Annotated in this window: 56 protein-coding genes and 1 pseudogene (1 of these 57 running past the window's edge); 28 read left to right on the plus strand and 29 right to left on the minus strand. The window is 70.4% G+C overall.

Annotated features, from left to right (window positions below):
- The 3 genes in view from D451_RS0113660 to D451_RS0113670 are tightly spaced (at most 40 nt apart) and all read right to left on the minus strand, a layout consistent with a single transcriptional unit that may run on beyond the window.
- Window positions 1–783, minus strand: the 5' portion of a protein-coding gene (locus D451_RS0113660; RefSeq protein ID WP_026125055.1) for a metal ABC transporter permease. 96 nt of this gene lie to the left of the window's left edge; 783 of the gene's 879 nt are visible here — the first part of the coding sequence; the start codon lies at window positions 781–783; its stop codon lies beyond the left edge, outside the window.
- A complete protein-coding gene (locus D451_RS0113665) occupies window positions 771–1,514 on the minus strand; it encodes a metal ABC transporter ATP-binding protein (RefSeq protein ID WP_017534835.1) in 744 nt (247 codons plus the stop codon). Before D451_RS0113665 ends, D451_RS0113660 begins: the two co-directional genes overlap by 13 nt.
- A gap of 40 nt (window positions 1,515–1,554) precedes the next feature.
- Window positions 1,555–2,487 carry a metal ABC transporter solute-binding protein, Zn/Mn family gene (locus D451_RS0113670; RefSeq protein ID WP_026125056.1) on the minus strand — a complete coding sequence of 311 codons (933 nt, stop codon included), beginning with the start codon at window positions 2,485–2,487 and terminating at the stop codon, window positions 1,555–1,557.
- A 134-nt stretch (window positions 2,488–2,621) separates the two neighbouring features.
- Between D451_RS0113670 and D451_RS0113675 the strand changes: the two genes are divergently transcribed.
- From D451_RS0113675 to D451_RS0113685, 3 genes are all read left to right on the plus strand, one after another.
- Window positions 2,622–3,098 carry a GbsR/MarR family transcriptional regulator gene (locus tag D451_RS0113675; protein ID WP_017534836.1) on the plus strand — a complete coding sequence of 159 codons (477 nt, stop codon included), beginning with the start codon at window positions 2,622–2,624 and terminating at the stop codon, window positions 3,096–3,098.
- Window positions 3,095–3,982 carry an alpha/beta fold hydrolase gene (locus D451_RS0113680; RefSeq protein ID WP_017534837.1) on the plus strand — a complete coding sequence of 296 codons (888 nt, stop codon included), beginning with the start codon at window positions 3,095–3,097 and terminating at the stop codon, window positions 3,980–3,982. The genes D451_RS0113675 and D451_RS0113680 overlap by 4 nt, the downstream gene beginning before the upstream one ends.
- Before the next feature lie 135 nt (window positions 3,983–4,117).
- On the plus strand, window positions 4,118–5,077 hold the full coding sequence (locus D451_RS0113685) for an exonuclease domain-containing protein (RefSeq protein ID WP_017534838.1): 960 nt from the start codon (window positions 4,118–4,120) through the stop codon (window positions 5,075–5,077).
- An 82-nt stretch (window positions 5,078–5,159) separates the two neighbouring features.
- Here D451_RS0113685 and D451_RS0113690 read toward each other — a convergent pair whose 3' ends face one another.
- From D451_RS0113690 to D451_RS0113710, 5 genes are all read right to left on the minus strand, one after another.
- Window positions 5,160–6,239, minus strand: a complete 1,080-nt coding sequence (locus D451_RS0113690) for a right-handed parallel beta-helix repeat-containing protein (RefSeq protein WP_017534839.1) — start codon at window positions 6,237–6,239, stop codon at window positions 5,160–5,162.
- 129 nt (window positions 6,240–6,368) lie between these two features.
- Window positions 6,369–7,013 carry a response regulator transcription factor gene (locus D451_RS0113695; RefSeq protein WP_017534840.1) on the minus strand — a complete coding sequence of 215 codons (645 nt, stop codon included), beginning with the start codon at window positions 7,011–7,013 and terminating at the stop codon, window positions 6,369–6,371.
- Window positions 7,001–8,263 carry a sensor histidine kinase gene (locus tag D451_RS0113700; protein ID WP_017534841.1) on the minus strand — a complete coding sequence of 421 codons (1,263 nt, stop codon included), beginning with the start codon at window positions 8,261–8,263 and terminating at the stop codon, window positions 7,001–7,003. The genes D451_RS0113695 and D451_RS0113700 overlap by 13 nt, the downstream gene beginning before the upstream one ends.
- Before the next feature lie 15 nt (window positions 8,264–8,278).
- Complete coding sequence (locus D451_RS0113705; RefSeq protein ID WP_017534842.1) at window positions 8,279–9,085, minus strand: ABC transporter permease; 807 nt, start codon at window positions 9,083–9,085, stop codon at window positions 8,279–8,281.
- Window positions 9,082–9,999: an ATP-binding cassette domain-containing protein gene (locus tag D451_RS0113710; RefSeq protein WP_017534843.1), complete on the minus strand. Its 918-nt coding sequence runs from the start codon at window positions 9,997–9,999 to the stop codon at window positions 9,082–9,084. The genes D451_RS0113705 and D451_RS0113710 overlap by 4 nt, the downstream gene beginning before the upstream one ends.
- A 160-nt stretch (window positions 10,000–10,159) precedes the next feature.
- On the opposite strand from D451_RS0113710, the gene D451_RS0113715 reads away from it, so the two are divergent.
- Window positions 10,160–10,519 carry a VOC family protein gene (locus D451_RS0113715; RefSeq protein WP_017534844.1) on the plus strand — a complete coding sequence of 120 codons (360 nt, stop codon included), beginning with the start codon at window positions 10,160–10,162 and terminating at the stop codon, window positions 10,517–10,519.
- 73 nt (window positions 10,520–10,592) lie between these two features.
- Here the strand turns inward: D451_RS0113715 and D451_RS0113720 are convergent, their stop codons facing one another.
- Window positions 10,593–11,723, minus strand: a complete 1,131-nt coding sequence (locus D451_RS0113720) for a baeRF2 domain-containing protein (RefSeq protein WP_017534845.1) — start codon at window positions 11,721–11,723, stop codon at window positions 10,593–10,595.
- Between the two features lie 171 nt (window positions 11,724–11,894).
- Complete coding sequence (locus D451_RS0113725; protein WP_017534846.1) at window positions 11,895–13,202, minus strand: MFS transporter; 1,308 nt, start codon at window positions 13,200–13,202, stop codon at window positions 11,895–11,897.
- A 177-nt stretch (window positions 13,203–13,379) separates the two neighbouring features.
- Here D451_RS0113725 and D451_RS0113730 point away from each other — a divergent pair, with 177 nt between their 5' ends.
- A complete protein-coding gene (locus D451_RS0113730; protein WP_017534847.1) occupies window positions 13,380–14,255 on the plus strand; it encodes an AraC family transcriptional regulator in 876 nt (291 codons plus the stop codon).
- A gap of 99 nt (window positions 14,256–14,354) precedes the next feature.
- Here D451_RS0113730 and D451_RS0113735 read toward each other — a convergent pair whose 3' ends face one another.
- The 3 genes from D451_RS0113735 to D451_RS0113745 form a co-directional block, all read right to left on the minus strand.
- The gene (locus tag D451_RS0113735; RefSeq protein ID WP_017534848.1) at window positions 14,355–15,209 is read right to left on the minus strand and encodes an alpha/beta fold hydrolase; all 855 of its coding nucleotides are present in this window, start codon (window positions 15,207–15,209) and stop codon (window positions 14,355–14,357) included.
- A gap of 189 nt (window positions 15,210–15,398) precedes the next feature.
- Entirely contained in the window at window positions 15,399–16,670 is a 1,272-nt protein-coding gene (locus D451_RS0113740) for an MFS transporter (protein ID WP_017534849.1), read from the minus strand.
- Window positions 16,671–16,838: 168 nt separating this feature from the next.
- Window positions 16,839–17,327, minus strand: a complete 489-nt coding sequence (locus D451_RS0113745; RefSeq protein ID WP_026125057.1) for a hypothetical protein — start codon at window positions 17,325–17,327, stop codon at window positions 16,839–16,841.
- 181 nt (window positions 17,328–17,508) lie between these two features.
- Here D451_RS0113745 and D451_RS0113750 point away from each other — a divergent pair, with 181 nt between their 5' ends.
- Complete coding sequence (locus tag D451_RS0113750) at window positions 17,509–19,104, plus strand: alkaline phosphatase D family protein (protein WP_017534851.1); 1,596 nt, start codon at window positions 17,509–17,511, stop codon at window positions 19,102–19,104.
- 166 nt (window positions 19,105–19,270) lie between these two features.
- The gene (locus D451_RS0113755) at window positions 19,271–19,984 is read left to right on the plus strand and encodes a metal-dependent transcriptional regulator (protein ID WP_081616077.1); all 714 of its coding nucleotides are present in this window, start codon (window positions 19,271–19,273) and stop codon (window positions 19,982–19,984) included.
- Between the two features lie 27 nt (window positions 19,985–20,011).
- On the opposite strand, the gene D451_RS0113760 is transcribed toward D451_RS0113755, so the two are convergent.
- Window positions 20,012–20,503, minus strand: a complete 492-nt coding sequence (locus D451_RS0113760) for a VOC family protein (RefSeq protein WP_159068769.1) — start codon at window positions 20,501–20,503, stop codon at window positions 20,012–20,014.
- Window positions 20,504–20,898: 395 nt separating this feature from the next.
- On the opposite strand from D451_RS0113760, the gene D451_RS0113765 reads away from it, so the two are divergent.
- Together D451_RS0113765 and D451_RS0113770 are read left to right on the plus strand one after the other, a co-directional pair.
- On the plus strand, window positions 20,899–21,861 hold the full coding sequence (locus D451_RS0113765) for a bacteriocin fulvocin C-related protein (RefSeq protein ID WP_017534854.1): 963 nt from the start codon (window positions 20,899–20,901) through the stop codon (window positions 21,859–21,861).
- An 85-nt stretch (window positions 21,862–21,946) separates the two neighbouring features.
- Window positions 21,947–22,546, plus strand: a complete 600-nt coding sequence (locus tag D451_RS0113770) for a TetR/AcrR family transcriptional regulator (protein ID WP_017534855.1) — start codon at window positions 21,947–21,949, stop codon at window positions 22,544–22,546.
- A 19-nt stretch (window positions 22,547–22,565) separates the two neighbouring features.
- Here D451_RS0113770 and pabB read toward each other — a convergent pair whose 3' ends face one another.
- A complete protein-coding gene (gene pabB / locus D451_RS0113775; protein ID WP_017534856.1) occupies window positions 22,566–24,590 on the minus strand; it encodes an aminodeoxychorismate synthase component I in 2,025 nt (674 codons plus the stop codon).
- Between the two features lie 195 nt (window positions 24,591–24,785).
- On the opposite strand from pabB, the gene D451_RS0113780 reads away from it, so the two are divergent.
- The 3 genes from D451_RS0113780 to D451_RS0113790 all read left to right on the plus strand — a co-directional run bounded on the left by D451_RS0113780 (window position 24,786) and on the right by D451_RS0113790 (window position 27,910).
- Window positions 24,786–25,031 carry an SHOCT domain-containing protein gene (locus tag D451_RS0113780; RefSeq protein WP_017534857.1) on the plus strand — a complete coding sequence of 82 codons (246 nt, stop codon included), beginning with the start codon at window positions 24,786–24,788 and terminating at the stop codon, window positions 25,029–25,031.
- Between the two features lie 274 nt (window positions 25,032–25,305).
- Window positions 25,306–26,982 carry an ABC-F family ATP-binding cassette domain-containing protein gene (locus tag D451_RS0113785; RefSeq protein WP_017534858.1) on the plus strand — a complete coding sequence of 559 codons (1,677 nt, stop codon included), beginning with the start codon at window positions 25,306–25,308 and terminating at the stop codon, window positions 26,980–26,982.
- 175 nt (window positions 26,983–27,157) lie between these two features.
- Window positions 27,158–27,910, plus strand: a complete 753-nt coding sequence (locus D451_RS0113790) for an amidohydrolase family protein (RefSeq protein WP_017534859.1) — start codon at window positions 27,158–27,160, stop codon at window positions 27,908–27,910.
- 158 nt (window positions 27,911–28,068) lie between these two features.
- On the opposite strand, the gene D451_RS0113795 is transcribed toward D451_RS0113790, so the two are convergent.
- A complete protein-coding gene (locus D451_RS0113795) occupies window positions 28,069–29,427 on the minus strand; it encodes a sugar porter family MFS transporter (RefSeq protein WP_241463338.1) in 1,359 nt (452 codons plus the stop codon).
- A 205-nt stretch (window positions 29,428–29,632) separates the two neighbouring features.
- Window positions 29,633–30,361, minus strand: coding sequence for a tetratricopeptide repeat protein (locus tag D451_RS0113800; protein ID WP_017534861.1), 729 nt, complete (start codon window positions 30,359–30,361; stop codon window positions 29,633–29,635).
- Between the two features lie 186 nt (window positions 30,362–30,547).
- Between D451_RS0113800 and D451_RS0113805 the strand changes: the two genes are divergently transcribed.
- Both D451_RS0113805 and bioB read left to right on the plus strand, forming a co-directional pair.
- Window positions 30,548–31,018: a hypothetical protein gene (locus tag D451_RS0113805; RefSeq protein WP_017534862.1), complete on the plus strand. Its 471-nt coding sequence runs from the start codon at window positions 30,548–30,550 to the stop codon at window positions 31,016–31,018.
- 99 nt (window positions 31,019–31,117) lie between these two features.
- Entirely contained in the window at window positions 31,118–32,179 is a 1,062-nt protein-coding gene (bioB, locus tag D451_RS0113810) for a biotin synthase BioB (protein ID WP_017534863.1), read from the plus strand.
- Between the two features lie 51 nt (window positions 32,180–32,230).
- Here bioB and D451_RS0113815 read toward each other — a convergent pair whose 3' ends face one another.
- Window positions 32,231–32,512, minus strand: a complete 282-nt coding sequence (locus tag D451_RS0113815; RefSeq protein WP_014912919.1) for a YiaA/YiaB family inner membrane protein — start codon at window positions 32,510–32,512, stop codon at window positions 32,231–32,233.
- Window positions 32,513–32,559: 47 nt separating this feature from the next.
- Window positions 32,560–33,708, minus strand: coding sequence for an NAD(P)/FAD-dependent oxidoreductase (locus D451_RS0113820; protein ID WP_036568097.1), 1,149 nt, complete (start codon window positions 33,706–33,708; stop codon window positions 32,560–32,562).
- Window positions 33,709–33,850: 142 nt separating this feature from the next.
- Here D451_RS0113820 and ddaH point away from each other — a divergent pair, with 142 nt between their 5' ends.
- Window positions 33,851–34,639, plus strand: coding sequence for a dimethylargininase (ddaH, locus tag D451_RS0113825; protein ID WP_017534865.1), 789 nt, complete (start codon window positions 33,851–33,853; stop codon window positions 34,637–34,639).
- Here ddaH and D451_RS0113830 read toward each other — a convergent pair.
- A complete protein-coding gene (locus tag D451_RS0113830) occupies window positions 34,636–35,202 on the minus strand; it encodes a CGNR zinc finger domain-containing protein (RefSeq protein WP_017534866.1) in 567 nt (188 codons plus the stop codon). The two genes, ddaH and D451_RS0113830, sit on opposite strands and share 4 nt — an antisense overlap.
- Before the next feature lie 55 nt (window positions 35,203–35,257).
- On the opposite strand from D451_RS0113830, the gene D451_RS0113835 reads away from it, so the two are divergent.
- From D451_RS0113835 to D451_RS0113850, 4 genes are all read left to right on the plus strand, one after another.
- Window positions 35,258–36,433 (plus strand): MFS transporter, encoded by a 1,176-nt coding sequence (locus D451_RS0113835; RefSeq protein ID WP_017534867.1) that lies wholly within the window; start codon window positions 35,258–35,260, stop codon window positions 36,431–36,433.
- A gap of 61 nt (window positions 36,434–36,494) precedes the next feature.
- Window positions 36,495–37,466: a helix-turn-helix transcriptional regulator gene (locus tag D451_RS0113840; RefSeq protein WP_017534868.1), complete on the plus strand. Its 972-nt coding sequence runs from the start codon at window positions 36,495–36,497 to the stop codon at window positions 37,464–37,466.
- Window positions 37,467–37,538: 72 nt separating this feature from the next.
- The gene (locus tag D451_RS0113845; RefSeq protein WP_017534869.1) at window positions 37,539–37,943 is read left to right on the plus strand and encodes a DUF2784 domain-containing protein; all 405 of its coding nucleotides are present in this window, start codon (window positions 37,539–37,541) and stop codon (window positions 37,941–37,943) included.
- Window positions 37,944–38,027: 84 nt separating this feature from the next.
- Window positions 38,028–38,915, plus strand: a complete 888-nt coding sequence (locus D451_RS0113850; protein WP_017534870.1) for a hypothetical protein — start codon at window positions 38,028–38,030, stop codon at window positions 38,913–38,915.
- Here the strand turns inward: D451_RS0113850 and D451_RS0113855 are convergent.
- On the minus strand, window positions 38,893–39,909 hold the full coding sequence (locus D451_RS0113855; RefSeq protein ID WP_036568099.1) for a Gfo/Idh/MocA family protein: 1,017 nt from the start codon (window positions 39,907–39,909) through the stop codon (window positions 38,893–38,895). The two genes, D451_RS0113850 and D451_RS0113855, sit on opposite strands and share 23 nt — an antisense overlap.
- A gap of 109 nt (window positions 39,910–40,018) precedes the next feature.
- Between D451_RS0113855 and D451_RS0113860 the strand changes: the two genes are divergently transcribed.
- The gene (locus D451_RS0113860) at window positions 40,019–40,423 is read left to right on the plus strand and encodes a hypothetical protein (protein ID WP_014912300.1); all 405 of its coding nucleotides are present in this window, start codon (window positions 40,019–40,021) and stop codon (window positions 40,421–40,423) included.
- A 55-nt stretch (window positions 40,424–40,478) separates the two neighbouring features.
- Here the strand turns inward: D451_RS0113860 and D451_RS0113865 are convergent, their stop codons facing one another.
- The 4 genes from D451_RS0113865 to D451_RS0113880 form a co-directional block, all read right to left on the minus strand.
- The gene (locus D451_RS0113865) at window positions 40,479–40,868 is read right to left on the minus strand and encodes a YciI family protein (protein WP_014912407.1); all 390 of its coding nucleotides are present in this window, start codon (window positions 40,866–40,868) and stop codon (window positions 40,479–40,481) included.
- Window positions 40,869–41,056: 188 nt separating this feature from the next.
- Window positions 41,057–41,953: a DUF4097 family beta strand repeat-containing protein gene (locus D451_RS0113870; RefSeq protein ID WP_017534872.1), complete on the minus strand. Its 897-nt coding sequence runs from the start codon at window positions 41,951–41,953 to the stop codon at window positions 41,057–41,059.
- 130 nt (window positions 41,954–42,083) lie between these two features.
- Window positions 42,084–42,785 (minus strand): response regulator transcription factor, encoded by a 702-nt coding sequence (locus D451_RS0113875; protein WP_026125060.1) that lies wholly within the window; start codon window positions 42,783–42,785, stop codon window positions 42,084–42,086.
- Complete coding sequence (locus tag D451_RS0113880) at window positions 42,773–44,161, minus strand: sensor histidine kinase (RefSeq protein WP_193789611.1); 1,389 nt, start codon at window positions 44,159–44,161, stop codon at window positions 42,773–42,775. The genes D451_RS0113875 and D451_RS0113880 overlap by 13 nt, the downstream gene beginning before the upstream one ends.
- Window positions 44,162–44,307: 146 nt before the next feature.
- Here D451_RS0113880 and D451_RS0113885 point away from each other — a divergent pair, with 146 nt between their 5' ends.
- From D451_RS0113885 to D451_RS0113900, 4 genes are all read left to right on the plus strand, one after another.
- On the plus strand, window positions 44,308–45,315 hold the full coding sequence (locus D451_RS0113885; RefSeq protein WP_017534875.1) for a (2Fe-2S)-binding protein: 1,008 nt from the start codon (window positions 44,308–44,310) through the stop codon (window positions 45,313–45,315).
- 16 nt (window positions 45,316–45,331) lie between these two features.
- Window positions 45,332–45,802 carry a hypothetical protein gene (locus D451_RS0113890; RefSeq protein WP_014913111.1) on the plus strand — a complete coding sequence of 157 codons (471 nt, stop codon included), beginning with the start codon at window positions 45,332–45,334 and terminating at the stop codon, window positions 45,800–45,802.
- A gap of 80 nt (window positions 45,803–45,882) precedes the next feature.
- Window positions 45,883–46,317, plus strand: a complete 435-nt coding sequence (locus D451_RS0113895; protein WP_017534877.1) for a helix-turn-helix domain-containing protein — start codon at window positions 45,883–45,885, stop codon at window positions 46,315–46,317.
- Between the two features lie 133 nt (window positions 46,318–46,450).
- Complete coding sequence (locus tag D451_RS0113900; RefSeq protein WP_014910430.1) at window positions 46,451–46,858, plus strand: MarR family winged helix-turn-helix transcriptional regulator; 408 nt, start codon at window positions 46,451–46,453, stop codon at window positions 46,856–46,858.
- Between the two features lie 31 nt (window positions 46,859–46,889).
- Here D451_RS0113900 and D451_RS0113905 read toward each other — a convergent pair whose 3' ends face one another.
- Together D451_RS0113905 and D451_RS0113910 are read right to left on the minus strand one after the other, a co-directional pair.
- On the minus strand, window positions 46,890–47,459 hold the full coding sequence (locus D451_RS0113905; protein WP_017534878.1) for a GNAT family N-acetyltransferase: 570 nt from the start codon (window positions 47,457–47,459) through the stop codon (window positions 46,890–46,892).
- Between the two features lie 86 nt (window positions 47,460–47,545).
- Window positions 47,546–48,181, minus strand: a complete 636-nt coding sequence (locus D451_RS0113910) for a TetR/AcrR family transcriptional regulator (RefSeq protein ID WP_017534879.1) — start codon at window positions 48,179–48,181, stop codon at window positions 47,546–47,548.
- Between the two features lie 62 nt (window positions 48,182–48,243).
- Between D451_RS0113910 and D451_RS26520 the strand changes: the two are divergent.
- Both D451_RS26520 and D451_RS0113920 read left to right on the plus strand, forming a co-directional pair.
- Window positions 48,244–48,917, plus strand: a pseudogene (locus tag D451_RS26520) (GAP family protein).
- 193 nt (window positions 48,918–49,110) lie between these two features.
- Window positions 49,111–49,839, plus strand: a complete 729-nt coding sequence (locus D451_RS0113920; RefSeq protein WP_036568102.1) for a sensor domain-containing protein — start codon at window positions 49,111–49,113, stop codon at window positions 49,837–49,839.
- Here D451_RS0113920 and D451_RS0113925 read toward each other — a convergent pair.
- Window positions 49,818–50,708, minus strand: a complete 891-nt coding sequence (locus tag D451_RS0113925; protein ID WP_017534881.1) for an alpha/beta fold hydrolase — start codon at window positions 50,706–50,708, stop codon at window positions 49,818–49,820. The two genes, D451_RS0113920 and D451_RS0113925, sit on opposite strands and share 22 nt — an antisense overlap.
- 154 nt (window positions 50,709–50,862) lie before the next feature.
- Between D451_RS0113925 and D451_RS0113930 the strand changes: the two genes are divergently transcribed.
- Window positions 50,863–52,764, plus strand: coding sequence for an ABC transporter ATP-binding protein (locus tag D451_RS0113930; RefSeq protein ID WP_017534882.1), 1,902 nt, complete (start codon window positions 50,863–50,865; stop codon window positions 52,762–52,764).
- An 85-nt stretch (window positions 52,765–52,849) separates the two neighbouring features.
- Here the strand turns inward: D451_RS0113930 and D451_RS0113935 are convergent, their stop codons facing one another.
- Window positions 52,850–53,380 carry a sugar O-acetyltransferase gene (locus tag D451_RS0113935; RefSeq protein WP_017534883.1) on the minus strand — a complete coding sequence of 177 codons (531 nt, stop codon included), beginning with the start codon at window positions 53,378–53,380 and terminating at the stop codon, window positions 52,850–52,852.
- Between the two features lie 198 nt (window positions 53,381–53,578).
- Between D451_RS0113935 and D451_RS26525 the strand changes: the two genes are divergently transcribed.
- Entirely contained in the window at window positions 53,579–54,781 is a 1,203-nt protein-coding gene (locus tag D451_RS26525) for an FAD-dependent oxidoreductase (RefSeq protein WP_017534884.1), read from the plus strand.
- Window positions 54,782–54,832 lie beyond the last annotated feature (51 nt).

Genomic DNA, 54,832 nt, shown 5'->3' on the forward strand with positions numbered 1-54,832 from the left:
CTGGGCGAGAACGATGCAGCCACCGGTGGAGGCGTTCAGGTGGAAGCTGCCCAGGACGCCCACGATCGCGGCGAGCACCGCCACGGCGGCGGAGATGAGCAGCATCCTCTCGAAACGGTCGGTGAGCAGGTAGGCGGTGGCGCCCGGAACGATCACCATGGCCACCACCAGGATGATGCCCACTGCCTGGAGGGCGACCACCACGGTCACCGACAGCAGCCCCAGGAGCAGGGTCTCCAGCAGGCGTGGGTTGACGCCGATGGCGTGGGCGTGCACGGGGTCGAAGGCGTACATGGTCAGGTCGCGGTGCTTGTACCAGACCACCGCCAGGACCACGGCGGCCAACAGCAGCACCTGCACGATGTCGGAGTCGGACACGCCCAGGACGTTGCCGAACAGGATGTGGCCCAGATCGGTCTGGCTGGGCACGCGGGAGATCATCACCAGCCCCAGGGCGAACATGGCGGTGAAGACCACGCCGATCACCGCGTCCTCCTTGACCCGGGAGGTGCGGTTGACCACCCCGATCAGCGCCACCGAACCGGCGCCGAACACCAGGGCGCCCAAGGCGAAGGGCAGCCCGAACATGAAGGACAGCACCACCCCGGGCAGGACGGCGTGGGAGACCGCGTCGCCCATCAGCGACCAGCCCACCAGCGTCATCCAGCAGGACAGGACGGCGCAGACCACCCCGGCGACCACGCTCACCAGCAGGGCCCGCTGGACGAACTCGAACTGCAACGGCACCGTGAACCACTCCACGAACCCGATCAACGCGTCCACGAGTTCTCCTCTCCGGGGTGCATACCGAACGCCTCCAGCAGCGTGTCCGGTTCGAGTACCTTCTCCGGCGGCCCGTGGGCGATGACGCGGCGCTGAAGCAGGATCGCCTCGTCGCACAGGGTGGGCACCTGGGCCAGGTCGTGGGTGGACACCAGCAGGGTGCGTCCGGCCCGGCGCAGCTCCAGGAGCAGTTCGACGATGGTGGCCTCGGAGCGCTTGTCCACCCCGGCGAAGGGTTCGTCCAGCAGGAGCACGTCGGCGTTCTGGGCGATGGCGCGGGCCACGAAGGCGCGTTTGCGCTGCCCGCCGGACAGGGCCCCGATCTGGCGGTCGGCCAGGTCGGTCAGGTCGGTGCGGGCCAGGGCCCGATCGACCGCCTCACGGTCGGCGGCGCGGGCGCGGCGGCGGCCGCCCATGTGTCCGTAGCGGCCCATCATGACCACGTCGCGCACCCGGACGGGGAAGGCCCAGTCGACCTGTTCGGACTGGGGCACGTAGCCGACGAGCCCCGCTCGGCGGGCGGCCAGACCGTCCCTGCCCAGGACGCGTACCCGTCCCCGGTCGGCGGGCACCAGGCCCAACACGGTCTTGAACAGGGTGGACTTGCCCGATCCGTTCATGCCGAGCAGCCCGCAGATCCGTCCGGGCTCCAGGGACAGGCTCACCCGGTCCAGGGCCAGGACGTCGCCGTAGTGGACGGTGACGTCGTCGACCTCGATGGCGGCCGTCATGGACGCCTCCCTTCCTCGAAAGCGCTCGTGGTGTGCGGTCTCATGTTCCGGTGAGGCCGTCGACGATGGCCTCGGCGTCGTGGCGGAGCAGGTCGAGGTAGGTGGGGACGGGGCCGTCGGCGGTGGAGAGCGAGTCGACGTAGAGCGTCTCCCCCATGCGTGCGCCGGTCTCGCGTATCACCGAGCGTTGGGCGCTGTCGTTGACGGTGCTCTCGCAGAACACGGTGGGGACGTCGTTGTCCCGGACGAAGTCCGCGACGGCGGCGATCTGGCGGGGGGTGCCCTCGCGTTCGGCGTTGACCGGCCACAGGTACCTCTCGGTGAGGTCGGCGTCGCGGGCCAGGTAGGAGAAGGCCCCCTCACAGGTGACCAGGGCCCGGGAGGAGGAGGGGACCTCTGCGAGTTCGGTGTCCAGGTAGTCGGCGACCTCGGCGATCTCGGCCTTGTAGGCCTCGGCGGCCTCGGCGAACTCGTCGGCGCCCTCGGGGTCGAGTTCGGTGAGGGCGTCGCGGATGTTGTCGACGTAGATCGGGGCGTTGGCGGGTGACATCCAGGCGTGGGGGTTGGGTTCGCCCTCGTAGCCGCCGGAGGTGATGGGGATGGTCTCGACGCCGTCGGCGAGTACGGCGGTGGGGGCCTGGACGCGTTCGGTGAACTGGGCGAACCAGGCCTCCAACCCCAGGCCGTTCTCCAGGATCAGGTCGGCGTCGCGGCCGCGGACCAGGTCGTCGGGGGTGGGTTCGTAGCCGTGGATCTCGGCGCCGGGGCGGGTCAGGGAGGCCACGTCGACGCGGTCGGCGGCGACGTTCTCGGTCATGTCGGCCAGGACCGTGAACGTGGTGAGCACGAGGGGACGATCCCCCGGGCGCTCGGGTGGGGTCGTGGTGCAGGAGCTGAGTACAAGTGCTGACATACCGGCACAGAACATGACCGACCAGGCTTTTGAAGACAACCCATCTCTAAAGTTCGGCACGCCTAACTTTTACCACAGTCGGGGCGAACCCACACACGTCGCTAGTGATCCGCTGAGGCGGAGTGTGCTCTTGGAGCGCATGGCGACCTTTACAGTCATTGCAGTCATGACTGCAATGACTGTAATGTGGCCGCATGAGCGAACCCACAGAGAGGGAACTGGCCTTCGTCGACGAGGTCGCGGTGTTCTTCGAGGACGAAGGGCTGCCCCTGATCGCAGGCCGTGTCATCGGATGGCTCCTGATCAGCGACCCGCCCGAACAGAGCGCCGCCCGGCTCGCCGAGGTACTCCAGGTCAGCCGCAGCTCCATCGGCACCGCCACCCGCATGCTCACCCCCAGCGGCCTGGTCGAGGGCGTACGCAAGCGCGGCCACCGCCAGGAGTACTTCCGCATCGCAGACGACGGCTGGAGCCGGATGCTGGAGCGCCGCTACGCGTTGGCCACGAGCTTTCGCCGGGTCACCGAACGAGGGCTGGCGGCTCTGGAAGACGCCTCCCCCGAACGGCGCGAACGTCTGGCCGGCGTCCACGAGCTCTACGGGTTCCTGGAGAGGGAACTGCCCGCCATGCTCCGACGCTGGCGGGAAAGAGACGAGGAGGACACCCCGTGAACGAGAACACGACCGACCCCCGAGACCGTGTCTTCCACCGCGAACGGGTCTCGATGCCCGAGGGCGACCTGAGCGTGATCGTCGAGGGCCCCGAACAGGCTCCGCCGGTGCTGCTGCTCAGCGGCGGCGGGGTGGACAGCGCCACCCTGAGCTGGCGCCACCTCATCCCCGACCTGGCCCGTGACCACCGGGTCATCGCCCTCGACTGGCCCAAACAGGGCAAGAGCACCCCCTGGGAGGGGATCGCCGACCACGCGACGCTGCGCCGCTGCGTCCTGGCGGTCCTGGACCGCTTCGCCTCCGGACCGGCCCGTGTCGTGGGGCTCTCCCAGGGCGGGGCGATGACCCTGGACACCGCCATCGAACACCCCGACCGGGTGGAACGCCTGGTGGCGATGTGCCCCGCCGGCATCCTGGAGTTCCCACCGGTGGTGCACCAGGCCCTGTGGCTGATGGCGCGCAGCACCCTGCTGGGATCCACCCTGCCGGGGATGATGATCGGCGACCGGCGCAAGGTCGAGGCCTTCGTCCGGCGGAGCCTGTTCGCCGGCCCCGTCGCCGACTTCGACCAGGTCATCGACGAGGTCATGGCCGAGATGGAGTTCAACGGCGCCTCCGCCTCCGACTGGCAGAACACCTCCATCGGCCCCTGGCGCATGAACGTGGACCTGCGGCCGCGCCTGCGCGAGATCACCTGCCCGGCGCTGTTCCTCCAAGGGGCCAAGGACGTGGGCGTGCCCCCGGCCCGCACCATCGCCGCCGCCAAGGCGGTCCCCCACGCCCGCCTGGAACTGCTGGCGGGACACGGTCACTGGCTCGGCCGCCAGTCCCCCGAAAGGGTGGGGCGCCTGGTGCGCGACTTCCTCACCGAGCCCGCCCCCTGAGGACCCCGAAGCGCCCGCCCCGGGAGGACGGCCCCGGCCGGGCGCTTCGGCGGGCTCTTCTCGGCTTCGGGTCGTCCCGGTGGGCGCCCGTGGGTAGGCTCGATCCGTTCGGACGGGACCTTAAGGGAGGCACGGGTGTCGCACACCTGGACCGCGATCGACTTCGAGACCGCCAATCAGGACCGTGGCAGCGTCTGCGCGGTGGGGTTGGTGCGGGTGAGCGACGGGCGGGTGGTGGACCGGTTCGGCACCCTCATCCGGCCGCCCGGCCCTGCGGCGTTCTTCTCCCGGCACAACACCGCCGTCCACGGGCTCACCGCCGACGACGTACGCGGAGCGCCCACCTGGGAACCGGTCCTGGAACGGATCCTGGACTTCTCCGGCGGCGGCCCCCTGGTCGCGCACAACGCGGCCTTCGACATGGGAGCGCTGCGTCAGGCCAGCGCCCACATCGGCCATGACCTACCGGCCCTGGAGTACGCCTGCACCCTGGCGATGTCCCGGCGCACCTGGGATCTGCCCGACCATCGGCTGCCCACGGTGTGCGCGCACATCGGCCATGACATCGCCCACCATCACCGGGCCGAGGACGATGCCGAGGCCGCCGCGCGGATCATGATCGTCGCGATGGAGCGCTACGGCACCACCTCCCTGCCCGAGGCGCTGCGCGCCGCCGGTCTTCCCGGGCGTCGGACCGAACGATTCTCGGCGGGTTCGGCGGCGGTCGCGGTCCCGCCGACGAGCACGGTCGGAGAGGGCCGCTTCGAACGGTGGCAGCGGGCCGCCCAGACCCCGCTGCCCGAGCCCTCCCCCGACGCCGACCCGAACGGCCCCCTGTTCGGGCGCACCGTGTGCGTGTCGGGCGACGTGGCCGGGATGGACAAGACCGAGGTGTGGGAGCGCGTCGCCGAGGCGGGTGGACGACCGGCCAAGAACGTCACGAAGAAGACCGACGTGCTCGTGGTGGGCTCCAGTGACCACGGTGGCAAGACCTCCAAGCACCGGCAGGCCGAGACCTACATCGCCAAGGGCCAGCGCATCGACATCATCGATGGACGTGAGCTGCTGACCCGGCTGGGGCTGACCTCGGCCTGAGAGCCTCGGTCGGCGACGTCGCGGTGAGGGGGTCGGGGCCGTGCCGCGGAGAGGACGGCACGGCCCCGACCCGTGGTGGGGGTCAAGGGGTGACGTCGATGTTGGTCAGGCCTCGGCTCGCGTTGTCGACGGTGTTGCTCTCGTAGACGACGTTGGGGTCGTCCGCGCAGTCGGACTGGCTCCACAGAGCGATCGCGAAGCCTCCGACACCGCCCAGGTCGGAGTGGTTGTCGCGGAAGACGTTGCCGCAGCCCTGGCCGTCCACCTGTTGGGTGCTGGTGTAGCCGTGGGCGAACACCCCGGGCGCGGTGAAGGTGCCGACGTTGCCTTCGAAGAGATAGCCGTTGCCCTTGACGTCCACCCAACTGTCGGCGAAGTTCTGCCCGGAGATGCCCTGGCCGTCGAAGGTGTTGTCGGCGATCAGACCGTCGGAGGTGCCCTCCTTGACGTCGATGTGCTCTCCGCGCACGTAGGGGCCGAAGTGGTTGCCGGTGACCTCGATGCGATCGCTGCGGTCCACGCCGTCGTCGGTTCCGTAGCAGCCCCAGTTGCTGACGGCCGACCCCAGGTAGACGCCCTCGCCGAAGCCGGGCTGGACCAGTCCGGTGTCGCGGATGCGGGAGTCGCGGATCGAACCGTCGGAGCTGGAGCTGCGAAAGTGCACGCCCTCGTCCTCGATGTCACGCACCTCGATGCCGCTCAGGTGCACGTCGTCGGAGCGGTCGATGACGATGCCCTTCTTGGAGTCGGCGACGGTGACGCCCTCCACGTTCCAGTGGTCGGCCTCGTAGAACCAGAGGCCGTAGCCGCCGGCGTGGGTCTCGGGGGTGGGGCAGCCGCTGCCGGAGGGGGTCTCGTCATTGACCAGGACGGCGTCGGAGGGGCCGGTGAGGGTGATGGGGGCGTCGGCGGTCCCGGCGGTGGTGATCACGAAGGCACCGCTGTAGGTGCCGCCGTCCAGTTCGATGGTGTCCCCCGGCCGCGCCTGGGCCAGGGCCTCCTCCAGGGCGGGGCCGTCGGAGACCGGGATCCGTGCCCCGTCACGGATCGGTGATCCGGAGGGGGTGGGCAGAGGGTCGGCGAGTGCGGGGATCGCCGATAGGAACAGGGCGGCCGCGCCGACGGCCGCCGTGGTCGGGAGGGTTCCTCGGGGGATGGACACGATGACCTCCGTGTCGGGGGGCGGGCTCCCGCCGGGGCGGGACGGTGCCCCGACACTAGATCGACGTTCCGCCGCGATCAAGGGTCCCGTTCACCGTCCGCGCCCGACCGTGCACGGAGCGGGTGGGGCTCAGTCACCCAGGAATCGCAGGACCGCCAGGACACGGCGGCTGTACTCGTGGGTGCGCGCCAGGTCGAACTTGTCGAAGATCGCGTTGATGTGCTTCTCCACCGCGCTCAGCGACACGTACAGCCGTTCGGAGATGGCGGTGTTGCTCAGCCCTTGGGCCATGTGCTCCAGGACGTCGCGTTCGCGCGGGGTCAGGCGCGCCAACGGGTCGGTGCGGGTGGTGCCGGCCAGGAGGCGGCGCACCACCTCCGGGTCGAAGGCCGCTCCTCCCCGGGACACCCGTTCCAGCGCCTCCAGGAACTCCTCCACCTGCGCGACCCGATCCTTGAGCAGGTAGCCGACGCCTTCGGGCGCTCCGGTGAGCAGTTCGACCGCGTAGCGCCGTTCCACGTACTGCGACAGCACCAGTACCGCCACGTCCGGGTGGTCGGTCCGTAGCCGCAGCGCGGCGCGCAGCCCCTCGTCGGTGTGGGTGGGCGGCATTCGTACGTCCACCACGACGGCGTCGGGGGTGTGTTCGTCCACGCGGGACAGTAGGGCCTCGGCGTCGCCGACGGCGGCGACCACCCGATGTCCCTCCTCCTCCAGCAACCGGACCAGGCCCTCTCTGAGCAGGACCGAATCCTCGGCGATCACCAGACGCATGTGGAGCTCCGTGTTCTCGTGGAAGGGTCGCGATGCCCCAGGGGCAGGACGGCGCGTACGGTCGTGGGGCCGCCGGGAGGGCTGTCCACGGTGAGGACGCCGTCGAAGGCGGCGACCCGGCGGGCCAGCCCGGTCAGTCCACCGCCTTCGGGGTCGGCGCCGCCGCGGCCGTCGTCGGAGACCACCAGTTCGACCTGTTCCTCCGTGGTGTTCAGGTCCAGGATGATCCCGTCCGCTCCGGAGTGTTTGGCGGCGTTGGTCAGGGCCTCGCGGGCCACGAAGTAGACGGCGGTGGCCACGTCGTCCGGTAGCGGCCGGGAGGGTTCGGCGCGGAGGGTGACGGGCAGGGGGCTTCGTCCGGCGGCCTCGGCCAGGGCCGCCTCCAGCCCCAGGGCGTCCAGGGTGGCGGGGTAGACGCGCCAGGCCACCTCGCGCAGCTCGTCCAGGAGGATCCGCGATTCGGTGTGGGCCTGGCGGACCAGCTCACGCGAGCGCTGCGGATCCTGGGCCCGTTGGGCTCTTCCCAACAGCATGGCCAGGGCCACGACCTGTTGTTGGACCCCGTCGTGCAGGTCGCGTTCGATACGTCGACGTTCCTCGTCCACGGCCTGTACCGCGCCCGCGCGGGTGCGGGTGAGTTCGTCGATCCTGCGGTGGAGGAGGATCTCGGTGTCGAGGCCGAGCAGGGCGCGGGCCAGCCCTCGTTCGGCCGCCGCGACCAGGGCGGTGGTGAACCACGTCAGCACCATCAGGCCCAGGATCAGCCCCGCCCCGATGGAGGTGGTGGTGCTGAGGATCTGTACGCCGGGCCAGGTGAGGTGGACCTCGGATCGGCTTCCGGTGACCGTCTGCCACAGGGTGCCCGCGGTCAACAGCACGGCCAGTCCCGTCCACGCGAACACCGCGTAGAACGAGACCAGATGCAGTGGCAGCCGGAACAGGAGGTGGAGCGCTCTTCGCCGCGCGGAGGCCTCGGAGCGGACGGTGATCCCCGTCCAGCGGGAGAGCCGTTCCAGGTCCCGTTCGTTCAGCCGGTGGGTCCAGCGGGCCGCCGTCTCCCGGGACCGGGTACGGGAGGGGGGATGGAGCGTTCCGGCCAGGAGGACCGTTCCGCAGGCCAGGGCCCACAGCGGTGTCAGGAGGCTGACGGGCAGGCCGGCGAACACCCCGACGTACTCGCGTCGACGCCTCCCCCACCGCTCGGTGGTGTGCCGTAGCAGGTGGGCGAGGGGCTCGGGGGCCTTCGACACGTTCTCCCCTCCCTCTCAGGCGTCGCGGTGTTCGAGCACCAGTGTTCCGACCGTCAGGGCGCAGATCGCCCAGGACATGAGTACCACCAGACCGCTCAGGGGTGAGCCGGTGGCCTCCGGCGGCGGCCCCATGATCAGGGCGCCGTCCATCAGGGAGATGCCTCCGACGAGGGAAAGGTAGGGCAGCAGGACGTCCGCTCCCGTCATCACGAGTATCGCGGGAAGTCCGAGGATCAGGAGGAACACGGCGCCCAGGGCGGTGGCGGTGGAGCGCAGAGCGGCGCCGAATCCCAGGCCGATCAGGGCGATCGTCACCAGATGGACGATCGCCCTCAGGACATCGGGTACGGCGTCGGAGAGCTTCAGGGTGCCGTGGTCGCCGAGCAGAGGGTGGGACAGCAGGGCGTGGGCCAGGAGTGTGCCCGCCACGGTCATGACGACGGCCGCCGCCGCCACCACCGTCGAGAGCACGATCGCCTTGGCCGCGAGCAGCCGACGGCGTACCGGTACCGCCTGAAGGGAGAAGTGGACGGCCCCGTTGACGTATTCGGCGGTGACGAAGACGACGGCGACGCCGACCACCGCGAACTGCGCCGCCCACACGATGGCGTTGAGGGCCGCCTCGGAGGCGGGGATCTCGACGGCGGGGACGAGCCCGTTGTCCATGTTGGTGGCCAGGGCCAGCGCCGTTCCGGGGGCGACCAGGAGTGTCAGGGCCAGGGCCGCGGCCAGCCCGGCCCAGGTGGAGCGTACCGATCGGAGACGGACCCATTCGGCGGACACCGCTCCGAGCAGGGGGCGGTGGCGAAGGACGAGGGTCACAGCGGGTCTCCGTTCGAGAAGGTGTGGCGGGCGTTGTTCGAGGTGAGCTCGTGGTAGGCCTGTTCGAGGGAGGCGCCGCGGGTGCTGAGCTCATGCAGGGCGACCCCGGCCCGGTGGGCCAGTTCGCCCACACGCTCGATGGAGGTCTCGGTGACGACGAGTTCTCCGGGCGCCGGACGTTCGACCCCGGCGCCTTCGGCCAGGAGCGCGGCGACCAGGTCCTCGGGGTGCGGGGCGCGCACCCTCACCGCCGTGCCGGGGCCGTGCTCCAGGACCTCGTCCAAGGGCGCGTCGGCGATGAGCCGGCCCTCACCGATCACGACCAGGTGGTCGGCGGTCAGCTGCATCTCGCTCATCAGGTGGCTGGAGAGCAGGACGGTGCGTCCCTCTTCGGCCAGGGACCGGGTCAGGTCGCGGATCCAGCGGACCCCGTCGGGGTCCAGACCGTTGACGGGCTCGTCGAAGATGAGCAGTTCGGGGTCGCCGAGCAGCGCCGAGGCGATCCCCAGGCGTTGGCTCATCCCCAGCGAGAAGCCTCCGGCGTGCCGGCCGGCCGCCTCGGTGAGGCCCACGATGGCCAGGACCTCCTCCACCCGCCGGTCGGGGATGTGGTGGCTGCGGGCCAGGGCCCGCAGGTGGGAGCGGGCGCTGCGGCCCGGGTGCACGGCCCTGGCGTCCAGAACCGCGCCCACGGTGCGCAGGGGGTGTTCCAGTTCCCGGTAGGGGCGACCGCCGATCAGGGCCCGGCCGGCGGTGGGGTGGTCCAGGCCCAGCACCATGCGCAGGGTCGTGCTCTTGCCCGCTCCGTTGGGTCCCAGGAGGCCGGTGACCCGTCCGGGGTGGACCTCCAGGTCCAGGGAGTCCACCGCGAGGACGGATCCGTAGCGTTTGGTCAGGCCTCTCAGGGCGATCATGGCGGTCCAGTCGTAGGTGCGAAGGTGTCGCCTTCCATACTGGGAATCGGCTGCCGGCGGGGCCATGAGGTGGGCCGTCGAGGCGGGGTGGGGTGGACCGCAGGGTCGGCGCGGGGTGTCGCCCTCCGTTCTGTCGGACCGGTCCGGGAGGATGCCGTGTATGAGCCGACGACGACACCACACCATCGACTACGTGGAGCTTGCGGTCACCGACCTGGAGGAGTGCAAGCGTTTCTATTCCGAGGCCTTCGGGTGGCGGTTCAACGACTACGGACCGATGTACGCGGGGATCCGCTCGCCCGACGGCGAGTCCGAGGTGGGCGGGTTGAACCCGGGTGGGGAGGTGCGGGGCGGCGGCCCTCTGGTGCTGCTCTACTCCGAGGACCTGGATCGCACGGTGGAGGCCGTGGAGCGCGCGGGCGGCCGTGTGCTGAAGGGCCCCTACGCCTTCCCCGGCGGGCGGCGTTTCCACTTCGCCGACCCGAGCGGGAACGAGTTGGGCGTGTACGCGGACGCCTGAGGTCCGGGCGGACGTGAAGGTGCCCCGTTCCCCCACGGGCGGGGACGGGGCACCGAGGCGAGGACGCGTGCCGTCACTTGGGGAAGCGCAGCGTGGCCCCCGTCTCGTTCGTGGGGGTGCCGTGGTCGACCATCTCGCTGAAGGAGGCGTCGGAGAGCACCGCCGATCGCAGCATCAGGGCGCTGGCGGGCGCCTTGAAGGCGGCGTTCGGGTCGTCCAGCCCCTTGGGCGAGGTGTCCACCAGCGTCGGTGAGGTGAACGAGCCCCACAGTTCGGGTTCGCCGTCGCGTTCGGCCCCTATCAGCAGGGTCTCGACCCGTCCCTCGGAGAGCATCGGAAGGACGGGTGTGGTGCCTTCGACGGCCTGGTCGTGGGCGAGTTTGCGCTGGTAGTCGGAGAGCGCTTCGATCTGCCGCTCCCTGATGAGCTCGCGCAGGGTCTCCTCGGCGGATTCGCGCAGCCGTTCCTCGGCGTCGACCCCGCCTCGACCGCCGGCCACCACCTTGATCGGGATGGTCAGGCTGCGCGGGCCCAGGTTCTCGCGCAGGTAGGCGATGGCCTCGTCGTCGCCGCCGGCGATGATGACGGCGGCGTCGACGGTGCGCACGGCCTCACGGACCAGTTCGGCGACCTGGGCGGTGTTCTCGCGCCAGGTCTCCTGGCCGATGTGGGTGTCGGCGCGGCGCTTGCCCGCGTCTCCGCGTTGGCCGGGGTAGATGCGGCTGGCCCCGTCGAGGTTCTGGAGGTCCTCGCCCTTGTTCGAGGATTCCAGGACCGGGGTGCGCGTGGGGTGGCCTGCGTAGGCGTACACCTTGGCGTTGACCCGGTCCAGGGCCACGAGGACGTAGGGCAGGCGGCGCCCTCGGTCGATGGCCAAGGGGAGGGTGTCCGGTACGGGGAGGAAGGCCGCCCGGTCCTGGCGGGGAGGTTCGGCGAGCGTGTGGGCGCCCAGGAGCCGGCCCTCGGAGGCGTACAGGGCCTGGCCGTGGTCGCCGTAGGCACGGGATTCGCCTTCGCCGATGGCCTCCTCCAGGACGTCGAGGGTGGCCTCGTCGGTGCCCAGGGACGCGAGTTTCTCGCGCAGGTGGCGCCAGCGTAGTTCGATCTTCTTGTCGGCGTCGGTGGTGTCCCGACTGGTGTCCAGGTGGACCGAGGCCACCGGGGTGTCGCTTTCGTACAGGGGTCGGAGAAAGGCAAGATCCATGGTCTGCGGAGCGCGTTTACCCCCGCCCCGCCCACCTCCTTCTCGGGGTCGGCTTGCCGACGATCCTGAAGGGCCATGGTGGGATCGGGAAGGGCGCCACGTCCAATCAGACACGGATGTTGCCCGATGATTTCCAGGTTTTTCCTTATTGCCCGATTTCTTGGGGCGGGGTCACCCCGCGCCGGGGGCGGAGCGGGCCAACGCCTCGTCGACGACCCTCCGGGTGAGCACCAGCGCCGTGATCCCGACCAGCGCCGTCTCCAGCAGGCCCGCGCTCAGGAAGGGCAGGGCCAGCGACCACTCCCGTCCCAGGAGCCCCTCGGAGAACCGGGCGAGGGCGCCGCCCAGCAGCATTCCCAGCGGCAGCATCCCCCAGGACAGGGTCCGGTGCGCGCTGAACACGCGCGAGCGCAACCGGTCGGGGATCACCCTCCCGAACAGGGAGATCGCCGTGATGTTCCACCACATCGAGGCGAACCCGATCAGGAGCTGGCACACCATGAACGCCGGAACGCTGCGCAGCAGGGCCAACGTCAGGGCGGCCACGGCCATGAGCGTCAGGGACAGGACCAGGGAGGTGGAGACGCTCATCCGGGTCGCGAAGGAGGGGATCATCACCGACCCCGCGACCGCGCCCACCGCGGCGACCGTCATCAGCAGCCCGTAGGCCTGCGGGCCCGCGCCCAGCACGTCCTGGACGAAGAGCACCATCACCGAGGCCATCAGCGCGGCCCCCAGGTTGGACAGGCCGGTGATCAGCGCCATCGGTCGCATCACCGGATGACGCCACATCCATACGACGCCCTCGCGCAACCGCGACCACGTCGAGGAGGCCGGGCGCGGCTCCTCCGAGGTCTCCTGATCCCCGGCACGGAAGTTCCCGCGCAGGACGAACAGCATGGCCACGGCGCCCAGGATCAGTAGCGCCTGGACGCCGAAGGCGAGCCCGGTGGAGACGGCCAGCAGCACGCCGGCCAGCGGGGCGCCCACGAACTTGTTCAGCACCCGCTCGACCCCCTGGAAGAGGCCGTTGGCCCGCTCCAGCCGGGAACGCGGCACCACCGTGGGCAGCATCGACTGGGCGGTGTTGTCGAAGAAGACCTCGCACACGCCCACCAGCAGGGCGAACACGATCAGCGACGGGATCGATCCCAGCCCCATGAAGGCGAGCGCGGCCAGGGCCGCCAACAGCGAGGCCTTGATCCCGCCGGCCGCCATCATCAGCCGCCGCCGATCGACCCGGTCCCCCAGCACCCCGGCCGGCAGGGCGAACAGCAGCCAGGGCAGGCGGGTGGCGGCCCCCACCAGCGCCACCATGAAGGGGTCGTCGGTGATCGTGGCGGCGTACCAGGGCAGCGCCACCACGGCGATACCGTCTCCGAGGTTGCCCAGCCCCAGGGCGGCCAGAAGCCGGTGGAAGCCGATTCCCAGGGGTTCGGGGCGAGGGCGGTCGGTGGCGGGGGGCGAACTCTGCGACATGACGCCTTCCGTAAGGGGGGAACGGGGCGCGCAACAGAGTGGCACGGAGCGCGGCACGGCGACAGCCCGTTCTCCTGAGAGCGGAAGGGGCGACCCGACCGGAGAGGACCGGCGACGGTCGGGTCGGGGACGGGGCGACCTTCCTAACGTGGTCGGTGAAAGAAGGGGGAGAACGGGATGCTGGATCGATTGAACGAGGCGTTGGAGCGGGTCGAACGGAACCTGGACGAGCCGGTGGACGTGGCCGCGATGGCGCGCACTGTGCTCGTCTCCGAGCACCACTTCCGGAGGATGTTCTCGGTCCTGGCCGGGATGCCGATCTCGGAGTACGCGCGCAGGCGCCGGCTCACGCTGGCCGGGGCCGAGGTGCTCCGGGGCGAGGCGACTCTTCTCGATATCGCGGTCCGGTACGGCTACGGATCGGCCGAGGCCTTCGCCCGGGCGTTCCGCGCCATGCACGGGGTCGGCCCGGGTCAGGCCCGACGTGAAGGGGCCGCGCTCGACTCCCAGTCCCGTCTGACCTTCCATCTCACCGTCGAAGGGAACACCATCATGCGTTATCGGATCGTCGAGAAGGAGGCGTTCCGCCTCACCGGTCCCGGAGCCCGCGTGCCGATCGTGTGCGAGGGCGAGAACGAGACCATGACCGCGTTCGTGAAGGGCATCGACGACGCCACGTGGCGGAGGATCGACGCGTTGTCCGACCAGGAACCCCGCGGGATCCTGGGCGTCACGTCCAAGGTGAAGGTCGCTGGAGGCGAGGCCGAGGAGACCGACTTCCTTCAGGCCGCCGCCACGTCCTCGGACGAGGTCCCCGAGGGGATGGAGTCGCTGGAGATCCCCGCCGGCACCTGGGCCGTCTTCCCCTTCGAGAGGTACTCCTTCCCCGAGGAGATCCAGCGGATCTGGGCGTACGCCTTCGGGGAGTGGTTCCCCTCCAACCCCGCCTACCTGCACGCGGAGGGGCCGGACATGCTCCGTGTGGAGTACGAGGGGCATGAGGAGGGGCTGGCCTCGGGCGAGTTGTGGATGCCGGTGCGCCGTACCGCCTGATGATCCGTCCTCGCGGAGGCGCCGACGTAGGGCGCCTCCGCGCTCCGGACGTGTGCCCCGACCGCCTACGGTCCGGGGCACGCCGCCTCCCGCCTCGGGTCAGAGGGCGCGGGAGCGGGTGCGGGCCCGTTCGAGGAAGCGGCGCAGGAGTTCGTTGAACCGTTCGGGACGCTCCAGGTTGGGCAGGTGGCCGGCGCCCTCGATGATCTCCACGATCGAGTCGGGGATGCGCACGTGCATGAGTTCGGCCCCCTCGGGCGGGGTGAATCCGTCGTGCCGGCCCACCATCAGCAGGGTGGGCGCGGAGATGCGTTTGAGCAGCGGGACGTGGTCGGGGCGTTCGGCCCGGCCCAGCTGCGCGGCCGCGGCGCCCTCGGGCGGGGACGCGTACATCATGGAGCGCACGTGGTCGGCGACCTCGGGCAGGTCGTGGACGTTCTCGGCGGTCATCATGCCCACGAGCATCTCGTCGGCGTAGCCTCGCATGCCCTCCTTCCGGAAGCGGTCGGCCAGCCTCCTGCGCGAGGCCCTGCCCTCCTCGGTCTCGGGAAGGGGGTTGGTGGCCACCAGGGCCAGGGAGTCGATCCGGTCGGGGAAGAGCCGGTACATCTCCAGGGCGACCTGGCCGCCCATGGACAGCCCCACGACGTTGACCACGTCCAGACCCAGATGGTCCAGGAGCACGGCCAGGTCGCGGGCGAAGGAGTCCAGGAAGGTGATGCCGGGGCCGACGGTGCTGCGGCCATAGCCGCGCAGGTCCGGCACGATGGCCCGGTAACCTCGTCCGGCCAAGGCCTTGACCTGCGGATCCCACATGGTCCGGTCGAAGGGGTGGCCGTGGATGAACAGGACGGGACAGCCCGCTCCGCGGTCGGTGTAACCGACGCGGACCCCGCGCACGGACACGGTGTCCGGGCCGTCATGATTCGCGGTGTTCGTCGTCTGATAGGTCACAACAGACGATGCTAGTCAGGAGGACCCGGCCTTCGACAGGGGGTGGGGCGGGTGATCGGGCCGCGGGCGGTTCCCTCTTCGCCCGCGGCCCGCCCGCCGCGGCCCGCCGTCCTCGGGCACGGTGGGGGCCCGGTGGTCCCCGTACCCGCGACGGGGAGTGTGAACGCCTCCGGCGCGGGTGGAGACGCTCTACGAGGCCTTCGGGTTCTCTCCGGTCCTTCTCGTGACCTTCGAAGGGGCGGCGGGGGCTCGGTCCTTCGAGCGGGAACGGCCCATCCGAGCCAGGAACAGGGCGGCCACCAGGTGGGGGGTGGCGAACAGGGCGAAGGCCGCTCCGTGTCCCAGGACGGTGAACACACCGGCGTACACCAGGTAGGTGGACGTCCCCAGGCCCTCGGTCCCCAGATCGGCCAGGGAGGTGACCGTGGTCCGACTGTCACCGGTGATGCTGTCCTGGAGGCGGGCGTCGGAGACCACGATCATCATCTGGCACACGCCGAAGCCGAAGGCGAGCAGGACCCAGCCCACGGGGTCGGTGAGCAGGGCGCCCGCCGCGATCGCCACCGCCGCCAGAACCAGGAGTACCGCCAGGAACGGGTGGGGCAGTCGTGAGGCCGGACCCGCGAGCAGCCCTCCCAGGGTGACGCCGATCCACACCACCATGAGGACCAGGGGCACGTCCTCGGTCGCGACACCGGAGTCCTCGGCCAGCAGCGGGACGTACTCGTCCAACGAGCCCCAGAAGGCGCTGACCAGGATGACCAGGAGGACGGCCGCGCGGACGGCGCGGTCGTCACGGACCTCGGCCAGGCCCAGAAGCAGGGTGCGTCGATAGCCGGGCCCGGCCTCCTCGTCCCCGTCCGAGGCCGAGCGGGTCCGGTGTTCGGGTAGGAACAGCGCCGCGAGCGCGCACAGGACGCAGGCGGCCACGCTGGCGGCGCCCACGAGCGGATAGCCGCCCTGGGACATGGCGGGGACGGCGAGCAGGGTGGCCGAGCCGACGGCGGACACGCCCAGGGCCCGGGTCACGCCCATGATCCGGGCATAGCGGTCTTCCAGGCCCCGGTGTTCCAGCTCGGTGTAGACCAGGGCCTCGAAGGCGCCGGAGGACAGGGCCCCGCCCGCGCCCCAGAGCACGAAACCGAGGGCGAAGATCCAGGGCGAGGGGAAGAGCGTCCAGAGCGCGAAGCCGGTGCCGGTCACCACCGGGGCGGCCGCCAGCAGGTAGCGCCGGGGGATCATGTCGGCCAGCGCGCCGGCGGGCACCGTCAACGTCACCGAGGTCAGGGCCCACAGCACGAAGAGCACGCTGATCTGGGGGACGGTCAGGCCCGTCTCGGTGAACAGCAGGGCGTAGACGGGATAGAGGAGGATGAACTCCTCGAAGAAGGCATAGGCGTAGGCCGGAGCGGTCAGCCTGCCGGCACGCGTGCCGGACACGCGTGTGTTCAGGGTGGTCATGGAGGTCTTTCGGTCGAACGAACGGGGACGCCGGGTGCTTGCGGCACTCGGCGGTCCTCGGGTGTTCGACCCGGATCGACCCCGGTCGGAGACCTAATGTCGTCGGCGCATGGGATCAGGATAGAGGAGCGCGTCGCGGGCGCGCCACCGTGTTCGAAGCGCGGAGGATCAGTCGTTCCGCGCCCGGATCCAGGACTCGGTGGAGCGGTGCGCGTTCAGTCCGACGGTCTCGAACTCGTCGAGGTCCTCAGGCCCCACACGCACCCCCAGGTGGCGCAGGGCCCGGGAGATGGGTCCACCCTCTTCGGGGTGGCGCTCCCACTCTCCGACCGATAGCGGACCCAGGGCGAGGGTCCCGTGCTCCCACACGGCGGCGCTCTGCGTGCCGGTGCCGCCGAAGTAGTCGGCCTCCAGGTAGGCGATCGGTCCGAGCGTGGATCGGTCGACGATCCACCGTTCCAGTCGCCCCGACATGAAGGAGAAGACGTCGGAAAGTGGGCGTTTCCCCTCTGCGGGACCGTGATCACGGAGCGCGTCGTTCACCGGCATCAGCGCGAGCCCTTGAGATAGTTCGAGCTGATGGGCCCCGGGAAGAGCGGTGGCGGCCTCGCGCAACAGCGTCGATCGGGCCACGACGGCTTCGAGGGTGTATCCCATGAGCGACTCCGGGAGTGAAGGGGAGAAAGGGTCATCCCACGTTTCGGTCTCGGTGACGCTCGGCCATCCTCCGGTCATCGGGGAGGGGACAACGTTCACCGTCCAGTGGTTGGAACGTACCGCTTCCCGTGGCGGGATGGTGCACGGTCCTTTGTCCAATCGCCATCTCAGGAGACCACGCATGCCGGGCATCCCCGAATCCCCCGACCGCTCCCCCGCGTCCAGGATCGCCACCACCCGCCGCCAGGCGCTCATGGGCGGCGCGGTCACGTTGGGAGCCGCGGCACTGGGTACGACTCTGGGCACATCCTCCGCTTCAGCGGCCACCTCGACCCCCAGAGGCCCCGTGATCAGCGATCCCTTCACACTCGGCGTCGCCTCAGGCGACCCCTTCCACAACAGTGTCGTCCTATGGACCCGGCTGGCCCCCGACCCCCTGGCCGATGACGGTCTGGGCGGCATGCCCGATCAGACCGTAGAGGTCGAATGGCAGGTCTCCCAGGACGAGAACTTCCGGCGCATCGTCTCCTCCGGCACGGTGGAGACCGGCCCCGACCAGGCCCACTCGGTCCACGTCGAGGCCGGGGGCCTGCGTCCCCGCGCCGACTACTTCTACCGCTTCCGGGCCGCCGGCGAGATCAGCCCCGTCGGCCGCACCCGGACCACCACCGCCCCCGGCGCCCGGCTGGAGCGCTTCTCCTTCGCCTTCGCCAGCTGCCAGAGCTACACCCACGGTCACTACACCGCCCAGGGCCACCTGGCCGACGAGGACCTGGACCTGGTGGCCTTCCTGGGCGACTACATCTACGAGACCGGCGACCAGGGCGACATCGGCCGCGGCCACCTGCCCGCTGTGGAGGTCCGCTCCCTGGCCGAATACCGGATCAGGCACGCCCAGTACAAGACCGACGAGAACCTCCAGGCCGCGCACGCCGCCTTCCCCTGGGCGGTGGTCTTCGACGACCACGAGCTGGAGAACAACTGGGCCGACGACACCTCCTACGAGGAGGACATCCCCAGCGAGGAGTTCCTGCTCCGCCGCGAGCAGGCGCTCAAGGCCTACTACGAGCACATGCCGCTGCGCGCGGCCCAGCGTCCGGCCGGTCCCGACCTGCACCTGTACCGCAGGCTGACCTTCGGCAACCTGGTGGACATGCATCTGCTGGACACCCGCCAGTACCGGGACCCGCAGGTGGAGGACACCGAACGGGAGGACCCCGAGCGCACCCTGCTCGGCGCCGACCAGCGCCGGTGGCTCTCGCGAGGGCTGTCCGAGTCCAGGGCGACCTGGAACGTGCTCGCCCAGCAGGTGTTCTTCTCCCAGCGCGACTTCGCCGAGGGGGACGCCACCAACTTCAGCGACGACGCCTGGGACAACTACAAGGTCGAGCGCGACGGGGTCCGGGACGAGCTCGCCCAGGTGTCCAACCCGGTGGTCATCACCGGTGACGTGCACGCCAACTACGTGGTCGACGTCAAGGCCGACTTCGACGACCCCGACTCGGCCACGGTCGCCACCGAGCTGGTGGGGACCTCCTTCACCAGCGGCCGGGACGGGGCGGAGCAGAACCCGGGCGACGCCGTCCAGCTTCAGGAGAACCCGCACATCAAGTTCATCAACCGCCGTCGTGGCTATGTGCGCAACACCGTCACCCCCACCGAGTGGACCGCCGACTATCGGGTGGTCGACAAGGTGAGCTCACCGGGTGCGCCCATCACCGATCGCGCGCGTTTCGTCATCGAGTCCGGTGAGGCCGGGGCCCGCCCTCTGGCCTGACCCCCTCTCCGGGTCCCGGAACGAGGGCGTGCGCGGTGGGGCGGCCGTGCGGAGCGATCCGCGCGGCCGCCCCACCTTCGTCGTAGGTCGGGGGTGAGGCGACACCGTCCACAGGCGCGCTCCGGCTCAGCGCCCCAGAGCGGCGGTCCACGGTACGGTTACGGGCATGGGGAACACACCGGGAAGGCCGTCCACATCGGCCGAGGACTACGTGAAGGTCATCTACGACCTCCAGGAGCGCGGCACCGGGCCGGTGACGATCTCCGGGATGGCCGAACGGCTCTCGGTGTCCAATTCCTCGGTGTCGGGGATGCTGCGCAAGCTCAACGAGCTCGGCCTGGTCCAGCATCAGCGCTATGGCAACGTCAGCCTCACCGAGACCGGGACCAAGGCGGCGCTGGCGGTCCTGCGCCGTCACCGGTTGTTGGAGACCTACCTGGTGGCCGAATTGGGCTACTCCTGGGACGAGGTGCACGACGAGGCCGAGATCCTGGAACACGTGGTCTCGGACAAGTTCGTCGACCGTATCGCCGCGCATCTGGGCGACCCGGTGGTGGATCCGCACGGCGACCCCATCCCCACGCGTGAGGGCGCCATCGTCCAACGCGAGTCCGTGCTGCTGTCCGAGGCCGAGGCGGGGACCTCGGGGGTGATCGTGCGGGTCAACGACACCGACCCCGAGCTGCTGCGCTATCTCACCGACATCGACATCGGCATCGGTAGACGGGTCCGGGTCGTGGAGCGGTTGCCCTTCGCCGGATCGATCCGGATCGGTGTGCGTCCCGAGCCCGAGGAGGAGGAGCAGGAGCGGGCGCTCGGGCTGGTGGCCGCCGAGGCGTTGTGGATCAGCCCCGACGAGGGGGCCGTGGCCGGAGGTTGATCCCCGGCCGGCCCGTGGCGGGCGTCCTCAGTTGGAGAACCCGCCCTCGGGGCGGATGATCTCCAGGTTGGTGCCGTCCGGGTCGTTGAAGTAGGCGACCTGGGTGCCCAGGGCCGCGTCCGGGGTGACCTCGCCCGCGATGAACGTGTAGTCCTCGCCCAGGAAGTCGTAGCCGGCCTCCTTCATGCGCCGGTACACCGTGTCGAAGTCGTCGACCTTGAGGCACAGGTGCATCGAACCCGGTCGGTTCGCGGCGCCCTCCGTCCGTTCGCCGACGGGTTCCCGGAACTCGATGAGGTCGATGCCGATGTTGTCGAGGTCGAAGGTGGCGTACCTCAACCTCGCGGTGGAGAGTCCTTGCGAGTGTCCGAACGGCACGCTGTGCATGGTCTCGTTCGCGACGCTGGGCTCGCGGCCGGTGAGTGCCCGGTAGAAAGTGATCGAGGCGTCCAGGTCCGAGACCGAGATCCCGACGTGGGCGGCCCGCGTGAGGTTCATCGGAGTGGTGGAAACGGTCATGAGCCACATACCTCTCGTCAGTCACTCGGTTCCCTGTGGTCACGCCATGGGACACAGGGCGGCATCGAGGAGCCCGTCCGGTATCGCTCCTGGCCTCCTACCCGGACGGTTCTCGTGGAAAACGGTGGATACCGCCGTGACCAGTGTGTTCCGCTCTTTCCAGGCCGGTCCGCGCGGGAGCGTCCGAGCCTTGGGCACGGACCCGTCGGGTGGAGAGGGTCCGGTCGGTCGAGGACGGAAGGTGCGTCCAGAACCCCGGTGTGCGATTCCGGGTTGATCCGCATTCGCTCCGTTTTGCCCGTGGGCCGGTGGCGATTCCGCACCCCGAGTTCCGAAAACCCGCCCCACGTACGACCGGGCCCGCCAAGACTGGTACCGGTTCAGGAAGGGGGCTCATGAAGGACGTGCGGGCTCGGTACGTGTTGGCTTTCGACGCCTCGTGCGAACGGTGCGCGAACATCTCCGCGGCGGTCGCGGCGGTCTCCGAAGGCCGGCTGGAGACCCTGCCGCTCACCCACCCGGACGTGCGGTTCCGGCGGACCCGTCAGTGGGGGCCGACGGCGCCGTGGGTGCCGACGCTGATCCGTCTGGGCGGGTCGAGGGAGCGCTGCTGGAAGGGGGCGTCGATGATCCCGCCCCTGGTCCTGGGGCTGGGGGCCCGGGCCACCCTCAGGGTTCTGGAGACCTTGGGAGAGGTGAGCCGGGCCAGGATCCCCCTCCCCGCCGAGGAGCGTCCATGCCGGTTGAGCCGCCTGGCCACGGGGGCGCGCGCCGCGTTGGTGATGGCCCTGGGCCGCCGCACCCCGCCTCTGGCCCGTTCCGACCACGCGCTGGCCAGGGAGTGGGTGGAGGCCCACCGTACTCGTCTGCCGACCGACTACGACGCGTTCGTCTCCCATCCCCTGGTGCGACGCCGGCTGATGTTCGCCGAGCTGGCCCCCGAGCGGCGACGCGATCTGTGGCTGGAGCATCTGCGCCGTTACGAATGGGGCCACCCCGAACTCACCACCGACCAGCGGGCGGCCCTGGATCTGGCGTTGGTCACCCTGTCCGAGGCGAGGGTGTTCCGTGAGGGGCTGCCTCCGGAGACGGAGCGGTTGTTGCGTCGTCGCGCCGTGGCGGCCTTCGGGCCGCGCGGGGCCCACGCTCTGTTGGCGACCCTGGGGCCGGACGAGCCCGGCCCGGGGTGTGCGGCGGTACGGGCGTTGGAGAGGGAGGGGGTCGACCCGCCGGAGGGCTCCTGGGAGCCGTGCCTGTCCAAGGGGTGCGCCGAGGTGCCCTTCACCTGCGGGACGGCCTGGGTGTCCACCCACGATGGTGGTGTCCTGCGGTCCACGGCGCGGGTGGGCGCCTGTTGAGGGCGTCTTCGGGGGGTCCGTGGACGGAGGCGCGAACACATTCAAAACGGACCGTCTCGTTTCTTTTCGGGGGTACGCTGAGGCCATGACCGACAACAAAGGGCCGGACCACTCCCGGCGCAAGGAACGTTCACGACGGGCCATCCTGGAGGCCACCCGGGCCCTGGTGGCCGAGGAGGGCTACGACGGGGTCTCGATCGAGGCCATCGCCTCCCGCGCCGGGGTCGGTAAACAGACCATCTACCGACGCTGGCCCTCCAAGGACGCGGTCGTCTTCGCGGCCATCCTCGCCCTCGGCGAGAACCGGGACGGAGACGACATCGCGCTTCCGGACACCGGGGATCTGCGGGCCGATCTGCGGCTCGTCCTGCGCGCCACCGTAGAGGAGTTCACCGATCCGGCCTTCGACCGGCTGATGCGCGCCGTCAACACCGCCGTCTCCGACAACGAGACCCTCGCCGCCCGATACCGGGAGGAGTTCGCCCGACCTTTGGACGAGGCCAAGAGGGCGCGCCTGCTCAGCGCGCGCGAGGCCGGTGAGCTCTCCCCCGACGCCGATCTCGACCTGATGCTCGAAACGCTCTACGCCCCGCTCTTCCAGCGTTGGCTGCACCGTTCCGGTCCGCTCACCGCCGAGTACGCCGACGCCCTCGTCGACACCGCCCTACGGGCCTTCGGGCCCTGAACGAGAGGGGCGCCGGTGGTCAGCGTCCCCGTGCGGGAACACCCGCCTTGAGCAGCATCTCCTCGTACTCCTCCTCCGGGACCGAGTCCAGGACGATCGCCCCTCCCGCCCCCACGGTCACCTCTGAGCCGGCCCGCACCGCCGTGCGGATGACCACGCTCAGGTCGGCCTCGCCGGTGTGCGACACATAGCCCAGGGCACCCGAGTACACGCCCCTCGCCGAGCCCTCCAACCGGTCGATGATCTCCATCGTGCGCTCCTTGGGGGCGCCGGTCATCGAACCGGCGGGAAAACAGGCGCGCACGGCCTCCAGGGTCGTCACCTCCGGACGCAGACGCCCCTGGATCGTGGAGACCAACTGGTGGACGGTGGCGTGCGACTCCACGTACATGAAGGCCGGCACCTCCACCGAACCGATCTCGCACACACGCCCCAGATCGTTGCGGAGCAGGTCCACGATCATGAGGTTCTCGGCGCGGGTCTTGGCCCCCAGCCTCAGCTCCTCGGCGATCCGGGCGTCGACCTCGGGGTCCGCGTGACGCGCGGCGGTGCCCTTGATCGGGCGGCTCTCGGCCACCCGGTCGGAGCCCACCCGCAGGAACCGCTCGGGCGAGGCGCTCATGACGGTCACCTCCCCCAGCCGCAGGAAGGACGCGTAGGGGGCCGGGGCGGCGGCGCGCAGTCGACGGTAGAAGTCCAGATCGTCGCCCTCCCCCAGGTCGGGCAGATGGACCCGGTCGGTCAGGCAGATCTCGTAGCTCTCCCCCTCGGCGAGGTATCCCAGACAGGTCTTCACGTCGTCGACGTAGCCCGGACCCGGGCGTTCGAGCAGGTCGGGCAGGTGGGCGGGGGCCGCGCCGGGCGGCGGGGGCGAAGGCGCGGGCAGGTCGACCAGGGCGGCCCGGGTGGCCTCGACCCAGACCCTGCCCTCGTCACCTCCTTCGGAGGAGACCACGTAGGTGCGGTCCTCGTGGTGGTCCACGGCCACGAGTCGGTCGCACCGCATCCACACGGCGTCGGGGGTCGCGGCGGTGTGGGTGTTCGAGGCCCCGCTGTCGGCCTTGAGCTCGTACCCCAGGTACCCCACGTATCCCCCGGCGAGGTCGAAGGGGAGGCCGGTGGGGCGGGGAGCGTGTCCGGTGCGGCGTTCCAGGGCGTCGAAGACGGTGCCGGGTTCCGTCGAGACACCCGAGGGGGTGCGTACGCGGACGCCCTCGTCGCCCACGTCGTAGGTGAGCACCTCGGCGGTGGGGCCCTCGGCCGCGCCCAGGAAGGAGAAGCGGGCCGGCCCCTCCGGGCGGGAGCTGTCCAGCCAGAACGCGTACTCGGCGTCGGAGTACAGGTGGACGAAGGCGTGTTCGGTGTCCACGGCCCGATCGATCTCCGCGACGTGGAGGGGCGCGGTCTCGGGGCCGAGCGCGCGCGGGGGCGTGGGGACCGTGGCGAGGGAGGGGCGACGTCGGGCGTGCGGTCGGGCCAGGTCGAGGAAGCCGGAGATCAGTTCCGCGCCGTACTCCCCGGAGATCGACTCCGGGTGGAACTGGACCCCCCATCGGGGCAGATCGCGGTGTTCCAGGGCCATGATCACCCCGTCCTCGGCCCAGGCGGTCGCCCGCAAGGTGTCGGGAAGGGGTTCGGAGACCGCCAGCGAGTGGTAGCGCACGGCGGTGAAGTCCTGGGGCACGCCGGCGAAGAGTCCGGTACCGGTGTGGCGGATACGGCTCAGGTGACCGTGGCGGGGCTCGGGGGCCGAATCGACCCGTGCCCCGGCCAGGTGCGCGATGGCCTGGTGGCCCAGGCAGACCCCCAGGACGGGGAGGTCCAGGCGGCTCAACAGCGCGGGGACCCGTCCCAGGTCGCGGGTGACGGCGGGATGCCCGGGGCCCGGTGACACCACGACCGCGTCCACCGAGGCGGGGTCGAACCCCTCCCATTCCGCGGCGTCGTTGGCGAGCACGCGCGGCTCCTCGCCCAGGACGCGGGCCAGGAGTTGGAAGACGTTGAATGTGTAGCTGTCGTGGTTGTCCACGAGGAGGACGCGCATTCCGCCCCTTCTTCCCGAGGTCGAGCGGATTCCGGATCGCGGCAACCCAGATTACGGCGATAAGGGACGAAACGTGCACCCGTGGTCGCTGTCCACAGGTCCATGTTCCCCCTGGTGCGCTCCCCTCCGGAAGGGTAGACAAGGAGGTGAGGGCGAGGGAGAGCCGTCTCTCGCGCGGACCACGGGAGGGGACCCATGCCCGTCTTCATCGCGATGATCATGATCCTGGTCATCCTGCCCCTGGCCTTCTTCTTCGTGCTCCTCGCGGGAGAGGCCGGAACTTCCGCCCGAGGCCGTCGCACCGTCGACCGGCCGAACGAGCCGTACCCGCCCGCTCCCCCGCCTCTGGACCCCGCCGAACAGGAACTACGGATGCGTTACGCCAGAGGAGAGATCGACCGGGAGGAGTTCCTCCAACGAAGAATCGACCTGGAGCGATGAGACCCACGGCACGACGGCGCCATGGTTGACAGCCGAGCCGGGGTGGGTAAAGTACTCACGTCCTGTTGTCTACGAATGAGGTGGACGTTGCGCATCTGAGGTTCGCGATCATCACGCGGTACGACCCCCGGTCGTCTTCTTCGCGTGGTTGCAACCTCGGTGCACGGGCCGTCCCTCGTTCCTCAGGATCCCTTCACCTCTCTGCCCGGCCGTCGGCCGCGTGGTGCTCGCATACGAAGCCCTTTCCCATCACGCTTCCGTCTGCGAGAACACCATGTCATTTCCCGTCACCTCCGACGCCTCGGTGACCTGCTCCGACCTGACCTTCCGCTGGGCCGACGACACCACCGTCTTCGACGGCCTGTCCATGGCCGTGGGACGGGGACGCACCGGCCTGGTCGGCGTCAACGGCTCGGGCAAGTCGACCCTGATGCGCCTGATGGCCGGGGTGCTCACCCCGGCGCACGGGGCGGTGACCGTCCACGGCCACCTGTCCTACCTGCCGCAGAACATCACGCTGGACACCGACCTGACGGTGGATCGGGCCCTGGGCATCGCCGACAAGCGCGCCGCGCTCAACGCGATCGAAGCCGGGGACGCGAGCGAGACCAACTTCGAGATCATCGGCGACGACTGGGACGTCGAGGAACGCGCCATGGCCACCCTGGGCACCCTGGGGCTGGACGGCATCGGGTTGGACCGCACCGTGGGTCGGCTCTCCGGCGGGGAGACCGTGCTGCTGCGCCTGGCCGCGCTGCTCATGGAACGCCCCGACGTGCTGCTGCTCGACGAACCCACCAACAACCTCGACCTGTTCGCCCGACGACGTCTGTACGACGCCGTGGACTCCTGGCGCTCGGGCACCCTGATCGTGGTCAGCCACGATCTGGACCTGCTGGAGCGGGTCGACCGCACCGCCGAACTCCGCAAGGGCGAGATCACCTGGTACGGAGGCGGCTGGTCCGCCTACCAGGAGGCTCTGGACGTCCAGCGGGAGGCGGCCGAACGGACCCTGCGCGCGGCCGAGTCCGACCTGCGCAAACAGAAGAAGGAGATGGAGGAGACCCAGATCAAGCTGGCCCGCCGTCGACGGCAGAGCAAGAAGTTGGACGCCCAAGGGGGCATCCCCAAGATCGTCGCCGGCAACCTCAAGCGTTCGGCCCAGGAGTCGGCCGGCAGGCTCAAGGGACTGCACGAGGACCGGCTCCAACAGGCACGCGACCGCAAGGAGGAGGCCGAGGGGGCCGTCCGCAAGGACGCCGAGATCCGGGTGGAGCTGCCGCACACCGTCGTGCCCGCCGGTCGGGACGTGGCCCGGGTGAGCGGACTACGCCCTCGATACGGACGTCTCTCCGAAGCCGACCTGACGATCCGCGGACCCGAGCGGATCGCCCTGGTGGGTCGCAACGGGGCCGGCAAGACCTCCTTCATGCGGACCCTGGCCGGGGAGCTGGAGCCGGCGGAGGGCGAGGCCCGCGTCACGGTGCCGGTGCGTTTCCTGCCCCAGCGGCTGGACCTGTTGGACGAGGATCTGTCGGTGTCCGAGAACGTGGAGCGGGCCGCGCCGAACGTGCCCCCGCAGAACATCCGTGCCCAGCTGGCGAAGTTCCTGTTCCGGGGCGCGCGGGCCGACCAGGAGGCGGGAACGCTCTCGGGCGGGGAACGGTTCCGGGCGACCCTGGCGATGACCATGCTGGCGTCACCGGCGCCGCAACTGCTGATCATGGACGAGCCCACCAACAACCTGGACGTGTCCAGCGTCCGCCAGCTGATCGGTGCGCTGTCCGCCTACGAGGGGGCCCTGTTGGTGGCCGGCCACGATCTGCCGTTCCTGGAGTCGATCGGCGTCACCCGCTGGCTGTTCCTGGACGAGGAGCTGCGCGAGACCGACGCCGAGGAGGTGCGCGACCTACTGGAGGGCCGGGTGCCCGCACGGGGCGAGGAGGACTGACGTCGCGCTGTGGGGCGTGTTCCTTCGGGGACACGCCCCACAGCGCGGCCGGGGTCGCCTTCCGGCGCGGAGGATCCGTGCCTCCGTCCGGAGAGGGCGGTTCCTTCCGGGGCGTGACGTCGAGTGCTCGGTAGAGTCCGGGGCCCGAAGCCGACTTTTCGAGAGGCGACCCGCCGTGAGCACTCCCCGGCCGTTCTTCGACGCCCACCTGCACATCATCGACCCTCGTTTCCCCCTGATCCCGAACCAGGGCTACCTGCCCGAGGAGTTCACCGTCGAGCGGTATCGCCGCCGTGTGGAGACTCTCGGGGTGGTGGGAGGGGCGGTGGTCTCCGGGTCCTTTCAGGGGTTCGACCAGGACTACCTGCTCCACGCCCTGAGGGAGCTGGGGCCCGGTTTCGTCGGGGTCACCCAGATCCCGCACGACACCCTGGACGCGCGCGTCGTCGAACTCGCCGAACTGGGGGTGCGCGCCGTCCGGTTCAACCTGCGACGAGGCGGTTCCGCGAGCCTGGAACACCTGGACACCCTGGCCCGCCGGGTCCACGAGGTGGCCGGTATGCACACCGAGCTCTACGTCGACGCCCGCGACCTGGACGGGATCGCCTCGACCGTGGCGGCCCTGCCGTCCGTGAGCGTGGACCATCTGGGGCTGCGCTCCGATGGGCTGCACACCCTGTTGCGGCTGGTCGAACGGGGGGTGCGGGTCAAGGCCACCGGCTTCGGGCGCGTCGACCTGGATCCCCTCGAGGCGATGCGGGCCGTGATCGAGGTCGATCCGACCGCGCTGATGGTGGGCACCGACCTTCCCTCCACGCGGGCGCGACGCCCCTTCGCCGACACGGATCTGGAGCTGGTGGCCGAGGCCGCAGGCGAGCACCTGGACGCGGTGCTCCACGACAACGCCGCGGCCTTCTACCGCCTCTGACCATTGGCTCACCGGAGTATCGGCAGGGGCCGGCCCTATCCCCGCTCGGGGCCACCCGCCGCGGTCGAGGCATTCGGGGCCGGTCGAATACGAGACGCCGCCCTTCGAAGGACCCGGAACGGGATCCTCGAAGGGCGGCGATCACTCTTGGACCGGTCTCAGCCGGTCATCTCCTCCAGCGTCTTGCCCTTCGTCTCACGAACGAACTTGAGCACGAAGAGGAAGGACAGCAGCGCGAAGCCCGAGTACATCATGTAGGCGCCGGGCAGGCTCCAGTCCCGCAGGCTCGGGAAGCTGACCGTGATGAGCCAGTTGGTCAGCCACTGGGTCGCGGTGGCCACGCCCATGGCGGCCGCGCGGATGCGCAGCGGGAACATCTCCCCCAGCAGCACCCACACCACCACACCCCAGGACAGGGCGAAGAACAGCACGAAGGAGCTCGCGGACACCAGCGCCACCGCACCCCAGGCGAAGGGGAGCGTGACCGTGTCACCTTGGACCTGGGCGTGCGAGAACGCGAAGGCGGCGATCGCCAACGCCACCGTCATCCCGGCCGATCCCACCAACAGCAGGGGCTTTCGTCCCACCCGGTCCACCAGCATGATCGCGATGACGGTACCGATGATGTTGACCACCGAGGTGAACAGGCTCAACAGCAGGGAGTCGCCCTCGGCCACCCCCACCGACTGCCACAGGGAGCTGGAGTAGTAGAAGATGACGTTGATGCCCACCAACTGTTGGAAGGCCGAGACGGCCATACCGATCCACACGATGGGCAGCAGACCGTAGCGTCCGGTCAGGTCGCGCAGCCGGGGGCGGACCTCCGACCCCAGGGCCTCGCGGATCTCGTTGATCCGACGGTCGACCCTGGCCTGACCGCCGCCCTCGACGTCCTCCAGGATCCGCCGTGCCTGGTCGACCCGGCCCAATCGCACCAGATATCGGGGCGACTCCGGTATGACCAGGCTCAACGCCAGGTAGACCAGGGCGGGCAGCATCTCCACGCCGAGCATCCACTGCCAGGCCTGGAGCGGGCCGATCGTGTCACGGGCGCTGCCGCCGGCCCCCGCGGCGATGGCGTAGTTGACCAGCTGCGAGGCGGCGATCCCCAGCACGATGGCGAGCTGTTGCAAGGAGGCCAGACGCCCTCGATAGGCGGCCGGGGAGACCTCGGCGATGTAGGTGGGGGCGATCACGGAGGCCATACCGATGGCCACCCCGCCCAGGATCCGCCAGAAGGTCAGGTCCCAGACGCTGAAGGGCAGTGCCGAGCCGATCGCGCTGACCGCGAACAGCACGCCGGCGATCTGCATGACGCGGATACGCCCCAGCCGGTCGGCGATGTTACCGGCGGTGGCGGCGCCCACCACACAGCCCAACAGCGCCGAGGCTACGGTGAATCCGAGGACGGCCGGCCCCACCTGGAAGTGGGCCTGGATGGCGTCGACGGCGCCGTTGATGACGGCGCTGTCGTAGCCGAACAGGAAGCCGCCCATCGCGGCGGCCGCCGCGATCATGGTCACGTGGGCGAGGTCGGCGCCACCGTCGTGGTGTCCCGCCCCGCTCCTACCGGTTTCTCTCAACGAGAGCTCCTTTCCAGGGCGCACCCGAGGCCCTGTCGGCACCACGGTGCCCAACGGCGGCGGCGAACGGGGGACGCAACGCTGGAGTGGTCGAACACTCTCCGATATTCGCCTCGGGGCGCAGTGGTGGGGGCCGTGTTCAGCCGGCGCTTCGGATCCTGAGGAGTCGGGTCGTCTGGATCGTTTCGAAGATCTTCAACTGGGTCGGATCGTAAGCGGGCGCGAGGTGGCCGGCTCTCATGGCGGAGTTCTCCGCGGCCAAGGCCATGCCCGGGGGCGCGTCCTCCTGGGAGGCGATACGCGACATGATCTGGGCGTGGGCGTGCTGGAACCTCGACAGGCGAGGGTCGTCCGGGTGAGCCATGGCGAGTGCGCGTTCAGTGAGCCCCAGCGCTTCGGTGAGGCCCTCCGGGCCGGCCGCCCCCTGGGCGAGGAACTCGGCCACCTGCATCGACCGGACGGGAAGGTGGGGGCTGTTCTCCTCGGTCATCTCCAACGCCTCACGAGCCAGTTCCAGCGCGCCCGCCAATTCGGAGGGGTCGGTGTCCGGATCGTCCATGAGCGCACGTGTCCACCGGATACTCAGAGCACCGGCCAGTTGTTGACGGAAATCGGCGGCGTGGGGATCGTTCTCGCCCCCCAGGCGAATGGCCCTCTCCAGATGTTCCAGAGCACCCTCGATGTCCGCGGGGTCGTCACTGCCGATGTAGCGCATGCCCAAGGCCAGGCCCAGAACATAGTGCGACCAGGGGTCCTCGCTTCGAGAGCGTTCCTGGGCACGGGCCCGACCGACGGCCCCATCGAGGTCGTGTTCGGCGTAGAGGATGTTCGCGAGTGTTTCGGCACGAGTTCGAGCCAGATCGGACATGGTGGTCCCCGGGGGGTCGTTCGGGCGCGGGCCTCAATGGTACACACCGGAGTCCGGAGCGCACTTCTGTGTAGGGTGTTTCGCGAGCCGGACGCTCCTTCTACCCCACCCCTGGAATGGAGACGATGTGTCCACATCCTCTGGCCGCCCCCTCTTCTCAATCAGGCCGTGGTGTCATGGTTACGCATGGAGGCACTGATCGGTACGCCCCTCGGTGAGCAGGCCTGGCGAGAGCACCGAGAGATCGCGCTGCGGCTGCGCCGCTCCTACCTGCTCTTCTGTCTGGGGACGGGGGCCTTCTCCGGAGGGGCCGCCGCGGTTGCGGTGGCTCTGCTGGGGCTTGTGTGGCAACAGGGCGAGGGGTTTCCGCTCGCTGTTCTGCCCTTCATCATGACACCTTTGATCCTCGGTCCCATGTGGAAACGCAGGACCGCGGGGACGGTCGCGCCGTTCTTGGGGCGTCCTCGCCACGTGTGGCCTCGTTGGGCATTCACTCTGATCTTTCCCATCGTGCTCGTGCTCGGTGTGTTCGTGCCCTGGAGCCCGGCCTGGTCGATTATGAGCGGAGTGTTGTGCGCGCTCCCCTACTGTCTCAGCGCGGTTCTGGAGGCCCGACATCCTCTTTCTCCTTATCCCGCCGTGTGGAGCCGGGCCTGATCCCGTACGTCGATGGTCTCGACCGCACAAGAACTCGGCCCGAAACCTGGCGGGTTCGGTGGCTGTCAGGGCACCCGTGTCGCGTCCAGGATCGAGGGCGTGACGACATTCGATTCCCTCGCAGAGAAGGCCCTACGACGCCTGCCGCCCACCCGTGACGAGCTTCTCCGGGTCCTGAAGGGTTCCGACGAGGAGCTGATGGAGCTGGTCGCGGCGGCGTCCAGGGTCCGCCATCACCACTTCGGACGGCTCGTCAAGCTCAACTACCTCGTCAACGTCAAGAGCGGCCTGTGCCCGGAGGACTGCTCCTACTGCTCCCAGCGCCTGGGATCCCGGGCCGGGATCGTCAAGTACACCTGGCTCGACCCCGACCGGACCCGTGAGCTGGCCTCCCACGGGGTCGCCGCGGGTGCGGCCCGCGTGTGTCTGGTGGCCAGTGGCCGCGGCCCCACCGACCGCGACGTGGACCGTCTGGCCCCGACGGTGGAGGGCATCAAGCGGGACCACCCCGACGTCGAGGTGTGCGCCTGTCTGGGGCTGCTCTCCGAGGGGCAGGCCGACCGGCTGCGCGAGGCGGGCGTGGACGCCTACAACCACAACCTCAACACCTCCGAGGAACGCTACTCCGACATCTGCTCCACCCACGACTTCGCGGATCGGGTGGCGACGGTACGGAGCGCGACCCACGCCGGCCTCTCCCCCTGTTCGGGGCTGATCGTGGGGATGGGCGAGAGCGACGAGGACCTGATCGACGCCCTGTTCGCCCTACGGGAGCTGGAGCCGGACTCGGTGCCGGTCAACTTCCTCATGCCCTTCGAGGGCACGCCCCTGGAGGGCACCTGGGAGTTGACGCCCCCGCGCTGTCTGCGGATCCTGGCCGCGACCCGCTTCGTCTTCCCCGACGTGGAGGTACGGCTGGCGGGCGGTCGGGAGATGCATCTGCGCTCGTCGCAACCCTTGGGGCTGCACATCGCCGATTCGATCTTCCTGGGCGACTACCTCACCAGCGAGGGGCAGGCCGGTCGGGACGATCTGGCGATGATCGCCGACGCGGGGCTCCAGGTCCGCGGTGCCGGTGAGAAGGCGGCCTCCCACACGGGGCACGCCCCGCCGCGCGCACGGCGACGGGGCGCGGGCACCGACCTTCCGCCCAACGTCTGAACACCGTTCTCGGGGCGGCACCGGAAGGGATCCGGTGCCGCCCCGGGCGTCTCAGGAGCGGACGGGGTCGCCCTGCCAGATCGGCATCTGCTGGTGGTACTGGGCCTGCTCGGCCGCGATCAGATCCTCCTGACGGTCGCGGACGCACTTGGCCAGGGTGAACGTGGAGGTGATGACGAACAGGACGCTCATCCCGAGGAAGGCGCGGACCCAGGGGTCGACCGGCAGGTAGAAGATGCCGACGGTGACGCCGATGGAGGAGACCGCGAAGGCGATGATCGCCTGGAGGTAGAACTGGGCGGTGGACCTGGGGAGAGGAGTGGGGGTGCTCATACCCCCATCCTGGGCCTTCGCGCCGTTCCGAGCCTGAGTACGCCTACTCAACCCTGCCGGGTTCCTCCCGGACGGCCCCAGGTGGGGCTCTGCGCGCGGTCGGGGACGAAGGCGGACAGGTCGACGCCCGGGTCCTGCCCCATCGCCAGCCGGGCCGCGACCAGCCCTTGGAAGGGGCCGAAGGTCAGCCCCTGGGAGCCCGCGCCGGTGGCGACCACGACCCCGGGCAGCCGTTCGATCGGCCCGAGGGAGAGGCGTCCGTCGTGGGTTCCGGGGCGAAAACCGACCCTGGTCTCGACCACGGTGGCCTCGCTCAGTTCGGGCAGGACCTCCAGGGCGGTGGACAGGTTCTCCAGCAGCCCCGAGGCGGTCACCCTGCGGTCGAAGCCCGCCTCGGGTTCCACGGTGCCTCCGGTGACCACGCGATCCGGCGCGGCGGCGCTCACGTAGTAGTCGCGTTCGCCGAACCGCACCACCGGCCAGGATCGGGTGTCCCGGCCGGGGAGGGAGAAGTGCGTCATCTGGCCGCGGATCGGATGTACGCCCAGGTCGACGCCGGTCACCGCGAGGAGTTCGGTGGACCAGGCGCCGGCCGCGACGATCACCGTGTCGGCCTCCAGGTCCTCGGTGCCCACGCGGACGCCGGTCACCCGGTGTCCGTTCCACAGCAGGCGCGCGTCGCCCTTGAAGTAGCGCAGTCCGCGTTCCTCGGCCGCGTCGAACAGCGCGGATCGGGCGGTACGGCCGTTCACCCGGGCCATGCCCTCGATGTATACGCCGCCGTACTCCTCGGGGATCAGTGGGAAGTGGGCGCGCGGCTCGCCCGGGGCGAGGCGTTCCACGCGTCCCATGGTGGAGAACTCCGGGCGGCGCGACAACGTGTCGAGCAGGTCGAACCCGGAGTCGTCCCCCTCGCGGTCGACCGACAGCCCGCCGACGACCTCGTAGCCGGCCGGATGCCCGTCCTCGGCCAGTTCGGCCATGAGACGCGGATAGTGCTCGGCGGCGCGCAGTTTGAACTCCTGCTCCCGCGGGTCGTCCCAGGGGAAGGGCCAGGGGAAGACGATGCCGGTCCCCGCCGCGGTGGCCTGGCCCGCGTGGGCGGCGTCCACCAACGCGGTGGACACGCCCTTGCCCGCCAGGTGGAACGCCGCGCTGGTTCCCACGATGCCGCCGCCGACCACGATCACGTCCATGGGGTCCAGCCTGCCTGGGAGAACGTCCCGGGACAAGTCGCCCACCCCGCGTGCCGATCACCGATCCCGGGAAAGGACGCGGATAGGCTGCGGCCCCATCGCGGAGTCCGGCTCCCTTCCCCTAACACAGCAGGAGAACGCATTGGACGGCTACACCTATCGTGGGATCGCCCTGACCCGGCCGCCGGGGCACCGACTGTCCGAGGGCATCGTCACCCATCTCTCCCGCTCCGTGGTGGATCCGGTGCTCGCCGCACGTCAGTACACGATCTATCAGGAGACGCTGGCCTCGGCGGGGTGGCGGGTGGTGGAGGTGGATCCGGCCCCCGAGCACCCCGACGCGGTGTTCGTGGAGGACACCCTGGTGGTGTGCGAGAACCTGGCCGTGGTCACCAGGCCGGGGGCCCGGGAGCGGCGTGGTGAGGTCGAGGGCGCCGAGCGGGCCGCCCGTTCCCTCGGGTTGAGGGTGGCCCGGATCGAGAAGCCCGGGAACCTGGACGGGGGCGACGTCCTCCAGGTCGGGAACACCGTCTACGTGGGTGTGGACGGCAGGACCGACGAGGAGGGCGCCGACCAGCTCGAACGGCTGCTGGCGCCCTTGGGTCGCGAGGTGCGTCGGGTCCGTCTGGGGCGGGTTCTGCACCTGAAGTCGGCGGTCACCGCGCTGCCGGACGGTTCGTTGATCGGTCTGCCGGAGGCGGTGGAGTCGGCCGACCTGCCGCCGATCCGCCCGGTCGCGGAGGAGCCCGGCGCCCACGTCGTCCCCTTGGGCGGGCGCGACGTGCTGGTCAGTGCCGCCGCCACGGAGACCGTGCATCTGCTGACCGCCGAGCATCTGCGGGTGCTGCCGGTGGACATCTCCGAGTTCGAGAAGCTCGAAGGATGCGTGACCTGCCTGAGCGTCCTGATCCCCGAGGCCTCGCTGGGCTAGGAGGTGCGGCCTCGGGCTCGACGGTGGGCGGCGACCCGGGTGCGGGTGGCGCAGCGACGAGAGCAGTAGCGTCGTCCGCTGCCGTGGGCGGTGTCGACGAAGACCCGTTCGCAGTCGCGCGCCGCGCACACCCCGCCGGGCAGACGTTGCCGCTGGGAGACGAGCGAGGCCAGGAACAGGCCGGTGGAGGCCGCGAACCATTCGTCCCAGGGCGCCTCGTCGTCGCTGTCGGCGTGCAGGTGCCACGGGTGGCTTCCGCCGTGGTCGGCCAGGCGTGGTGGGCGGGCCTCGCGCGCGAGCAGGGTGTTGAGTCGGGTGGCCGTCCTCTCCAGGGTGTCGGCGGCCAGTACGTGGCGCAGTTCGACGGCGACCTCGCGCAGGGCCGCGACGTCCTCCTCGTCCAGCTCGGGGTCGATCTCTCCGTGCCTGGTCAGGATCGTGGTGATCGTCGTCGCGTCCGTGGTCCGGTCGGCGAGCGCGTTGAGCAGGTCGGTGGTGCGTTCGGCCAAGGCCCTGGTGGAACCCACCGGGGTCGGCTCGACGAAGGGTTCTCCGGGTGCCATGACTCCAATGTAACGCCCATGGAGTTCTTTCTCGTTACTTTGTAGTTTTCCGTGGATGAGCGAGCGTTATGCGACGGTGCTCTATCTGTGCGGAGCGACGGCCGCGCGTACGGGGGACGAGGCCTCGGGGCCGGCCCTTCTGCTGCTGGGGGTCGCGGTCACCGGAAGCGCGGCCACGGGTTCGGCCCTGCTGGCGGGGGTGACCGCCACCGCCGCGATCGGCGGCCCTCTGGTCGGTGTGGCCCTGGACCGGTCCCGGCGTCCGGGACGGCTGCTCGCGATCCTGTTGGTTCTGTACGCGCTGGGTCTGGTGGCCGTCGCCCTGCCTGTGGGGCGCCTGCACGTGGCGCCGGTGGTGGCCTTGGCCCTGATCGTGGGGCTGCCGAGTCCGGCGCTGTCCGGAGGGTGGACCGCCCAACTGCCCCGGGTGGTCTCCGCTTCGAGGGCGACCGGGGTGAGCACCTGGGACGCGATGACCTTCGGCGCCGCCTCCCTGGTGGGGCCCGCCCTGGCCGGGGCGGTCGCGCTGGGGTTCGGTGCCCTGACCTCGGTCGTGGTCGCGGCGGCCCTCGTCGCCCTGGCGGTGCCCGCGGCGTTGGCCCTGCCCGATCGTAAGCGCCCTCCCGAACGTGTCCCTCTGCTCGCCGAATTGGTCTCCGGTGTCCGCGCGGTGCTGGGGAACCGGACCCTGGCGCGGGTCACCGCGGTCTCCACGATCTCGATCGCCGGAACCGGGGCCTTCGTGGTCGCCACCCCAGTACTCGGGGAGCGGACGCTCGGCGGGGCGGCGCAGGGGGCGCTGTTGCTGGCATTGATGGCGGTGGGCTCCCTGGCCGCCAACCTGGTGACCGTCCGCCGCCCTCTTCGGACCCGCCCGGAGACCGTGGTGTTCGTGTGCGTCCTGGTCCAGTGCGTGGGCGTGACGGGGGCGGCGGTGGCGCCCTCCGTGCTCTGGCTGCTGCTCGCGGTGGCGCTCGTGGGCGCGGCGGAGGGTCCGCAGCTGGCCGCTCTGCTCGCGGTACGGCGTCGGGAGGCCCCCGAACGTCTGCGTTCCCAGGTGTTCACCACCGCCGCCAGCGTGAAGGTGAGCGCCTTCGCGCTCGGCGCCGCCCTGGCCGGACCTGCGGCCGACCTCTCCCCCGCGCTCTGTTCGGCCCTGGCCGCGGCGTTCCAGGGGGCGGCGGCGCTGACCCACCTGATGATGCGGCCCCGATCGGGTTCTCGGGGTTGATCTCGTGAGGTCCTCGTAGTGGAGGACCGATTCCGGCCGCCACTCTTGGCACACTCGGAACATGAAGTCGACCTCAGCCCGACTGCTGCAACTGCTCTCGCTGCTCCAGCTCCGTAGGGACTGGCCCGGATCCGATCTGGCCGAGCGCCTGGAGGTGAGTCCGCGGACCGTCCGCCGTGACGTGGACCGGCTGCGTGAACTGGGGTACCCCATCCACGCCCTGATGGGGACCGGCGGCGGATATCGGCTCGGCGCCGGAGCCGAGTTGCCCCCGCTGCTCCTGGACGACGACGAGGCGGTGGCGGTCGCGGTGGGGTTGCGCACCGCGGCCCAGGGCGGGGTCGCCGGGATCGAGGAGACCTCCGTGCGGGCCCTGGGCAAGCTTCTCCAGGTCCTACCCTCCCGTCTGCGCCGACGGGTGGACGCGCTGGGCGCCTTCACCGTCCCCATGCCGGGCCGGGGGCCCACGGTGGATCCCGAGACGTTGGCGTCGGTGGCGGGGGCCTGCCGCGACGGCGAACGGCTGCGCTTCGACTACGAGAGCCACGACGGCTCCCTCAGTCGGAGGATCGTGGAGCCGCACCGTCTGGTCTCGCGCGGGCGACGTTGGTACCTGGTGGCCTGGGACACCGCGCGTGACGACTGGCGCACCTTCAGAGTGGACCGGATCCGCCTGCTCACCCCGACCGGCCCTCGGGTGCCTCCCCGCGACCCGCCCGAGCAAGGGGTCGCCGCCTATCTGTCCGAACGCCTGAGTCTGCACATGTGGCCGATCAAGGCCAGGGTCCGGCTGGGGGTGGGCGCCGAGGAGGCCGCGCGCGGCCCGGCGGCCCACTACGGTCCCATCGAGGCGGTGGACGAGAACTCCTGCGTCCTGCTGTGCGCGGGCGACGATCTCAGGGCCATGGCCTGCTATCTCGCGCTGCTCGACATGGAGATCGAGGTAGAGGAGCCGATCGAGTTGCGCGAGGAGATGGTGGCGCTGGGCGAACACCTGACCCGTATGGGTCGGGGGCGGGAGCCGGGCGCATGAGTACCCCTACTCAGGAGGACCGAGTAGGAGGACCGATGAGAGGGAGACGCCCCGGATCCTAGGTTTCCGTGTATGAGCCACTTCGGAATCCTCCTCATCGGTCACACCGCGATGGTCCTCCACTACCTGTTCTTCGCCTACGTCGTCTTCGGCGGCTTCCTGGCGCTGATCCGCCCCCGACTCTTCTGGCCGCACCTGGGAGTGGCCGCCTACGCGCTCGGGATCCTCGTCGTCGGCTGGTCCTGTTTCCTCACCGAGATCGAGAACGCCTCGCGTGAGGCGACCGGACGCGAGGTGATGGAGAACGGTTTCATCGATCACCACCTGACCGGAGTGGTCTACCCGGAGGACCAGCTGATGACCTCGCGTTTCGTCATCGCCGGTATCATCGCGGCCTCCTACGCGCTGTGCGCGTGGCGGCTGTACCGGGCCCGGGCCGCGCGTCGGCGGCCGGTGGGGGTCCGAACCGCCGAATGATCGAACCCCGGCACGACCACACGCCAAAGAAGCTACGTTAAGGAATCACTTGTTATCACAGAGTGACGAAAGCGGGGCTTCCGCGTGCCCGAAAAAACTCGAATTCCCTACCTGAAACCGGACGAACTCAGTGTTCCGCCGATCATGCGTCCCATCCGCGACGGCTATCGGATCGCTCGCTGGAACTCTCCCGCCGCGCTCGAACCCTCCTGTCGCGACCGACTCCAGGCCACCCTGCTCGGGCTGGCGGCCCGGGCCTTCGGGGCCGACCACTCCGACTACTGGCGGGCCCGCGTCGCCTCCGGCTTCTTCGACCAGATCTCCTGTCTGGCCCTGATCCTGGACCCGCAGGGCATCCCCGTGGGATGGGGCGGCTACCACCGGCGCCGGTTCGCCTCGCGCCGGGCCCTGTACCTGGACGCGGCGGGCGTGGTCCCCGCCCACCGTAGGTTCGGGCTCTCCAGCGCCCTGACCACGCACTTCCTCACCAGGGAGATCCTCACCCACCCCTGGAGCGGCACCTACGTGGTGCTGCGCACCAGAAACCCGGCCGTCTACTCCGGATGGCGCAAGGGGGTGGGCGCCGCTCACGTCTTCCCCCGCCGGGACCAGCACGTACCCCCCGATATCGCCCGTGTGTCCTGGGACGCGGCGAAGTGGCTCGGCGACGGCCCGGGGCTGGACCCCGACACCCTGCTCATCCACAACGCCTACCGGATGTTCGAGGGACGTATCTACGGGGTCGCCCCACGCAGCGGCGACCCCGAACTCGACACCTACTTCGCCAGAGAGGTCGGGCCCAAGGACGCGGTCATGGTGGTGGCGCGGATGAACGCCCTCACCCTGGCCCGCACGCTCTTCCACAGGTCGCCCCGGTCGCGCCGGCCCGCCCTCGCGCCTCCCGCGCACGAAGGGCCACCGACGCGACCGTCCGGTTCTCCGGAGGGGCTCAGTCCAAGGGGACGGCCTTGACGGTGCCGGGGCTGTAGACCAGCCCGCCCATGTCACGGACCCGGTCCATGATCTCGGCGACCCGTCGGCTCTCCGACCACGACATCCGTGGGCTCTCCCGCTCGCCCGCGGCCAGACGGCGCGCCACCTCCTCGGCCTCGTACTCGTAGCCGTTGGCGCGGAAGGGCCGGTGGAACCTCTCGGGTTCGTGGCCGTCGCGGTGCAGTACCAGGTCCGTGGCGGCCCAGAAGCGCTCGATCTCGATCCACCCGGCGGTCCCGGACAGGACCGCGCGTCCGGGCAGCGAGGTGCGCGAGGCGCAGTCCAGCGTGGCCGTCACCCCGTTCTCACCGCGCAGCAGCATGGTCGTCCTGACATCGACCATGTGGTCCGGGGACAGGTGGCGGGTGGCCCCCACCACGGTCATCTCGCCCAGATACCAGGAGGCCAACGACAGTGGGTAGACGCCCAGGTCCAGCAGGGCCCCACCGCCCAGGTCGGCGTTGAACAGACGGTGGTCGGGGTCGTAGGGGAGGTTGATCCCGAAGTCGGCGGAGACTCCGGTCGGCTCTCCCACCGCGCCCTCGGCCACCAGGTCCCGGGCCACCTGGTGCACGGGCAGGAAACGTGTCCACATCCCCTCCATCAGGAACCGGTCATTGGCCCGCGCGGCCTCCACCATCTCGGCGACCTGGAGGGCGTTCATCGCCATGGGTTTCTCGACCAGCACGTGTTTGCCGGATTCGAGCATCAGCAGGGTGTTGGGGTGGTGCCAGGGGTGGGGGGTGGCCACGTAGACCACGTCGACGTCCGGGTCCAGGGCCAGGTCACGGTAGTCGCCGTGACGGTGGGGGATGTCCCAGGTCTCACCGAACCACTCGGCCCGTTCCCGGTCCCGTGAGCCCACGGCGACGACCCGGGCCGAGGGGACCGCCCGCAGTCCTTCCATGAAGGCGTGCGCGATCCCGCCGGTACCGACCACACCCCACCGAAGTCCATCGTTGTCTCGTGTCATGGAGGCATCCTAAAAACCCGGTCATGTCGGGGGCCAGACGGGGAAGATCCTCGGTTTCGGCCCCCGGGAACCGTACGGTGGGCCGGACAGGCGTCGGAACGGAGAAGGAATGTCGTCCACACTCGCCCAGAGGCTGGGGGTCGCGTCCGGGGACCGGCTGCTCGTGCTGCACGCCCCCGAACGCTACCTGCGGCTGTTGGAGGCCCCCGCGGACATCCACATCGATCTGGGGGTCATCGAAGGTGCCTCCTACGACGACGTGCACCTGTTCGCCCTCGACCGGGGCACCGTGGACCGTGAGGGTCCCGGAGTGCTGGAGCTGGTGGGGCCCCGGACCCGGCTGTGGGTGTGCTTCCCCCAGCGCGGCGGCACCATCATCACCGACCTGACCGCGGACAAGGGGTGGGACACCCTCACCGACGCCGGTTGGCGCGCCACCGCCAAGGAACCCATCGACCTGGACTGGGCGGCCCTGCGCTTCGAACGGGACCCCGAGGGAGAGAAGGCCGGATGAGAGGCCGACGGCGACCCCGCCGCTCGGGTCGGGGCCGCACGTGGACCGGCGAGGATCACCCCTGAAGGACCGGGCGCAGTTCGAGCCACTCGTGGATCGGCCGGCCTCCCGGACCCGGGGCCGCGGACAGCTCTCCGGCCAGTTCGATCGCCCGCTCGTAGGAGGCGACGTCGATGATCATCCAGCCGGCGATCAGGTCCTTGCCCTCGGGAAAGGGGCCGTCGGTGACCGGCGGTCGCCCCTCGCCGTCGTAGCGGACGAAGGTGCCCTCCGGTGAGAGCGCCCGGGAGTCGACGAACTCGCCGGTCCCCCTCAGCCGCTCCGCGAAGTCCTCCATGTACCGCATGTGGGCGGAGACCTCCTCCGGCGTCCATTGGTCCATCGGAGCGTCCTCCACCGACGCGGGAGCGCCCCGATAGTGCTTGATCAGCAGGTACTCGGCCATCGTCTTCTCCTCGATGCGATGAGATCCCCGCGACCGTCGCGCGGTCGAACCGGAACGGCCGTATCGGGGCCGACCGTACCGTTCGGTGGGGACATCGCGGCGATGGACACGCTCCGACCCGGCCGGATAACGGAGGAGGGTCCCTCCCGACGATCGCGGGAAAGACCCTCGTCCGAACACGCCCGGAACTATTCGATCCGCACCGAGCCGCTGGTGGTGTCGACCTCGATCCGGCCGTCGGCGTCGGCCGAGGTGTCCACGGACACCTCCCGATCACCGGAGACCGACTCTCCCACGACGTCGTAGACGCCCTCGGGGACCTGGAGTTCGACGTCGCCGCTGACGGTGCTCACCGACATCGACGTGAACGGGGTGTCGGTGTCGACCTCCACGTCTCCCGAGATGGCCTCGGCCTCCAAGGTGGTGAAACCGCCGCCCAGCTCGATGTCGCCGCTGACGGAGGAGGCCCGTACCTCCTCGGCGACGAAGTCCTCCAGCTCCAGCTCCCCGGAGGTGGTCTCCACGTCCAGCAGGAGCCCTTCGCCGGAGGCCTCGATGGACCCGCTGACGCTCTGGACGGTGAGCGAACCGGCGATCCCGGACAGGTCGGCGGAGCCGGAGGTGGTCTCCACGTTCACGTCCCCGGCGTGGCCGTCGATCTGGACCGCGCCGCTGGTGGTGGACACCCTCAGCTCACCGGTCAGGGCCTCGGCGACGACCGGGCCGGAGACCGTGGACAGGACGACCGTGACGTCCTCGGGAACACCGACCTTGTAGTCGATGGAGCATCCCGACAGGAACGGCAACCCCTCGCAGCGACCTTCGATGTCCAGCCCGTCGCCGGACTCGTCGACGCTCTCCTCCGGGTCGGTCAGGGGGCCTCCCCTGAGGGAGCGTTCCACGGTGATCTCGTCACCGCTCACCGCGGTGACCTCGACCCGGCCGCCGGTCCTGTTGTCCAGTCTCAGTTCGCTCGCGCCACCATAGGAGTCCGTCCGGTCCGTCTGGTGGACCACCACGTTGGCCAGGACGGACACGGCGGTGACCACCACGAGGACCACCACGAGCGCGCCGCCCAGGAGCATCCACGGCCCCCAACGGAACCGGCCCGGCTCCTTGCTGGACGAGGCGTACAGTCCTCGTGCCCTGAAAGTCACGTCTCTCCCCTTCCGGAGGGTCCGGGCCCTCTCGGTCCTACGGTTCGTCTTCGGTTCCTCAGTCCTCGGCCGAGCCGCGCAGGTAGCGCAGCACGGCCTGGACCCTGCGATGGTCGTGGTCGTCCTGACCCAGGTCGAGCTTGAGGAAGATGGAGCGGATGTGCTTCTCCACCGCCCGCTCGGTGATGGTGAGCCGGTCGGCGATGCCCGCGTTGTTCAACCCCTCGGCCATCACCTCCAGCACCTCGGTCTCCCGAGGGGTGAGTCGCTCCAAGGCCTGGTCCCTTCGACGGCTGAGCAGCTGGGTCACCACCTCGGGGTCGATCGCGGCGCCGCCGCCGGCCACCCGCCGCAGCACGTCGAGGAACTCCTCGATGTCGGCGACCCGGTCCTTGAGCAGGTAGCCGACCTTGAAGGCCCCGCCGCCCAACAGTTCGGCGGCGTAGCGGCTCACCACGTGCTGGGAGAGCAGCAGCACCGCCACGTCGGGGTGGGTCTCGCGGATCCGCACGGCGGCCTTGATGCCCTCCTCCGAGTAGGTGGGCGGCATGCGGATGTCCACCAGGCACAGGTCCACGTGGGGGTGTTCGGCCACGGCTCGGAGCAGGGCCTCGGCGTCGCCGACCGACGCCAGGACCTCCACCCCGGCGTCCTCCAGGAGCCGGACCATCCCGCTGCGCAACAGCACCGAATCCTCGGCGATGATCACGCTCGGCCCGTTCCGGTCGACGTCGGCACTGGTCACGGTCACGCCCTCCAGGGGATCTCGGCGGTCAGGACGGTCCCGCCGTCCTCGGGGCCACGAACGTTCAACACCCCGTCGACGGCGTCGACCCGGTCCCACAGCCCGTACAGGCCGGTGCCGCGTTCGGGGTCGGCGCCTCCGACGCCGTCATCGGTGACGGTCACCAGCAGCAGGTCCTCGCGCGGTCCCCGGCGGCGTTCGACCACCACGAGCACCTCGGTGGCCCGGGCGTGCTTGGCGACGTTGGTCAACGCCTCGGTGACCACGTAGTAGGCCACCCCCTCCGCGCGCCCCGACGGCCGCTCGGACATCCTCATGTCCAGCCGGACCGGGATCGGGGAGCGTCCGATCGCCACCGGCAGGGCGGCCCCCAGACCGTGGTCGGTCAGGACCCGGGGGTGCAGCCCTCGGGCGACCTGACGCAACTCGGTCATGACCTCCTTGGACTCGCGCTGGGCCTCGGCGATGAGTTCGCGCGCGCCCTCGGGGTCGCGGTCCATCCGGGAGCGGGCCCGGGTGAGGGTCAAGGTCAGGGCGAGCAGACGTTGCTGGGCTCCGTCGTGCAGGTCGCGTTCGATCCGGCGACGTTCGGCCTCGGCCGCGTCCACCATGCGCTGGCGGCTGTCCTGGACGTGCAGGAGCCGGCGGCGCATACGCACCTCGGGGGCGTCGAACAGCAGGGCGCGCATCAACAGCACCTCGAAGGAGACCACGGCCGGGGCCGCTTTCAGGCCCAAGAGCACGAACACCGGGCCGAACAGCATCAACCCCAGGGGACCCACCAGTTCCACGGGCCGGGCCCCCTGGGCCAGGACGTAGACCAGGCCGAACAGCGCTCCCAGGGCGGCGGCGCTCCCGCACACCACCAGCACGACCACCAGGCCTCCGACGACCAGTCCGTGCAGGCCGGCGGCGGTGCTGTGGACCACCATCGACCAGGCCTCACGGCCGAAGACGAAGTTCCAGCCTCGCGCCCACCGGTTGGAGCGGGCCATCGGGTCGGGGGTATGGGCCTCCACGATCCCGAACACGTTGGCCAGACGGACCCGCTGGACGGAACAGGCCAGCCTGGCCAGCAGGGTGGCGACCACCGGGAACACGACCATGAACACCAGGACGTCGGTCAACACCCGCTCCGGCGGGCTCTCCGGTGCCGTTCTTCCGAAGGGGGCGTAGAGCGCCACCCCCACCCAGGTGATCGAGGCGACCAGCAGACAGGCCGGGAAGAGGTAGAACAGCGCCAACGCCAGGGAGGTCATCAGATGCAGGACCTCGACCAGCCGCGCCCGCCAGGTGTAGCCCCGACTCTCCTCGAGGAAGGGCACGTCGACCGAGGCGCGCGGCCATCGTCCGGCCCGCGTGCCCGCCTCCGATCTCTCCGCGCCGCTCACGGGTTCCAATCTAGGGCCGTGGCGCGGTCACCGACGATGCCCTCAGCACGAGAGTGACGGGTGGTGCTGGCACTACCCGGCCTCGCGTCCTCGAAGTAGGGTCGCGGAGCGGGCCTCGGCCGAGGCGGAGCGGCGGAAGGAGAGACGTGGACTGCGGCTGCGACGTTCGACGGGAGATCGAGGGCTTCGGGCCCGATGAGGGCCTGTACCAGCGGAGCCCGATCCGCGCCGGGGAGGTCGAGGCGCTGGTCGACCCGGAGGACCTGGAGGCCGACCCCTGCCTCTTGGAGGGGTATCCGCTGTCCGGAGAGAGGTTGGAGCGGGCCGCCCGGGCGGCCGGGTTCACGCCGCGCGCCGACCTGGACTACTTCCTGAGCGCCCACCGAAGGGAACCCGGCTCGGTGCCGATGGCCTCGCTCCTGGCCGACCTCGGCCGGATCAACACGTTCTTCGCCCTGGAGAGCGCGCCTCCCGGACCGGGCTGGGAGCCGGTGATGCGCGGCGAACCGACCGGGCCGCGCCTGGCCGCCGAGGTGGAGGGGGTCCGCGCCAGGATCGCCGCGCGTTTCGGAGGGCGCCCCGAGGACGTGGAGTGGCGGGTGGCCGCCTCCCTGTTCCACCAGAGCCTGTCCTCCCGGGTGCTCTCCCCCGTCCTGGCCGCCGCGATCCTGTACGGGGTCCGCATGGACCCGTTCCACCTCTTCCTGCGGACCGGCCACGACGGACCCATGACCCTGCGCACGATCGACCACGAGGCCGGGCCGCTCCCCGAGCGCTCCCCCGAGGCGATCGCCGCCTGGGTGGAGGCGACCGCCCTGGCCGGGCTGTCCCGCGTCGTCCACGCGCTGCGCGAGGTCGGTCGGATCTCTCCCCGGCTGCTGAACGGCAACACCTCCTCGTCGCTGGCCGGAGCGGCCCGCGCCCTGGCCGAGGCCCGGCCGGAGCGTCGCGAGGTCGTCGAGGCGGTCGCGCGCCGGCTGTTGGAGGGGCCCTCCCTGAAGGGCGGCGGTGGCCACACGGAGGCCGACGGGCACGGACGTCCGGTGTTCCGCCGGACCACCTGCTGTCTCTACTACCGGGTCCCGAACGGCGGGAAGTGCGGGGACTGCGTCCTTCTGCACCGAGACGGGTTTCGAGGCTTGATCCCCTCATGATGGGAAGAACGGGGACATGACCTCTATGAGCGATGACCCCGAAGGCTCCCTCCGCCCCGGGCCCGCCCACGTGCTCCTCTGGGGACCCCCGGTCGGCGCGGCCGCGGTGGGGGCCCTGGCCCCCGGACTCGCCTTCTGCGCGATGTTCGCGCTGGGCTGGATCCTCTTCGGAGGGACGACCGGCGCCCTGGCCGGATCCTGGCTCCTGGCCGCCGCGGCCCTCCTCCTTCCGACCCTGGCCCTGTGGGGGCTGGTCCGTCTGCTGCGCCTGATGGGGGCGGCCTTCCCGTGGACGCTCGCGCTGATCGCCCTGGCCCCGGGGATCGTCCTGGGCGTGCTGTACGCACCGGAACGGACGGTCTACACCGACTGGACCCTCGTTCCGGTGGTGCTGTGGGGCTACCTGATCGTGTGGCTGGGGCTGGCCCGGCCCTTCGGGGCGAAGCGGAGCGGCGCGTCCACCGCCATGACCGACCGACACCCTTGAGCACACTCCCTGGAGTGCCGGTTCCCGGTGCACCGGGGGTAGCGTTGGGGAGGATCAGGGATGTTCTCGGAGGTGCGTGCGTGACCAGGCAGTACTACTCGGTGGATCAGGTCGCGGAACTCCTGGGCCTGCACGTCAAGACCGTGCGCGCCTATGTGCGCGAGGGGCGGCTTCCGGCGACCAGGATCGGCAAGCAGTACCGGATCCACCGCAAGGATCTGGTCGACTTCACCGGAGGCTCCCCCGACGGCGATGAGGAGGAGCGCCGCACGCGGCCGCGCGTGGAGGCCTCCACCGTCCTCCAGATCGACGACGTCGACGCCGCCACGGCCGACCGGTTGAGCACCCTGGTGACCTCGGCCGGTATCGGTGTCTCCGAGAACGCCTCCCGGGTCCACGCCCAGGTGGTGCGCGACCCTGAGCGGGGCCGGGTCAAGATCGTCCTGGTGGGCGACCTGGAGGGGACCGCGCGGCTGATGGAGTACGTCCGCGCCCTGGTCCACGACGACCTCTGAGCGGCACGGCCCCGGGCGACGGAGGCGGCCCGCCGGACCGCGACACCGGCGCCGACCTGCGGTCATGGTCGACCGCGACGATATAGCGTCGTGTCGACGCCGTTGCGGACACCGATGTTCACCGGAGGCCACCATGTCCGACCTGCCGATCGGCTACTGGCTCAAGCACCTGGACCGTTTGTTGGAGAACGACCTCGACCGGACCCTGGCCGAGGAGTCGTTGGGGCGGCGCCGGTGGCAGGTGCTCAACTCGCTGCGCAACGAACCGGGCACCGTCGCGGAGCTGGATCGTCGGCTGAGCCCGTTCCTGGACGAGGACGAGAGCACGGTCGCCCCCGAGGTGGAGGCGCTGCGCGGTCGTGGCTGGGTGAGCGGCCGGGACCCCCTGGAGACCACCCCCGAGGGGGATCGGATCCACGACGCCCTGCTGGAGCGGGTGCGTGAGGCGCGCGAGCGTCTCACCGAGGGGATCTCGGACGAGGAGTACCGGATCACCGTCGACGTGCTGGAGCGGATGTCGGCCAACCTGGAACGGGGCTGAGTCCTGACCGGTCGGTCGACCTCGGTCCGGCTCAGCGGGGCAGTTCGCGGGTGAGTTCGACGAAGGCCAGATCGTCGCGCTTGGGGAGCCCGAAGGCCTCGTCGCCGTAGGGGAAGGGCTCGATCCGGCCGGTGGAGGTGTAGCCTCGCCGCTCGTACCAGGCGATCAGTTCGGTGCGCTGCTTGAGCACCTTCATCCGCATCAACCCGCTGCCCCATACGCGGGCGGCCGTCCGTTCGGCCTCGGCCAGTACGATCCGTCCCAGCCCCGCGCCCTGGAGGTCGGGGCGGACGGAGAACATCCCGAAGTAGGCCCCGTTGACGCCGCGCTGGAGTTCGCAGCAGGTGATGATCTCCCCGTCCCGCTCCCCCAGCAGGACGAGGGTGTTGCTCCGGGAGAGCAGATCGCTCATACCGTCGGCGTCCATCCGCTGTCCGTCCAGGAGGTGGGCCTCGGTGGTCCATCCCTGTTCGGAGCTCTCTCCCCGATAGCAGGAGTTGACCAGGTCGACCAGGGCGGGGACGTCGGCTTCGACCGCGTTCCGGAAGTCGATGCCGGAGGCCGGGAACACCGTCTCCTCGGCGTTCGGGGTGGTGGTCACGCGCGTCTCCCTCTTGTGTCCGTTCTGTCCCAGAGTATGTCCGCCGTCACGGCACTCGCGCGCGCCCATGGTGGTCGAGGAGGCCCTCAGTCCCGGCCCCGGTCGTGAGCTCGCAGCGACTCGATGTGGACGAGGAAGGCGCGCAGGCGGCTCCGGGCCACCTCGGGGGTGATCTGTTCGGGGTTGGTCATGAGTTGGAGGGAGATCCCGTCGACGAAGGTGTGCAGGTACTCCGACCAGGTCTCCAGCCAGGGGTCGGACTGGACCCGGGTGGGGTCCTCCAGGGGCGGCAGGTCGGCCAGGGCGGCGACGAGCCGTCGATAGAGCGAACGCTGTCGATGCCAGCGCTCCTCCAGCCGGGGGTCGAGGAAGTCGGGGTCTCCGGTGGCCTCCCAGGCGCGGTACTCGGCCCGGCGGGTCTCGTCCAGGGGCAGCATCTGCTCGGCGAAGCCCAGGACCCGGTCGACCATGGGCGCCTCGGGGTCGAAGGTCTCGGAGTGTTCGCGCATGCGCTCGATCACGCGGGCCTCGGACAGGTCCAGGGCGAAGGCGAGCAGGTCGTCGCGGGTCTGGAAGTAGTGGCGCAGGGCGCCGGTGGACAGGCCCGCCTCGGCGGCGACGCCGCGGAGGGAGACCGCCCTCGGTCCGGACTCGGCGATCACCCGCCACAGGGCCTCGGCGAGGGAGCGGCGGCGTTCCTCGTGGTCGACGATCTTCGGCATGCCCCTTTTTTAGCACAGCTGTGTTATTTTATTTCACACACTCGTGCTAAATAGGAGTCCCGATGCCTCCCCTGGACGTCTTGATCCCGGTCGCCGGACTGGCGCTGCTGGACACCTTGAGCCCCACCACCCTGGGCGTCTCACTCTTCGTCCTGCTCGGCGGGGCCCGCTCTTCGTCTACCTGGGCACCGTCGCCCTGTTCTACTTCACCCTGGGCTGCGCCCTCATGCTCGGACTCGGCGCGCTCCTGCCCCGCCTGGCCGGCCTGACCGAACACCCCGTCGCCGGCTGGGCCATGCTCGTCCTGGGCGCCGCCCTGTTCGCCTACTCGTGGATCATGCCGACCAAGAGAACCGAACGCCGCCGCCCCACCTCCCTGCGCACCACCACGATGATCGGGCTGGGGCTGGCCACCGGCCTGCTGGAGGCCGGGACCGCGCTGCCCTACCTCGGCGCGATCGGCATCATGGGCACCGCCGGTCTGGCCGCGCACACCTGGGCACCGATGCTGGCCGCCTACAACCTCGTGATGGTGCTGCCGCCCGTGCTCCTCTACCTGGGCCACCGGGTCCTCGGCGAACGGCTGCGGCCACGCCTGGACCGCTTGAGGGACAAGGTCGATTCCGGCTCCCGCGAGGCGATGGCCTGGGTGATCGGCATCGTCGGTCTGATTCTGCTGGTCAACGGCCTCCAGCGGGTCGGGGTCGTCTCGATGGTCGACGCCCTGCCCCTGTGAGGTTGCAGAGGCCGCCTCAAGGCACGCGGGTCGACACGTCCTTCCGGGCGCGACCCGCGGCCGGCCGTGCGCTACCTGGAGGGCCGTTCCCGGCGGTGAGGAGCGGAGAGGTTCCGTGGTGGTGCCGGCACCACCACGGAACCTCGGGCACGGGGTCCTGACAGGGCGCGTTCCCGGACGTAGCTTCGAAGGCATGAGAGCGCTTCTCTTCGTTCGCGTGATCCGCGAGACCCGCTATCTCTTACTCGGCCTGCCCCTGTCCCTCGTCTCCTTCGCCCTGGTCGCGGCCGGTCTGGCCCTCGGAATCGGTACCGCCGTGCTGTTGGCGGGGCTGGCGGTGCTCTCCGGGACCCTGGTCCTGGCGCGGGGGTTCGCCCACCTGGAACGCCTACGCCTGTCGGACCTGTACGGGCGGCCGGTGGTCCGACTCCCCTATCGGGGGGTTCCGGCTCGGGCGGGCACGGCGCGCCGCCTCCTGGCCCCGTTGACCTGCGGTCGCAGTTGGTCCGACGTGCTGCACGCGCTGCTGTGCCCGATCCCGGCGACGATCGGTGCCGTCCTGGCCGCGGCCTGGTGGGCGCTGGCCCTGGGCGGACTGCTCTATCCGCTCTGGGGCTGGACGCTCTACCTGGTCCCCGGCTACACCGAGGTGGGCCGATTCCTGCTTCCCGAGAGTCCGGCGCTGGCCACCCTGGCGGTCTATCTGGTCGGCGGGCTCCTGTTCGCCCTCACCCTGCCGATGGCCCTGCGTGTGCTGGCCTGGACGAGTTCGTCGCTGTCCCGGCTGTTGCTCCTGGCCCCCGAGGAGGTGACCGCTCGGGTGCTCACCTCCCGGGAGAGGAACGCCGGGGCTGAGGGTCAGAGGCGCGATACCCATCGGCGACGCTACGTCTCGGCCCGTCAGGAATCCCCGATGTCCTGAGGAGGGTGTGAAGGGTGCTCCCCGTCGGCCCGGTCGAGGAGGAACTCCAGGACCGGGCCGGTCTGGCCGAGCACCGCGTGGCCCACCCCGGGCAGGGAGAGGGTTCGGGCGTGCGGCACGTGAGCGCGTACGCGGCGCAGGGTCCGCGCCGAATCGAACATCCGGTCGCGCTCGCCCACGATCACCTGTACCGGCATGGCCAGTGAGCGCAGGTCGGCGTCGGAGACGAGCGGCAGGCGCGCGGTGCGCGGACGGAAGTCGGAGAAGTTCTCGAACACCGCCTCCAGCATGGCCCGATCCCCGGGACGGTCCAGGCCGGTCATGGTCCGCACGGCCCTACGGCGTCCGCGCTCTCCGAACAGGGTCGACAGGGCCGCGCCCGCCAGGCTCCACCGACGTTCCCGTCCGATCCCCGCGGGGCAGAGCAGGCAGAGCGCTTCGACACGGCCGGGTCTGCGGGTCGCGTGGTCCAGCGCCGTCCAACCGCCCAGGGAGGTCCCCACCGACAGGATCCGATCGAGGCCGAGCCCGTCCAGGACGTCGTCCAGCCACAGCGCCGTCGCCTCGGTGGTCGGGTCCGGCCGTGCGGGGGCGCTCAGACCGGGTTCGCCGATCAGGTCCACCGCGTACACCCGAAAGTGCGCGGACCAGGCGGTGACGTCCTCTCGCCAGGCCGCAGCGTTGGCGCCGGCGCCGTGCAGCAGGACCAGGGCCGGAGCCCCGGGCGGGCCGCTCGCCAGGACGAAGGTCTCCCCCTCCCGGGTGGCGATCTTCAGATGGTCGGCGGGTACGGGCCAGTGGGCCAGTTCGCGACGGTAGCGCTCGAGGGCGCGGCGGCCGGCCTCCTCGGTGCGGTAGATCTCCACCATGAATCCTCCCTTGAGTACGGAAAACAACCCTAACCTTCCCCCTGTGAGAACCATAAAGGGGATTTTGAGGAATGCCGATGAGAAAGTTGACCTCAATCAATGTTGAGGTTCTATGGTTCGAGGGAACCCGAGCCCCGAACGATCGGTGGGACCGATGAGCATGGAAATGGCCGCGTGGAACTCCATCTACCACGCGATGCACGCCGAGGAGGATCGACGGCCCTTCTCCCTACCGGTGCTGCGCAGGATCGCCGGCTTCGCCCGTCCCCACTCCCGACGACTGGTCTGGTTCCTGGCCCTGAGCGTGGTGACCGCCGCCCTGGCCGTGGCCGCACCGCTCCTGGCCGGCCGGGTCGTCAACGCCATCGTCGACGGCTCCGCTCTCGGCCCCGTACTGCTGCTGGCCGGACTCATCGCCCTGGTCGCCATCACCGAGGCCGTCCTGGGCCTGGTCGTCCGGTGGCTCTCCGCGCACGTGGGCGAAGGGCTCATCCTGGACCTGCGCACCACCGTCTATGACCACGTCCAGCGCATGCCGGTCGCCTTCTTCACCCGCACCCGCACCGGAGCCCTGGTCAGCCGGCTCAACAACGACGTCATCGGTGCCCAACGGGCCTTCAGCGACGTGCTCTCGGGCGTGATGAGCAACCTGGTCACCCTGGTCCTGGCCCTGGTCGTCATGATGACCCTGTCCTGGCAGATCACCCTGTTGGCCCTGGTCCTGCTCCCGGTCTTCGTCCTGCCCGCCCGACGCATGGGCGCCCGCCTGGCCAGGATCGAACGCGAACGCACCCTGCACAACGCCGCCATGGGCACCCAGATGACCGAGCGCTTCTCCGCGCCCGGCGCCACCCTGGTCAAGCTCTTCGGTCGGCCCGACGAGGAGTCCTCGGAGTTCGCCCGCCGGGCCTCCCGGGTCCGCGACATCGGTGTGCGCACCGCGATGGTCCAAGAGGTCCTCTTCACCGCGTTGACCCTGGTCTCGGCGCTGGCGCTGGCCCTGGTGTACGGGCTCGGCGGCTACCACGCCCTGGCCGGAACCCTGGACGCCGGCACCGTCGTGGCGATGGGCATGCTCCTGACCCGGCTCTACGCCCCGCTGACCGCCCTGGCCGGAGCCCGGGTCGAGGTGATGAGCGCCCTGGTCAGCTTCAGCCGCGTCTTCGAGATCCTCGACCTCGAGCCCCTGGTCGACGAACGTCCCGACGCCCGACCCGTCCCCGAGGGGCCGGTCTCCCTGGAGTTCGACTCCGTCACCTTCGGCTACCCCACCGCCGACAAGGTCTCCCTGGCCTCCCTGGAGGAGGTCGCGACCCTGGACACCACCGACCACGGGCCCGTTCTGCGCGAGGTCTCCTTCAAGGTCGAACCCGGTCGGACGGTGGCGCTGGTCGGCTCCTCCGGAGCGGGCAAGTCGACCATCGCCCAGCTCACCCCGCGCCTGTACGACGTGGACTCGGGCAGCGTACGCCTGGGCGGCGTCGACGTGCGCGAGCTGACCTTCGAGTCCATCCGCGCGAACCTGGGCATGGTGACCCAGGACGGCCACCTCTTCCACGAGTCCATCCGCTCCAACCTCACCCTGGGGGCGCCGGAGACCGACGACGAACGGATCTGGGAGGCGCTGCGCCGCGCCCGCCTGGACTCCCTGGTCGCCGATCTGCCCGACGGGCTGGACACGGTGGTGGGCGAACGCGGCTACCGCTTCTCGGGCGGTGAACGCCAGCGTCTGACCATCGCCCGACTGCTGCTCACCGACCCCGAGGTCGTGATCCTGGACGAGGCCACCTCGGCTCTGGACTCCACCTCCGAGGCCGCCGTCCAGGCCGCTCTGACCGAGGCGCTGGAGGGGCGCACCGCCCTGGTCATCGCCCACCGGCTCTCGACGATCCGGGCCGCCGACGAGATCCTGGTCGTGGAGCGGGGACGGATCGTCGAACGGGGAGCCCACGCCGAGCTGCTGAACCGCGACGGCCGTTACGCGGAGCTGTACCGCACCCAGTTCGCCCAGGGCACCGCGCAGGAGGACACCGAGGCCGTCCCCACGGCCGGTTGACGCCGACCCTCCCCTCGAACCCCGTCTCCCCGGTGGCGCCACAGCGGGGAGACGGCCTTTTCCAGAGGCCTGTCTAGAGGCCTGTCTAGAGGCTCTTGATCACCCTGGCGGGGTTGCCGACGGCGACCACGTTCGCGGGCAGGTCGCGGGAGACCACCGCGCCGGCGCCGACGACGGTGTTGTCGCCGATGGTCACGCCGGGGCAGACGATGACCCCGCCGCCCAGCCACACGTTCTCACCGATGGTGATGGGCTCGGCCGACTCCCAGCCGGCCTTGCGCTCCTCGGGGTCCAGGGGGTGGGTGGGGGTGAGCAGTTGGACGTTGGGGCCGATCTGGGTGTGGGAGCCGATCCTGATCGGCGCCACGTCCAGCATGACCGCCCCGTAGTTGACGAAGGCGTGGTCTCCGAGGGTGATCCGGTAGCCCAGGTCCACCGACAGCGGAGGGCGCACGTCTCCCCCTTCGCCCACCTCGCCGAGCAGGTCGGCCAGGGCCTCGGCGCGACCTTGCGGGTCGTCGGGGGCGGTGGTGTTGAAGCGCTCCATCAGTTTCTGCGCGCGAACGGAGTCGGCGGCCACCTCGTCATCGACCCGGTAGGGCTCACCGGCGAGCATGCGTTCCTTCTGACTGGTCAACGAAAGGTCCTTTCGAACGGTGGACCCACGACCCTAGAGGGTGTCCCCGCGACGCGCAGGTCTCCAGGATCGAGGTGCTTCCGGGGCGCTGAACCAGAGAAAGGGGCGCGGAGGGGGTTCCGCTCCACACCCCTTGCAACTACAGTCGGTAGTACTACACCTGGTAGAGGAGTGGGCATGCACGTTCTCGTCGCCGGAGCCGGAATCGCGGGGGCCGCCGCCGCGCTCGCCCTCGGCAACCAGGGCCACCGGGTCACCGTCCTGGAACGCGCCCCGGCCGCCCGTGACGGCGGCTGCGCGATCGTCCTGTGGAGCAACGGCACCGCCGTCCTGAAGGACCTCGGCGTGGACCCGACCGCCCTGGGAGAACGCATCGAGGCGGTCGACGTGTACAGCGCAGGCGGCCGCGCGCTGATGTCGGTCGACACCACCCGACTGGAGACCCGCTTCGACGCCCCGGTCCTGGGCGTCCCCCGCCGGAACCTGCACCGGCGCCTCCTGCGGGACCTCCCCGAGGAGATCCTCCACTACGGGGCCCGCCTGACCCACGTGCACGAGGGCGAGGACCACGTACGGGTCCGCACCTCCGAGGGCCGCGAGTACACCGCGGACCTGCTCATCGGCGCCGACGGGGTCAACTCCGCCGTACGCGCCGCCCTGCCCGCCCCTCTCCCCGGGGCCGAGACCACGGGCGCGGCCACCTGGCAGGGGCTGACCTCCACACTTCCCCGGGACCTGGCCTCCCGATCCCGCCTGTACATGGGCCGCCGGGGCGGGGTCGGCTTCAACCCCGCGGGCCGGGGCCTGGTGCAGTGGCTCATCGACCTGCGCCACACCCCCGGCGTCGACCTGAACCGCCCCGACCGGGCCCTGCCCCTGCTGCGCGAGCACTACGCGGACTGGGCCGAACCCGTCACCACGCTGCTGGCCCACCTGACCGAGCACGACCTGGAACTCTTCCCCCATCGCAGACACCGGGTCGGACGCCGCTGGGGGCACGGCCGCGTCCTGCTGATCGGCGACGCCGCCCACGCGATGCCGCCCATCCTGGCCCAGGGAGCCGGACAGGCGTTGGAGGACGTCTCCCTGCTGACCCGGCTCCTGCCCACCGCCGACCTCACCACCCGGGCGGGACGTGAGGCCCTCCAGCACGCCTACACCCGTCGACGCGCGCGCCAGGCCCGGCTGGCCTCGACCATGGCGACCCGAGGGGTGGCCACCTCCGGTCCGCGTACCCTGGCCCAGAGCGAGGCGGCGCTGCGCGGGGCCGCCCTCCTGCCCTCCGGCCTGCCCACCCGCGTGTTCGAAGGCCTCATGACGGGCGTCAGCGAGCGTCTGCGGGCCGGTGCCCCTGTCGAACAAGCACTTCCCCGCCCCTGACCGAGAACGACGGCGGGGCCGCCCCCTTCCAAGAGGACGGCCCCGCACGGA

This window comes from Nocardiopsis alba DSM 43377 (genome assembly GCF_000341225.1).
Taxonomy (GTDB): Bacteria; Actinomycetota; Actinomycetes; order Streptosporangiales; family Streptosporangiaceae; genus Nocardiopsis; species Nocardiopsis alba.

What these genes read in the sequence shown, in the direction of transcription:
- D451_RS0113860 (WP_014912300.1), top strand. Translation starts at nt 40,019, where the DNA reads ATGTCGTCCACACTCGCCCAGAGGCTGGGGGTCGCGTCCGGGGACCGG.
- D451_RS0113760 (WP_159068769.1), bottom strand. Translation starts at nt 20,503, where the DNA reads ATGACCGTTTCCACCACTCCGATGAACCTCACGCGGGCCGCCCACGTC.
- D451_RS0113725 (WP_017534846.1), bottom strand. Translation starts at nt 13,202, where the DNA reads ATGTCGCAGAGTTCGCCCCCCGCCACCGACCGCCCTCGCCCCGAACCC.
- D451_RS0113820 (WP_036568097.1), bottom strand. Translation starts at nt 33,708, where the DNA reads ATGGACGTGATCGTGGTCGGCGGCGGCATCGTGGGAACCAGCGCGGCG.
- D451_RS0113715 (WP_017534844.1), top strand. Translation starts at nt 10,160, where the DNA reads ATGAGCCGACGACGACACCACACCATCGACTACGTGGAGCTTGCGGTC.
- D451_RS0113815 (WP_014912919.1), bottom strand. Translation starts at nt 32,512, where the DNA reads ATGAGCACCCCCACTCCTCTCCCCAGGTCCACCGCCCAGTTCTACCTC.
- D451_RS0113925 (WP_017534881.1), bottom strand. Translation starts at nt 50,708, where the DNA reads ATGGTGGAGATCTACCGCACCGAGGAGGCCGGCCGCCGCGCCCTCGAG.
- D451_RS26525 (WP_017534884.1), top strand. Translation starts at nt 53,579, where the DNA reads ATGCACGTTCTCGTCGCCGGAGCCGGAATCGCGGGGGCCGCCGCCGCG.
- D451_RS0113835 (WP_017534867.1), top strand. Translation starts at nt 35,258, where the DNA reads ATGAGCGAGCGTTATGCGACGGTGCTCTATCTGTGCGGAGCGACGGCC.
- D451_RS0113795 (WP_241463338.1), bottom strand. Translation starts at nt 29,427, where the DNA reads ATGATCGCGGCGGCCGCCGCGATGGGCGGCTTCCTGTTCGGCTACGAC.
- D451_RS0113710 (WP_017534843.1), bottom strand. Translation starts at nt 9,999, where the DNA reads ATGATCGCCCTGAGAGGCCTGACCAAACGCTACGGATCCGTCCTCGCG.
- D451_RS0113920 (WP_036568102.1), top strand. Translation starts at nt 49,111, where the DNA reads ATGAGAGCGCTTCTCTTCGTTCGCGTGATCCGCGAGACCCGCTATCTC.
- D451_RS0113900 (WP_014910430.1), top strand. Translation starts at nt 46,451, where the DNA reads ATGTCCGACCTGCCGATCGGCTACTGGCTCAAGCACCTGGACCGTTTG.
- D451_RS0113930 (WP_017534882.1), top strand. Translation starts at nt 50,863, where the DNA reads ATGAGCATGGAAATGGCCGCGTGGAACTCCATCTACCACGCGATGCAC.
- D451_RS0113870 (WP_017534872.1), bottom strand. Translation starts at nt 41,953, where the DNA reads ATGCTCCTGGGCGGCGCGCTCGTGGTGGTCCTCGTGGTGGTCACCGCC.
- D451_RS0113750 (WP_017534851.1), top strand. Translation starts at nt 17,509, where the DNA reads ATGCCGGGCATCCCCGAATCCCCCGACCGCTCCCCCGCGTCCAGGATC.
- D451_RS0113800 (WP_017534861.1), bottom strand. Translation starts at nt 30,361, where the DNA reads ATGTCCGATCTGGCTCGAACTCGTGCCGAAACACTCGCGAACATCCTC.
- D451_RS0113675 (WP_017534836.1), top strand. Translation starts at nt 2,622, where the DNA reads ATGAGCGAACCCACAGAGAGGGAACTGGCCTTCGTCGACGAGGTCGCG.
- D451_RS0113935 (WP_017534883.1), bottom strand. Translation starts at nt 53,380, where the DNA reads ATGCTCGCCGGTGAGCCCTACCGGGTCGATGACGAGGTGGCCGCCGAC.
- D451_RS0113840 (WP_017534868.1), top strand. Translation starts at nt 36,495, where the DNA reads ATGAAGTCGACCTCAGCCCGACTGCTGCAACTGCTCTCGCTGCTCCAG.
- D451_RS0113805 (WP_017534862.1), top strand. Translation starts at nt 30,548, where the DNA reads ATGGAGGCACTGATCGGTACGCCCCTCGGTGAGCAGGCCTGGCGAGAG.
- D451_RS0113765 (WP_017534854.1), top strand. Translation starts at nt 20,899, where the DNA reads ATGAAGGACGTGCGGGCTCGGTACGTGTTGGCTTTCGACGCCTCGTGC.
- D451_RS0113730 (WP_017534847.1), top strand. Translation starts at nt 13,380, where the DNA reads ATGCTGGATCGATTGAACGAGGCGTTGGAGCGGGTCGAACGGAACCTG.
- D451_RS0113770 (WP_017534855.1), top strand. Translation starts at nt 21,947, where the DNA reads ATGACCGACAACAAAGGGCCGGACCACTCCCGGCGCAAGGAACGTTCA.
- D451_RS0113830 (WP_017534866.1), bottom strand. Translation starts at nt 35,202, where the DNA reads ATGGCACCCGGAGAACCCTTCGTCGAGCCGACCCCGGTGGGTTCCACC.
- D451_RS0113890 (WP_014913111.1), top strand. Translation starts at nt 45,332, where the DNA reads ATGACCTCTATGAGCGATGACCCCGAAGGCTCCCTCCGCCCCGGGCCC.
- D451_RS0113845 (WP_017534869.1), top strand. Translation starts at nt 37,539, where the DNA reads ATGAGCCACTTCGGAATCCTCCTCATCGGTCACACCGCGATGGTCCTC.
- D451_RS0113755 (WP_081616077.1), top strand. Translation starts at nt 19,271, where the DNA reads ATGGGGAACACACCGGGAAGGCCGTCCACATCGGCCGAGGACTACGTG.
- D451_RS0113745 (WP_026125057.1), bottom strand. Translation starts at nt 17,327, where the DNA reads ATGGGATACACCCTCGAAGCCGTCGTGGCCCGATCGACGCTGTTGCGC.
- D451_RS0113865 (WP_014912407.1), bottom strand. Translation starts at nt 40,868, where the DNA reads ATGGCCGAGTACCTGCTGATCAAGCACTATCGGGGCGCTCCCGCGTCG.
- pabB (WP_017534856.1), bottom strand. Translation starts at nt 24,590, where the DNA reads ATGCGCGTCCTCCTCGTGGACAACCACGACAGCTACACATTCAACGTC.
- D451_RS0113665 (WP_017534835.1), bottom strand. Translation starts at nt 1,514, where the DNA reads ATGACGGCCGCCATCGAGGTCGACGACGTCACCGTCCACTACGGCGAC.
- D451_RS0113780 (WP_017534857.1), top strand. Translation starts at nt 24,786, where the DNA reads ATGCCCGTCTTCATCGCGATGATCATGATCCTGGTCATCCTGCCCCTG.
- D451_RS0113855 (WP_036568099.1), bottom strand. Translation starts at nt 39,909, where the DNA reads ATGACACGAGACAACGATGGACTTCGGTGGGGTGTGGTCGGTACCGGC.
- D451_RS0113785 (WP_017534858.1), top strand. Translation starts at nt 25,306, where the DNA reads ATGTCATTTCCCGTCACCTCCGACGCCTCGGTGACCTGCTCCGACCTG.
- D451_RS0113910 (WP_017534879.1), bottom strand. Translation starts at nt 48,181, where the DNA reads ATGCCGAAGATCGTCGACCACGAGGAACGCCGCCGCTCCCTCGCCGAG.
- D451_RS0113695 (WP_017534840.1), bottom strand. Translation starts at nt 7,013, where the DNA reads ATGCGTCTGGTGATCGCCGAGGATTCGGTCCTGCTCAGAGAGGGCCTG.
- D451_RS0113720 (WP_017534845.1), bottom strand. Translation starts at nt 11,723, where the DNA reads ATGGATCTTGCCTTTCTCCGACCCCTGTACGAAAGCGACACCCCGGTG.
- D451_RS0113740 (WP_017534849.1), bottom strand. Translation starts at nt 16,670, where the DNA reads ATGACCACCCTGAACACACGCGTGTCCGGCACGCGTGCCGGCAGGCTG.